Source organism: Nocardia sputorum, from assembly GCF_027924405.1.
GTDB lineage: Bacteria > Actinomycetota > Actinomycetes > Mycobacteriales > Mycobacteriaceae > Nocardia > Nocardia sputorum.
Genome location: NZ_AP026978.1, coordinates 450537 through 508207 on the forward strand (window position 1 = coordinate 450537; position 57671 = coordinate 508207).

General features: G+C 72.0%; 16 protein-coding genes (1 of these 16 only partly in view). 13 read left to right on the forward strand and 3 right to left on the reverse strand.

Translation table 11 applies throughout. The features are described 5' to 3' along the window. From QMG86_RS02200 to QMG86_RS02210, 3 genes are all read left to right on the forward strand, one after another. Window positions 1–822 carry the 3' portion of an NAD(P)/FAD-dependent oxidoreductase gene (locus QMG86_RS02200; protein WP_281877359.1) on the forward strand. It extends 375 nt beyond the left edge of the window, so the window shows 822 of its 1197 coding nt (coding positions 376–1197); the start codon falls outside the window, past its left edge; it ends in the stop codon at window positions 820–822. A 352-nt stretch (window positions 823–1174) separates the two neighbouring features. Beyond that, window positions 1175–1936, forward strand: coding sequence for a glutamate racemase (locus QMG86_RS02205; RefSeq protein ID WP_281877360.1), 762 nt, complete (start codon window positions 1175–1177; stop codon window positions 1934–1936). 285 nt (window positions 1937–2221) lie between these two features. Beyond that, window positions 2222–2959, forward strand: a complete 738-nt coding sequence (locus QMG86_RS02210; RefSeq protein WP_281877361.1) for a DNA alkylation repair protein — start codon at window positions 2222–2224, stop codon at window positions 2957–2959. A gap of 71 nt (window positions 2960–3030) precedes the next feature. On the opposite strand, the gene QMG86_RS02215 is transcribed toward QMG86_RS02210, so the two are convergent. Together QMG86_RS02215 and mftR2 are read right to left on the reverse strand one after the other, a co-directional pair. Next, on the reverse strand, window positions 3031–4086 hold the full coding sequence (locus tag QMG86_RS02215) for a ferredoxin--NADP reductase (RefSeq protein WP_281877362.1): 1056 nt from the start codon (window positions 4084–4086) through the stop codon (window positions 3031–3033). Window positions 4087–4147: 61 nt separating this feature from the next. Continuing rightward, window positions 4148–4786: a mycofactocin system transcriptional regulator MftR2 gene (gene mftR2 / locus QMG86_RS02220; RefSeq protein WP_281877363.1), complete on the reverse strand. Its 639-nt coding sequence runs from the start codon at window positions 4784–4786 to the stop codon at window positions 4148–4150. A 475-nt stretch (window positions 4787–5261) separates the two neighbouring features. On the opposite strand from mftR2, the gene mftA reads away from it, so the two are divergent. From mftA to QMG86_RS02260, 8 genes are all read left to right on the forward strand, one after another. Beyond that, window positions 5262–5360, forward strand: coding sequence for a mycofactocin precursor MftA (gene mftA, locus QMG86_RS02225; protein WP_195085775.1), 99 nt, complete (start codon window positions 5262–5264; stop codon window positions 5358–5360). Window positions 5361–5373: 13 nt separating this feature from the next. After that, a complete protein-coding gene (mftC, locus tag QMG86_RS02230) occupies window positions 5374–6915 on the forward strand; it encodes a mycofactocin radical SAM maturase (protein ID WP_281877365.1) in 1542 nt (513 codons plus the stop codon). 231 nt (window positions 6916–7146) lie between these two features. Continuing rightward, window positions 7147–8547, forward strand: coding sequence for a mycofactocin biosynthesis glycosyltransferase MftF (gene mftF, locus QMG86_RS02235; protein ID WP_281877367.1), 1401 nt, complete (start codon window positions 7147–7149; stop codon window positions 8545–8547). A gap of 100 nt (window positions 8548–8647) precedes the next feature. Next, entirely contained in the window at window positions 8648–10099 is a 1452-nt protein-coding gene (gene mftG / locus QMG86_RS02240; RefSeq protein WP_281877369.1) for a mycofactocin dehydrogenase MftG, read from the forward strand. A gap of 125 nt (window positions 10100–10224) precedes the next feature. Then, complete coding sequence (locus QMG86_RS02245; protein WP_281877370.1) at window positions 10225–11595, forward strand: GAF domain-containing protein; 1371 nt, start codon at window positions 10225–10227, stop codon at window positions 11593–11595. A gap of 398 nt (window positions 11596–11993) precedes the next feature. Continuing rightward, a complete protein-coding gene (locus tag QMG86_RS02250; RefSeq protein ID WP_281877371.1) occupies window positions 11994–29792 on the forward strand; it encodes a non-ribosomal peptide synthase/polyketide synthase in 17799 nt (5932 codons plus the stop codon). Further along, window positions 29792–55075 carry a non-ribosomal peptide synthetase gene (locus QMG86_RS02255; protein ID WP_281877372.1) on the forward strand — a complete coding sequence of 8428 codons (25284 nt, stop codon included), beginning with the start codon at window positions 29792–29794 and terminating at the stop codon, window positions 55073–55075. Before QMG86_RS02250 ends, QMG86_RS02255 begins: the two co-directional genes overlap by 1 nt. A 41-nt stretch (window positions 55076–55116) precedes the next feature. Next, window positions 55117–55335: an MbtH family protein gene (locus QMG86_RS02260; protein ID WP_281877373.1), complete on the forward strand. Its 219-nt coding sequence runs from the start codon at window positions 55117–55119 to the stop codon at window positions 55333–55335. Between the two features lie 65 nt (window positions 55336–55400). On the opposite strand, the gene QMG86_RS02265 is transcribed toward QMG86_RS02260, so the two are convergent. Continuing rightward, window positions 55401–56747, reverse strand: a complete 1347-nt coding sequence (locus QMG86_RS02265) for a helix-turn-helix domain-containing protein (protein ID WP_281877375.1) — start codon at window positions 56745–56747, stop codon at window positions 55401–55403. 255 nt (window positions 56748–57002) lie between these two features. Between QMG86_RS02265 and QMG86_RS02270 the strand changes: the two genes are divergently transcribed. Next, a complete protein-coding gene (locus QMG86_RS02270) occupies window positions 57003–57191 on the forward strand; it encodes a hypothetical protein (RefSeq protein ID WP_281877376.1) in 189 nt (62 codons plus the stop codon). A gap of 6 nt (window positions 57192–57197) precedes the next feature. Then, a complete protein-coding gene (locus tag QMG86_RS02275; RefSeq protein WP_281877377.1) occupies window positions 57198–57464 on the forward strand; it encodes a hypothetical protein in 267 nt (88 codons plus the stop codon). Window positions 57465–57671 lie beyond the last annotated feature (207 nt).

Here is a 57671-nt window from a genome sequence, read left to right on the forward strand (position 1 = left end):
CGCGGCCATTCCGACGCCGTCGCCCTGCGCGCCGATCTGACCGGCGCCCGGACGGCGCTCGTCGTCGGCGCGGGATTCATCGGGTGCGAGCTCGCCGCGAGTTTCCGGGCGCGGGGAGTGGACGTGGTGCTGGTCGAACCGCAGGCGACACCGCTGGCCTCGGTGCTCGGCGCGGAAGTGGGCGAGCTGGTCGCGCGGATGCACCGGGCGGAAGGGGTCGATCTGCGCTGCGGCGTCGGCGTGGACACCCTCCTCGGCGACGATGCGGGGCGGGTGCGCGGGGCACGCCTGTCCGACGGCGCGGAGGTGGCCGCCGATCTCGTCGTGATCGGGGTCGGCTCGCGGCCGGTGACCGAATGGCTGAGCGAATCCGGAATCGCGCTGGCCGAACCGTCGGCCGGTGGCGGCGTGCTCGCCGATGAGGTGGGACGGACCTCCGCCGAAGGCGTGTGGGCGGTCGGCGACGTGGCGGCCTGGTTGCACGAAACCGGTTTGCGCAAGCGTGTCGAGCATTGGACCAACGCGGGGGAGCAGGCCAAGTTGGTCGCCTGCGCGCTGCTGGGGGCCCAACCGCCGACGGCCGCTCGCGTCCCGTACTTCTGGAGCGACCAGTACGACGTCAAGATCCAGGCCCTCGGTACCCCGGGCGCGACCGACGAGGTGCACATCGCCTCCGACGACGGTCGCAAGTTCCTCGCCTACTACGCCCAGGGCGGCAACCTCACCGGCGTCGTCGGCGCGGGCATGACCGCCCAGGTGATGAAGGCGCGCGCGAAGATCGCGGCCGGCGCTCCGGTGACCGAATTGCTCGCGCCCAGCTGACCGCGTGCCGGGGCCGGCGCGGAGACTCGTACCGGTGCGGTCGGGCGCCGAGAAGCAGATGGATCTGCGATCGAACGCCGAAGCCGTCGGGTTGGACATGGACGATCGCGGGTTCAGGGGGCACTAGCCTCCCGTCGCGGTGCTGCGGTGCTGCGGTGCTGCGGTGCTGCGGTGCTGCGGTGCTGCGGTGCTGCGGTGCTGCGGTGCTGCGGTGCTGCGGTGCTGCGGTGCTGCGGTGCTGCGAACTCCCGCGCCCGAGGCGCGCGGCGGGCGTACCCGCGGTTGTTGCGGAGCATGCGCAGGGGCGCGCACGGCATGCGGGGGTGTCATGAGGCTGTAATACGGTGGTGCGGTGATCGTCGCGCTCATCGACTCGGGTCTGGGGTTGCTGCCCACCGCCGCCTGGTTGCGCAAGTTGCGGCCCGATGTGGATCTGCTGCTGCAACTGGACCCGGAGGGCGCGCCGTGGGGGCCGAAGCCGGAGGACTGGGTGGTCGAGCGGGTGGTGAACGCCGCGCGGACCTCGCTCCGGTCGGGCGCCGAGGTGATCGTTCTGCCGTGCAACACCGCCAGCGTCACGGCGCTGGAGCACGTGCGCGCCGACGTCGGGCCCGACGTGCCGGTGATCGGCACCGTGCCCGCCATCAAGCCCGCGGCGGCCGTGTGCCGGTCCGTGGCCGTCTGGGCCACCGCGGCCACAACGGCGAGCCGGTATCAGGCCGACCTGATCGCGAAATTCGGCGGGGACGCCGACGTGGTGGGGGTGGCTTGCCACGGGTTGGCGGACGCGATCGACCGCGGTGATCTGGCCGCCGCCCACGAAGCGATCGCCGCCGCCGCGGAGCGGACGCCGCCGGACGTGGAAGGCGTGGTGCTCGGCTGCACGCACTACCCGCTGGTGACCGACGCGATCGTGGCCGCGCTGCCGAACGGCATCCGACTGTTCGACAGCGCGCAAGCCGTTGCCGCGCAGACCATTCGGCGCATCGAGGCGCTGGGCCGCCCGAGTACCGGCAACGGTGCGGTCCGGGTGCTCAACAGCGGACGCCCCGGCGCGCTGCCCGCCAGCGCGGCCGCCTTCGAGTCGGGACGCGTCCTGGGCGCGCAGGGGTGATGCCCGGCGCGGCACCGCGTCCGCCCCGCTGACAACCGGCGCCGCGAGGCATGCCCCGTGCGCGCCGCGCTGACCCGGCGGAGTCGAGCCGCGCCACGGGAATCAAGCTGCGCACCGTGTTATGACCGATCGCACGGTCGCGCCGAGATGTCGTAGCCCGCCGGTACCGTCCGTCGTAACCGCTAGGACAGAGGTATCCGTCGCGACCGGGCCCTGGGGCGGCGGCAGCCCCGGTGGCAGCATCCCCCTTGCGCACAGCGCAGTCCGGAACAGGAGCGTGGTTCGATGAGTGATTCGATGACCGCTGCCGATGTGCGGGCGGCGCTGCGGGAGCTGGCGAATCCGGTCGACGCGACGAACCTGCAGCGGTTCTTCAAGACCGGACCGGGCGAGTACGCCGAGGGGGACGTGTTCCTCGGGGTCCGGGTCCCGGCGAGCCGCGGTGTCGCGAAACGCTTTGCGGCGCTTCCGCTCGGCGAGATAGACCGGCTGCTCGACAGCGACGTGCACGAGGACCGCTTCGTCGCGCTGGTGATCTTGAACGCGCGCTTCGCCGCGGCGTCCCGGCCACGCTTTTTCGACGACGCCGCCCGCGCGGCCATGGTGGAGTTGTATCTGGCGGCCGTGCGCCGCGGCCGGGTGAACAACTGGGATCTCGTGGACGTGTCCGCGGAGAACGTCGTCGGCCCCTGGCTGCTGGACAAACCGCGTGACCTGCTGTTCCAGCTGGCGCGGGCCGAGTCGCTCTGGGAGCGGCGGGTCGCGCTGCTGTCCACCTTCGCGTTCATCAAGGCGGGCGACGCCTCGACCACCTTCGCGCTGAGCGAACTGCTGCTCGGCGACCGCCGCGATCTGATCCAGAAAGCGGTGGGCTGGATGCTGCGCGAAGTCGGCAAGCGCGTCGACCGGAGCCTGCTGACCGAGTTTCTCGACCGGCACGCTCCGGCGATGGGACGGACCGCGTTGAGCTACGCGACCGAGCATCTGCCGCCGGAGATCCGCGCCGACTACCGCGCGCGATAAGTCACCGCAATCGATCGGCTAATGGTGCGAATTCGTGCGAACGCACAATTGCGTTCGAAATCCGCGTGCGTTCAGAACTGGATCTTCAGGTGGTCGGTCACCGGATGCGCCTGGCAGCCGAGGATGTAACCGTTCTCGATATCCTCCGGGTCGAGAATTTCGGCGTTGTCCATTTCGACCTTGCCCTCGAGCACCGTGCAGGCGCACGAGCCGCATTCCCCTTCCTGGCAGGAATAGGGCACATCCAAGCCTTTGGCCAGCATGATGTCCACCAGCGTCTGCTTGCGCGGCCATTTCAGCTCGTGCACCTCGCCGTCGAGTTCGACCTCGACGGTCGCCGCGTCGGCCGCCTCCTCGTCGGAGACCTCCACCGGCGCCTGGTCGGCGAACGGATCCCCGGCCAGGGAGTTGAACACCTCGGCGTGCGTGCGCGACCGGGGCACGCCCAACTGCGCGAGCGCGTCGTGCACCCGGTCCATGAACGGCTTCGGCCCGCACATGAACGCGTCGTAGCCGCGATACGGGGCGACGAGGGTGGCCAGCGCGTCGGCCGTCGGCAATCCCTGCAGGTACTCCAGCCAGTGGATCACGGTGAGGCGCTGCGGGTGCTTGTCGGCCAGCTCGCGCAGCTCACCGGCGAAGATCACCGACTCGTGGTCGCGGTTGGCGTAGACCAGCACGATGCGGCCGGTGCCACGGGCCAGCGCCGATTTGAGGATGGACATGACCGGCGTGATGCCGCTGCCCGCGCCGAACAGCAGCAGGTCCTCGTCCAGGTCCTTCGGGGTGAAGACGCCCGAGGGCGGCAGCACCTCGATCTGGTCGCCCGCTTTGACGTTGTCGCACACCCAGTTCGACCCGTAGCCGCCCTCGGTCCGCTTGACGGTCACCTTCGGGCGGTCGTCGGTGTGGGGCGAGCTGGCCAGCGAGTAGCAGCGCGCCACCGAGCCGGTCCGCTCGCTGGGGATACGCAGGGTGAGGAACTGTCCCGGCTGGTAGCGGAACTTCTCGGCCAGCTCGTCGGGAACGTCGAAGACCAGCGAGCGGGTATCGGCCGTCTCGGTGATGACCGCGGACACCCGCAGCACGACCGAGCGCGAGCCGTGGGGAACCTCGACAGTGGTCATGTCGTCCTCTCGAACCTGGCACGGGCGAGCCGCGACGCAAAAACTAGAACGTGTTTCAGTTTCATCGTACGTCGGGCGTCGCCTGGCGGACAAGCTGGGCTTCCAGACCGGCGATCAGCACCTCCATGCCGAAGTCGTAGGAGTACCGTCCGCGCAGGTCGCCGATGTACCGGGTGGCCCGCTCGACCACGGGCGGCAGCGTCACGTCGGCCGGCGCCGAGCGGTCGCGCGGGTTCACCCGGCTGCGGCCGAACAAGTAGGTGTGGATGGTCGCGTAGGCGGCCAGTATGTTGCGGTCGCCGAAGCCCGCCTCGTCGAGGATGTCCATGATCGCGGCGATCAGGTCGAGCTGTTTGCCGAGCATCTGCTCGATGAGGATGTCGCCGAGGCCGGGATGCTTGCGCAGCTTCTCGTCGATCTGGTCGACGAGGTCGCGCAGCCGGTGTTGCCACGGCCCGGATTCCGCTGGTGGAGTGCGCACCCCGGTCAGCGCGGCGCTGGCGACGAGGTCGAGCAGCTCCCGTTTGTCGGCGACGTAGTAATAGGGCGCCATCGGGGAGACGCCGAGTTCGCGGGACAGTCGCCGCATCGACAATTTCTCCACGCCGTCCTCGCGTACCACCCGCAGTGCGGCCTCGACGATCTCGGACTCCGACAGGGTTCGACTCGTGGCGCTCGCGGGCCCTCCGTGGTTACGCAAGCTTCCGCCTCCGGGCCTGGCGCTCGCACCCCTGTGTTCGACGTGCGGCGCTCCCGGGCCCTCCGTGGTTACGCAAGCTTCCGCCTCCGGGCCTGGCGCTCGCGCCGCGCGCGCTGCCGCCCCCGTTCGCCTGCATTCGTCCGACTCCCATGCCACCTCGACCACTGCGGGCGTGTGCCGCCCGTCACATTCTGTTCAGCTGCTTGCAATGCGCAGTCTAGAGCGCCGGGTATCGGTCCCGTCGCCGCCTGTTGCACTCGGCTCGCTGCCGAACGCCCCGGTCGAGCGTGTGGTGCGGCGGCCGGAGTCTCGGCTCCGCGGATTCGATGACTGAAACCTGTTCTTTTGTCAGTTGATGACGTTATTGTGTGAGGGCGGACCGCGCCGTGCAGTCCGCATACGGATCGTCCTCGCGGAGGTAGTCATGCCGGAATACGGGTCCATCGGACACGCGGAAACCGACAACACCGGACGGATGGAGACCGCCGCCGCGCGGTCGGCCGAAGAGGCGCCGCTGATCGAGGAGAGCCTGATCGAAGAGGTGTCCATCGACGGCATGTGCGGCGTCTACTGACGGGCGGACGACGATGCTGGATCTCGATACCCGCTGGCAGCTGCACCCGCGCGTGGCGCTGCGTCCGGAGCCGTTCGGCGCGCTGCTCTACCACTTCGGCACGCGCAAGCTGTCCTTCCTGAAGAATCCGCGGATCGTCGAGATCATCCGGTCGCTGCCGGAGCACGCGTCGGCCCGCACCGCCCTGCGCGCGGCGGGTGTACCGGAGGCGAGCACCGGCGTGTACCTGAAGGCGCTGACCCAGCTCGCCGAATCGGACATGATCGTCGGCGCGCCCGCCGGTGCGCCGGCATCGGCGGCCGGGACGCGCGAGCCTTGGGCGGGAGCGGTGGCTCCGTCGGACACGGCGGTGCGCCTGGTGGATCGCTTCGAGTCCGGCCTCGCCGCGCCGATCTGCCTGACCTGGGAGCTCACCTACGCCTGCAACCTGTCCTGCGTGCACTGCCTGTCCTCCTCGGGCCGCCGGGATCCGCGCGAGCTGAGCACCGAGCAGTGCAAGGCGCTGATCGACGAGTTCGAGCGCATGCAGGTGTTCTACGTGAACATCGGCGGCGGCGAGCCCACGGTGCGCCCGGACTTCTGGGAGCTGGTCGACTACGCGACCGCCCACCACGTGGGCGTGAAGTTCTCCACCAACGGGGTCCGCATCACGCCCGAGGTCGCGGCCCGGCTGGCGGCCAGTGACTACGTCGACGTCCAGGTATCGCTGGACGGCGCCGACGCCGCGGTCAACGACGCCGTGCGCGGCCCCGGCTCCTACGCCATGGCCATCCGAGCGCTGGAGAACCTCGCCGCGGCGGGTTTCCGGGACGCGAAACTGTCGGTGGTGGCGACCAGGCACAACATCGGACAGCTCGACCAATTCCGCGCCATCGCCGACAGGTACGGCGCCACCTTGCGGTTGACCAGGCTGCGGCCCTCGGGGCGGGGCGCGGACGTGTGGGACGAGTTGCATCCGACGCCCGACCAGCAGCGTGTGCTCTACGACTGGCTACTGCGCAACGGCGAGGGCGTGCTCACCGGCGACTCGTTCTTCCACCTGTCGGCTTTCGGCCAGGCGCTGCCCGGCCTGAACATGTGCGGCGCGGGCCGGGTGGTCTGCCTGGTCGACCCGGTGGGCGATGTCTACGCCTGCCCGTTCGCCATCCACGACCGGTTCCGTGCCGGAAACGTGGTGACCGACGGCGGTTTCGAAACCGTCTGGCGCTCCTCGGAGTTGTTCGGGGAGCTGCGCGAGCCGAGCGGCGGCGGTGCGTGCGCGTCGTGCAGCCACTACGACGCCTGCCGGGGCGGCTGCATGGCGGCGAAGTTCTTCACCGGGCTGCCCGCCGACGGACCGGATCCGGAGTGTGTGCAGGGCTACGGCGAGGCGGCGCTGGCCGACACCGGGCGGATGATCCCGCGTTCGTCGGTCGACCATTCCCGCCGGGTCACGCCGCGGGCGGGCGGGCGCGGGAGCGGGCCGGTCCCGTTGACCTTGAGCGCGACGCGCCCGGCCGGATTCGCGCCGGAGCGCCGCCCTGCGCGGGCCTGCGACGAGAGTCCGCTGGCATGACACCCTCCAGTTTGCCAAAAGTGTGCTGATAGTGCGGAAGTGGCCACTGTCCGCTCGTCCACCGGGTGGTAGCCGTTGCGTTGCCGGATGCTGGGGAATGGCGCCGGGCGAACTCTCGGCATCCGGTGCGGCGCGAGTCGGTTCCGGTGCAGGGCCGGTTTCGCCCGGAAATCGGCCGTTTTTTCCGGACTGTTGATGTCTACCCGCGAAAGTCCGCCTAGCATGCCAGGAATGCGCCATGATCGCCTGCCCGACGGATTCGGGGTGCGGATCGATCCTCGGGTACGCGCATACTCCGGCGGGCGGATCCTGATCGGCGGTTCGCCGGCCAGGTTGCTGCGACTTGCCCCGGAGGCCGCCGAAATGATCGGCGACGGGTACCTCGAGGTGACCGGCCCGAAGTCCGCCGTCGTTGCCAGACGGCTGCTCGACTCCGGAGTGGCCAATCCCCGCCCGCGGCTGCTGCCGTCGCCGGAGGACGTCACCGTCATCGTGCCGCTGCACAACAACGCCGAGGGGCTGGCGCGGCTGCTGGCCGCGCTGCGCGGGCACAACGTCATCGTGGTCGACGACGGATCCGACCAGCCGGTGCGGATCCCCCGCAACCGCGGCACCCGGTGCCGGGTGACCGTGCTGCGGCACGACCGCAAACAGGGCCCCGCCGCCGCCCGCAACGCCGGTTTACGAGCGGCGACAACCGACTTCGTCGCCTTCCTGGACTCCGATGTGGTGCCGCGCAGCGGATGGCTGGAAGTGATGCTCGGTCACTTCAGCGATCCGGGGGTGGCCCTGGTCGCCCCGCGCATCGTCGCACTGGACCCGGAGTCCACCGCGCTGGCGCGCTACGAGCACACCCGCTCCTCGCTCGATCTGGGCAGGCGGGAGGCCGCCGTGCACTCGCGCGGACTGGTGTCCTACGTGCCGAGCGCGGCGCTGCTGGCGCGACGCAGGGCGCTGTTGGAACAAGGCGGCTTCGACGAGTCGATGCACGTCGCCGAGGACGTCGACCTGTGCTGGCGGCTGGAGCGGGCGGGGTGGCGGCTGCGCTACGAGCCCGCGGCGCACGTGGCGCACGACCACCGGGTGTGCTTCCGCGCCTGGTTCGGCCGGAAGCTGTTCTACGGCACCGGGGCCGCGCCGCTTGGCGAACGGCACGCGGGCACCGTGTCACCCCTGTCGGTGCCGTCCTGGACGCTGCTGGCCGCGTTCCTGTTCGCCACGCTCACCAAGTGGGGACTGTTCGGCGGCATCGTCACCCTGATCACCGCGTTGGCCCGGTTGCGCCGCGTCTTCGCCGGACTCGACAACTCCACCCGGATCGCCGCGATCTACCTGGCCCGTGGTTTCTTCGCCGGGCTCTGGCGCCTGGCATCGGCGATGTGCAGGCACTACTGGCCGATCACTCTGCTGGCGATGGTCTGCTCGCGGCGCGTCCGGCGCATCGCGATCACCATGGCCGTCGCGGACGGCTTGGCCGATTGGTTCACCCACCGCGACGCGGGCGGTCTGGATCCCGTGCGCTACGTGGTCTACAAGCGCCTCGACGACATCGCCTACGGCACCGGTCTGTGGCTGGGCGCGTACCGAGCGCGCAGCGTGGAAGCGCTGAAACCCACCACACCGTCGCGCTGATCGACCTGGACCACCCGCGATGACCTGGATCTTGCCCGCACCCTCGCCCAGCCGCCGCCCCGCGCCGCGGACCGGGCCGAGAAACTGAACGGGAGTCCGAATGGCCGACACGCTCATCGTCGGGGGCGGTACCGCCGGGTGCGTTCTGGCGGAGCGGCTGAGCGCCGATCCGGCACAGACGGTGCGGTTGCTGGAGGCGGGTCCGCTGTGGACCGGCCTCGACGCGATGCCCGCCGAGTTGCTGGACGCGGCGGCGCTGCCGATCGGCCCGGAGGCGGGGTGGCTGTGGCGCTACGAGGTCGTTCTCGCCGAGGATCCGCCGGTGCCCGGAACGATCGTGCGCGGCAAGCTGATCGGCGGCTCGGGAGCGGTCAACGGCGGCTACTTCGTCCGCGCCCCGGCGGCGGATTTCGACGCCTGGGGGCGGGTGCTCGGCGGCTCGGACAGCTGGTCGTTCGAGTCGGTGCTCCCGTACTACTGCCGGGTCGAGCGCGACCTGGACTTCGGCGATCGGCCCTGGCACGGTGCGCACGGCCCGATTCCCGTCGCGCGCACGTCGGCTCCCGCCCCGGTCAGCGCGGCGTTCATGGACGCCTGCCGCGCCGCCGGGTTCGCCGAGGTGCCCGATCTCAACGCCCCGGACAGCGGGGAGGGTGTCGGCCTCGTGCCGTGCAATTGCGACGGAGGGAGACGGATCGGCCCGTCGATCGGCTATCTGCTGCCCGCGCTGAACCGTCCGAATCTGACCGTCGCCGGCGACACGTTCGTCACGCGCATTCGCTTCGACGGCACCCGGGCGGTCGGCGTGGAGTGCCTGCGCGACGGCGAGAGCGGCGTCGAGTGGGCCGATCGCATCGTGCTGTGCGCCGGGGCGATCGAGTCGGCCGCGCTGCTGCTGCGCTCCGGCATCGGCGACCCGGGACAGCTTCGCCCGCTGGGCGTCCCGGTGGTGCACGCCGCCCCGGTCGGCGCCTGGGTCAGCGACCATCCGGAAGTGGGGATCGCCTACCTGCTCGAGCTGGCCGAACCGCCCGCCGTCCCGCTGGAGACCGTGCTCGAGCTCGACGACGTCGAAATCCGTCCGTACGCCGTGTCGTTCACCCCTGGCGTGCACCGGCTCGGCGTCACGCTGATGCGCCCGTGGTCGGCCGGAGTGCTCCGATTGCGATCGGCCGAACCGGACGTGGCGCCGCTGATCGATTACCGCTACCTCACCGCCGAGCCGGATCGCGCGCGGCTGCGCGACACGGTGGCGACCGCGGGCGGCCTGCTGCGAGCAATGAATGCGCGGCCGGTGGATCCGATACCGCAGCCCGGGGAACTCGACGCGTGGTTACGCGCGAATCTCGCCACCTCGCAACATTTGTCGGGAACCTGCCGGATGGGCCGGGCGAACGATCCGGCGGCCGTGGTGGACGAGTTGTGCCGGGTGCACGGCGTCACCGGGTTGTCGGTGGTGGATCTGTCCATCGTGCCCGTGCCACTGAGCCGCGGACCGCAGGCCACGACCATGATGATCGCGGAAAAGGCGGCCGCACACCTCGCCGAGTGAAGTGAAGGACGGTTCGGTCACAATTTTCCGGGATGCGCACCGGGTGTGACCTGGCGGACAAAGCCGAACATCGGCCGTTACCGCCCTATCGGCGCCGGTACAGTTTGGGGCGGAAAGAAAGGCAAATGGTCAGCAACATCGCAGGTGGGCGACCCCCACGGCCGGGCGTCGAGCCGGGCGCCCAACTCGGTGCGCTCGAAGCCTACGCCGCGCAGGCGCACGGACATCTCAGCGCGGGCGGCGATCACCTTGCCCGGCTCGCCGGTTTGCTGCGCCCTGCCGTACTGGAGTCCTGGCTGCGCAGCGTGCGCGGCGGCGTAGACCCGATGGACGCCGTCGACGGCCGCGGTCTGCGCGGCGCCGATCTGCAGCGTTATCTGCAAGCCCATCCGATCGCCGCGCTGATGCCGCTGATCGACAAATTGCTCGTCCAGGACACGGCCAGAACGGGTTTGATCGTCGTGATCGCCGATCAGTTCGGCCGGGTGCTCTCGGTGCACGGCGGGGCCGAGCAGGTCGCGGCCGCCGCGGAGATCGGCCTGCGCGCCGGCGACGACCTCAGCGAACGGCGCATCGGCACGAACGCGGTCGGCCTGGTGGTGCGCACCGGGCGCGCCGCGTGGATTCACGGCCCGGAGCATTTCCTGCATCGGATGCACCAGCTCACCGGCGCCGCGGCGCCGGTGCACGATCCGGACGGCAGGCTGGTCGGGGTGCTGATGATCGCGGGCGGTGTCCGTGTGGCGAAGCCGGAGATCCTCGCCCTGGTGAAAGCGACCGCCACGGCCGCGGAAATGGACTTGCTGCTCACCGCCATGCGCGCGGGGGAGCGCGGGACCGACGGTCGCGGGCGGCGCGACGCCACCCCGTCGCATCCGGTGGGCCGGCTCGGGCTCGACGTGCTGGGGCTCGGGCAGCCGCAGTTGAGCGTCGCGGACGATCGGGTGCCGTTGTCCCAGCGGCACGCCGAGATCCTGCTGCTGCTGGCCGAACATCCGGAAGGGCTCGGCGCCGATCATCTCGCGCTGCTGCTCGACGACACCGATCTGGACAACGGCACCATCCGCGCGGCCGTGTCCCGGTTGCGGGCGGTGGTGGGCCCGAGTGTCTTCGGCTCGCGGCCCTACCGTCTGTGCGTTCCGGTCGCAACCGATGTGGAGGCGTTGCGCGCCGCGCTCGATTCCGGCGATGTCGATTCCGCATTGCGCCTTTACGCCGGGCCGGTGCTGCCGCGCTCGACCGCGCCGGGAATCATCGACATCCGCGACGAGCTGCGAGTGCGATTGCGCACCGCCGTGCTGGGGTCGGGCGATACCGCGGTGCTGCGCCGGTGGACGGCGGGTCCGGAGGGGCGCGACGACGCCGCCGCGTGGGCGGCCTATCGAGCCACGGTGGATCGGGACTCGCCGCTGTATGCGCAGATCGAGGCCAAGATCCGGGTGCTGGATCGCCGTCTCGGCGCCGATGCAACGCGAATGCAACGTTTCGGCTCATAATCTGCACAGCCATCGGCGTGGCAGCGCGTCGCCGCGGTCGCGCGCCGCTCGCGCAGAGCGGTGTGCCCCCGACTTCCGGCCCTGGTAGCCGCGTTGGACATCCGTCCAGAAGTTTTTAGTGCAAATAGTTCCTTTTTATTAGCGAAGCGCCTAATGTTCGCACTGCACGGATGAGGACCGTGTGACGTAGCTGACATAGCCGTGGCGCCCGCTCCACGGCGATGACGTTGGAGGATTGGCGGCTTTCGCGCGAGTGCGCCTCGCACCGCTCGCGCTCTCATCGAATCGCACGTGGTGGTCGACGCCATGCGCCCGGCTTGGGCAGCCGGGTGCGGCGGCTGCTTCGTGCTGCCCAAAAGCGTTCGGACAGACGTTGTTCCGCCGGGTAGGAGGCTCTGGTGCACGATACGGAGTTGGGTGGGTTCGGCACGTTGCCGCAGCGTTCCGCGCAGCCCTCCCCGGACGCACCCGAGCCGTTCGCCCTGGCACCCGCGCAACTCGGCGTCTGGTACGCGCAGCTGCTCCAGCCGGACGTGCCGATCAACGTCGCACAGTACGTGGACGTGCGCGGTGAGCTGAACGCCGCGCTGCTGCAGGAGGTCTCGATCGAGGCGGCCCGCGAGTACGAGTCGGTGCTGGTGCGCCTCGGGGAATCCGGCGGCGTGCCGTACCAGTGCGTCGACTCCGGGCTCTCCGTCGACATCCCGCTGGTCGACCTGCGCGACCAGGAGGACCCGGTGGCGGCCGCGCACGCCTGGATGCGCGCCGACGCGAGCGCGCCGGTCGACCTGCTCGCCGACCGGCTGTTCGCGGGCGCCGTGCTGCGCGTCGCCGAGCGCCGGTACTTCTGGTACCTGCGGGCCCATCACATCGTGCTGGACGGCTACGGCGCGCTCACCAACACCGTGCGGGTGGCCGAGCGGTACACCGCCCGGATACTCGGCGCCGAACCCTCGGTCGTGCGGCCCGAACCGCTCGCCGCGCTGACCAGAGCCGAACTCGCCTACCGCGACAGCCCCCGATTCGAGTCCGACCGCGCGCACTGGGCCGCGCGGGTGGCCGGGCTGGACGACGCGGCCGGCCTCGGCGGTCGCGCCGCGCCGCGGCGGGCGGCCAATGTCATCGCGGGGCGAGCGCTCGCGCCGGAACTGGTCGACCGGATGAACGCGCTTGCCGCCGAACAGGATTCGACGCTCGCGGTGGTACTGCTCGCGGCGTTCGCCGCTTACCTGGGCCGGCTGACCGACCGGGACGAGGCGGTGCTGAGCCTGCCGGTGACCGGGCGCACCACCGCGGCGCTGCGGCGCTCGGCGGGCATGCTGTCGAACATCGTGCCGCTGCGGGTGCCGGTCGACGGAACCTGGGGCGAACTGCTGCGCGCCACCCGCGTCGAGGTGGCGGGCGCGCTGCGGCACCAGCGCTACCGGCACGAGGACATCCAGCGCGACGCCGAGCGCGCCGCCGGTCTCGCGCACCGCGGGCTGTTCGGGCCGCTGGCCAACATCATGCTGTTCCGCAGCGATCTCACCCTCGGCGCGACCGTGGGCCGCTATCACGTGCTGTCCACCGGTCCGATCGAGGACCTCGGCCTCACTGTCTACTACGGCGACCGGGACCGGGTGCACGTCGACTTCGAGGCCAACCCGCACCTGTACACCGCCGACGACGTCGCACGGCAGCACGCCCGGTTCCTCCGCTATCTGGAGCGCTTGGCCGCCACGGAGCCGGACACCGCCCTCGCCGCCGTCGACGTCGCGACCGAGCTGGAACTCGAGGTCAGCACCCGGATCTGGAACGAGACGGGTTTCGACGTGGAAGCGCAGCTGCCGGGTCGCTCCGCGGGCTTCGCTCCCGTGGCGACGCTGGTGTCGATGTTCGAGGCGCAGGCGGCCCGCACGCCGAGCGCGGTGGCGCTGCGGGCCGCCGGTGCGCCGGACCTGACCTACCGCGAACTCGCCGTGCGCAGCAACCGGCTCGCCCGGCGGCTGATCGCGCTGGGCGTCGGACCCGAGACACTGGTGGCGCTGCGCCTGCCGCGTTCGCCGGAGCTGGTGATCGCGATGTACGCGGTGCTCGCGGCGGGCGGCGCCTACCTGCCGCTGGATCCGGACCATCCGCCGGAGCGCACCGCGCACATCCTGGCCACGGCCCGCCCGGCCTGCGTGCTGACGGCCGGGCCCGACCAGCCGCCGGAGCTCTCGGGCCTACCCGCGGTGCGGGTGGATCAGGCCGACGAGACGGTCGGAGCGGGGCCGATATGGGACCGGGAACGCGTCGCTGCGCTGCGGCCGGAGCATCCGGCGTATGTGATCTTCACCTCCGGATCGACCGGTCTGCCCAAGGGCGTCGCCATCTCCCACCGCGCCATCGTGAACCGGCTGGTGTGGATGCAGCAGACCTATCGACTATCCCCGGAAGACGTTGTGCTGCAGAAGACTCCGGCTACGTTCGACGTGTCGGTGTGGGAATTCTTCTGGCCGCTGCAGATCGGCGCGACGCTGGTGCTCGCCCAGCCGGACGGGCACCGCGATCCCGCTTATCTGCGCCGTGTCATCGACGAATACCACGTCACCGCAGCGCATTTCGTGCCGTCGATGCTCGAGGCGTTTCTCGCCGATCAGGACACCGTGTTCCGCACGCCGCTGCGCACGGTCTTCGCCTCCGGGGAGGCGCTGCCCGCCGCGCTCGCCCAGCGGCTGCGCGCCCTGACCGGCGTTCGCCTGCACAATCTGTATGGTCCGACGGAAGCAGCGGTCGACGTCACCTTTCACGAAGTCACCGACACCGATACCCTCTCGGTGCCGATCGGCGCGCCGGTGTTCAACACCAGGCTCTACGTCCTCGATTCGCGGCTGCGGCCGGTACCGGTCGGGGCGCCGGGTGAGCTGTATCTGTCGGGGGTACAGCTCGCCCGGGGCTATGTCGCGCGCCCGGAGCTGACCGCGTCGCGTTTCGTGGCCGACCCGTTCGGCGGACCGAATGGGCCCGCACGGGCGGGGGACCGCATGTATCGCACCGGTGACCTGGTGCGTTGGACCACGCACGGTGAGCTGGAGTACCTCGGACGCACCGACTTCCAGGTCAAGCTGCGCGGCCTGCGCATCGAACTCGGCGAGATCGAGGCCGTGCTGGCCCGGGTGGACGCGGTGGCGCGCGCGGTGGTCGTGGTGCGCGACGACGCGGGCGCCGGCGCGCAGTTGGTGGCGTACGTGGTGGCGGCGGACCCGGACGCGGTGCGGCCAGAACTGCTGCGGGCGGCGGCGGCGCGGGCATTGCCCGGATATATGGTGCCCGCGGCCTACGTGGTGCTCGACACACTGCCGGTGAACGCCTCGGGGAAGTTGGATCGCCGCGCGCTACCCGCTCCCGGCGGGGCGTCGTCCGGCTACGTCGCACCCGTCACCTCGGTGGAGCGGGCGGTCGCGCGGGTGTTCGGCGAGGTGCTCGGTAACAAGCTGGTCGGTCGCGACGACGACTTCTTCGCACTCGGCGGAAACAGTCTGGTGGCCACGCAGGTGGCCGCCCGGCTGTCCGCCGACCTGAACTGCCCGCTCGGAGTCCGTGACGTGTTCGCCGCCTGCACGGTGGCCGAACTCGCCGGACTGGTCGAGCGGGCCGGTGGATCCGGCGGCGCGTCCTTGGTCGCGCAGCTGCGGGCACGGCCACGGCCGCCGCTGGTTCCGCTTTCCCCGGCGCAGCAGCGCATCTGGTTCCTCAACCGGTTCGAGCGGTCCGGCGCGAGCTACAACATGCCGTTCGTGGTGCGGCTGCACGGCGCGGTGGACGCCACGGCGCTGCGTCAGGCGCTCGCGGACGTGGTCATCCGGCACGAGGTGCTGCGCACGATCTTCCCCGCGCTGCCGGCCGGCGACGGTGGCGGCCCGGCCGCACAGCAGGTCGTGCTGTCGGTGGCCGAGGTGGCGGGCGCACCGGAGGCGATCGCCGCCGACGAGCTCGGCGCGTGTCTGCGCGCGTTCGCCGCGCGCGGTTTCGACCTGGAGCGCGAGATCCCGATCCGGGCCCGGATCTTCGCGGTGGACGACGGCAGTCACGCCCTGGCGCTCGTCCTGCACCACATCGCCGCCGACGGGCTGTCGCTGCGGGTGCTCGCTCGCGACGTGATGACCGCCTACGGGGCGCGTCGCGGCGGTGTCGCGCCCGCGTGGGCCCCGCTGCCGGTCCAGTACGCCGACTACAGCCTCTGGCAGCTCGAACTGCTCGGCTCCGCGGGCGGTCCGTTCGCCGCCGCGCAGCTGTCGTTCTGGACCGGAGCGCTGGCAGGCGCGCCCGACCAGCTCGACCTGCCCGCCGACCGGCCCCGCCCGGCGGTCGCCTCCGGCCGGGGCGCGACATTCGGCTTCGAGCTGCCCGGCGAAGTGATCTCGCGAATGGGCGAATTCGCTCGCGCGCGGGGCGTGTCGACCTTCATGCTGACGCACGCCGCACTGGCCGCGCTGTTGTCGCGCCTGTCCGGCAGCGCGGACATCGTGATCGGCACCCCGGTCGCGGGCCGGGGCGACCGCGCGCTCGACGATCTGATCGGCATGTTCGTCAACACCCTGGCCCTGCGCACCCGGGTCGACGCCGCCGCGCCGTTCACCGACCTGCTCGCCCACGTGCGCGAGCGGGCTCTCGCCGCCTTCGGCCACGCCGAGCTGCCGTTCGAGCAGGTGGTCGCGGCGCTGGATCCGCCGCGCTCGCAGGCGCGCCATCCGCTGTTCCAAGTGCTGCTCGCCTTCGACAACGCCGAGGCAATCGCCGTCGAACTGCCCGAACTGTCGGTCGCCACCAGTACCCTGGAGACCGGAGTGACCAAGCTGGATCTCCAGCTCACGGTCACCGAGAACTCCGCCGGCGCCGGACTCGGGGAAGGTTCGGCACCGGCGGGGGTTCCCGCCGAATTCACCTACGCCACGGATCTGTTCGACTCGGCCACCATCGCGGGCTACGCCCGTGCGCTGATCGGCTTCCTGGACGCCATCACCGCCGATCCCGGGATCGCGGTGCGCGATCTGCCCCTGCTCGACCACGACGGGCGAGCGCGCGCCCTCGCGGCGGGGCAGGCCCCCGCCGGCGTCCAGGACCCGGCGGAGACGTTGCTCACCGCCTTCGAGACACAGGTGCGGCGCACGCCGGGCGCGGTCGCGGTGCTCGACGACGAGCGGCAGCTGAGCTATGCGGAGTTCGCTGGCGCGGTCAACCGGCTGGCGCGGCGGCTGATCGCCGCGGGCGTCGGCCCGGAGCGGACGGTCGTGCTGGGCCTGCGGCGCTCGATCGATTTCGTGGTGGCGGCGTACGCGGTGCTGACCGCGGGCGGCGGGTACGTGCCGGTGGATCCGGACCAGCCCGCGGCCCGGATCGCGCAGGTGATCGCCGCGGCGCGCCCGGTGTGCGTGCTGACCCGAACCCGGGACGGCCGGGCGGAGGAGTTCGCGGAGCAACCAGTGCTTCCGGTCATCGCCGTCGATGGACCGGACGTCGAGGAGTACTCCGACACGCCGGTCATCGACGCCCACCGCACCTCGCCCTTGCGCGCATCCGGTATCGCGTACGTCATCTTCACCTCCGGATCGACCGGCCGCCCCAAAGGCGTCGCGGTGCAGCACGACTCGGCGGTCAACCAGATCCGATGGCTCGCGGACGAATACCGGATCGACGCGAACGACGTCGTGCTGTTCAAGACCCCGGCCACCTTCGACGTCTCGGTGTGGGAGCTGTTCGCGCCGCTCACCCGCGGCGCGCGGATCGTCGTCGCCGACCACGACGGACATCGCGACCCCCGCTACCTCGCGAAGGCCATCGCCGCGCACCAGGTCACGATGACCTCGTTCGTCCCGTCCATGCTCACGGTGTTCGCCGCCGCCGTGCCGGAGGCTATCTCTTCGCTGCGCACCGTGCTGGTGGCGGGCGAGGCGATGACCGGCGAGGCCGCCGCCGCGTTCGCCGCGGTGAGCCGCGCGCGGCTGCACAACCTGTACGGTCCCACCGAATTCACCGTGCACGCCACGCACGCTCCCGTCGACCCGGCCGTGGGCGGCCCGGCGCCGATCGGGCGTCCGGTACCGGGTAGCCGGGCCGTGGTCCTCGACGCGCGGTTGCGGCTGGTTCCGGACGCCGTGGTCGGCGAGCTGTACCTGTCCGGCGTGCAGCTGGCGCGCGGCTATCACGGCCGCGCCGGGCTGAGCGCGGAGCGTTTCGTCGCCGACCCGCACGGACCGGCGGGCAGCCGGATGTACCGGACCGGGGACCTGGTGCGCCGCCGCCGGGACGGCGCGCTGGAGTATCTGGGCCGCAGCGATTTCCAGGTGAAACTGCGTGGGCAGCGGATCGAGCTCGGTGAGATCGAGGCCGCTCTGCTCGCCATGGACGACGTGCGCGCGGCGGCGGTGCGGGTCGTCGCCCAGCCCTCCGGCGCGACGCTGGCCGCCTACGTGGTCTGCGCCGTCGCGCCCGACCGCCTGGCCGCCGAGCTGGAGCAGCGGCTGCGCCGGGTGCTGCCCTCGTACATGGTGCCCACCGCGTACGTCGCGCTGACCGCTATGCCGCTCACTTCCTCCGGCAAGCTGGACCGCACGGCACTGCCCGACCCGCAACCGGTCACCAAGACCTTCCGCGCGCCCGGCACGCCGGGGGAGCGGACCGTCGCCGCGGTGTTCGGGCAGGCCTTGGGCGTCGACCTGGTCGGCGCGGACGACGACTTCTTCGCTCTGGGCGGGAATTCGCTGGTCGCGACGCAGATCGCGGCCCGTCTGGCGGACGCCATGGACACCGAGGTGCCGGTGCGGGCGCTGTTCGAGTACCCGACCGTGGCGGCGCTGGCCGCGCACCTGTCCGGCGGCGGCCGGGCGCGCAACCGGGCGCGGCTGGTCGCCGGGGCGCGTCCCCCGCGCGTCCCGCTGTCGTACGCGCAGCAGCGCATGTGGTTCCTCAACCAGTTCGACACCGCGTCGGTGGCCGACAATCTGGTCGCCGCCATCCGGTTGCGCGGGGCGCTCGACCGGGCGGCGCTGGCCGACGCGGCCGCCGACGTGCTGGCCAGGCACGAGTCACTGCGCACGATTTTCCCGGCGGCGGAGGGCATTCCGTATCAATTGGTGTTGCCGGTCGACGAGGCGCGCGTCGAACTGGTCGTGGAAACGCTCGACGAGCGGCTGTTGCCGGAGCGGATCCGCGAACTGGTCGGAATCCCCTTCCGGGTGGATCGCGAGCCGCCGGTGCGCCTGGCTCTGCTGCGTCTCGGCGACTACCATCACGTGCTCGTCGTCGCACTGCACCACATCAGCGCCGACGGTTGGTCGCTCGCACCGCTCACCCGTGATCTCATACGCGCCTACAGCGCTCGTCGCGCGGGCGCCGCACCCGACTGGACGCCCCTGGGCGTCCACTACGCCGATTACGCGTTGTGGCAGCGCGAAACCCTCGGGTCCGAGGACGATCCGGATTCGATTCTCGCCGGGCAGATCCGGTTCTGGCGCGGCGAGCTGGCCGGTCTTCCGGACGTGTCGGCGCTGCCTGCGGATCGGCCGCGTCCCGCCGTCGCGTCGGGTCGCGGCGCGCGCCACGCGTTCACCATCGATGCCGCGACGCGGCGCCGGTTGCGGGAGATCGCCGACGCGGCGAACGCCTCGCTGTTCATGGTGCTGCACGCGGCGTTCGCCGCACTGCTGGCCACGCTCTCGGGACAGCGGGACATCGTGCTCGGCACCCCGGTGGCCGGTCGCGGCGACCGTGCGCTGGACGAGCTGGTCGGCATGTTCGTCAACACCGTCGTGCTGCGCGCCGACGTCCGGCCCGAGCTGACGTTCACCGGGTTCGTCGCGGCGATCCGCGAGCGCGATCTGGCCGCCTTCGCCCACGCCGACGCGCCGTTCGAGCGCCTGGTCGAGGTACTGGCGCCGGAGCGGTCGGCGGCCAGGCATCCCTTGTTCCAGGTGATGCTCGACTGGCAGAACACCGCGCGGACCGAACTCGAGCTGCCCGGCCTGACCGTATCGCGGCTCGATATCGACACCCGGACAGCGAAATTCGACCTGCATCTTTCCGTGGCGGAAGCGCCGGATGGCGCCCTCACCGCGAGTTTCGAATACGCGACCGACCTCTTCGACCCGGCCACCGTCGCGTCGTTCGCGCTGCGCTTGCGCCGGGTGCTGGAGGCGGTGGTCGCCGACCCGCAGGTGTCGCTGGAGGCGATCGACGTGCTCGGCTCGGGGGAACGCGCCCTCGTCCTGCACGCTTGGAACGCCACCGGCTACCCGGTGGATCCGGAAGCGACGCTGGTGTCGCTGTTCGAGGCGCAGGCGGCGCGCACGCCCGACGCGATCGCGCTCACCTTCGAGGGCGAATCTCTGACCTACGCCGAGTTCGCGCGCCGGGTGCACCAGCTGGCCAGGCTGCTGGTGTCCGTCGGCGTGCGGCCGGACAAGCCCGTGGCGGTGGGCATGCAGCGGTCGGTCGATCTCGTGGTGGCCCTCTACGCGGTGCTCGCGGCGGGCGGCGCCTTTGTGCCGATCGATCCGGGACATCCGGCCGAGCGGGTTGCCGACGTGCTGCGGACCGTGCGCCCGGTGTGCGTGCTGACCCGTTCCGAGGACGGGCTCGAACTGCCCTCTTCGGCCGAGGGCAGCGGGCTGTGGGCCGTGCTGGATGTCGACCTGTTCGACACCGAGGACTATTCCGGCGAACCGCTCACCGATGCGGACCGGCTCGGGACGCTCACGCCGTCGAATACGGCGTATGTGATCTTCACGTCGGGTTCGACGGGTCGTCCGAAGGGTGTGGCGGTCTCGCATGCGGCGATCGTGAACCGCTTGGTGTGGATGCAGACTGCCTATCAGCTGACTCCTGCCGATGTGGTGTTGCAGAAGACGCCCGCCACGTTCGATGTCTCGGTGTGGGAGTTCTTCTGGCCGTCGCAGATCGGTGCGCGGTTGGTTGTGGCGAAGCCGGACGGGCATCGTGATCCGGCTTATCTCGCGGGGGTCATCAGCGCGGAGAAGGTGACGGTTACCCACTTCGTGCCGTCGATGTTGGCGGTGTTCGTGGCGGATGCGGCTGCGGCGCAGTGTGATTCGCTGCGATTGGTGTTCGCCTCGGGTGAGGCGTTGCCGCCCAAGCCCGCGCATCGGCTGCGGGAGTTGACCGGTGCCGCGTTGCACAATCTGTACGGTCCGACGGAAGCGGCGGTCGACGTCACGTTCCACGAGGTCGTGGACGCCGACACCGAGTCGGTGCCGATCGGTGCGCCGGTGTTCAACACACAGGTGTTCGTGTTGGACGCTCGGTTGCGTCCGGTGCCGGTGGGTGTGGCGGGTGAGTTGTATCTGGCGGGTGTGCAGCTCGCGCGGGGTTATGTCGCGCGTCCGGATCTGACTTCCGATCGGTTCGTGGCCAATCCGTATGGGGTGCCGGGTGCGCGGATGTATCGCACGGGTGACTTGGTGGCGTGGACCGAGCACGGTGAGCTGGAGTATCTGGCGCGTACCGACTTCCAGGTGAAGTTGCGTGGTCTGCGGATCGAACTCGGTGAGATCGAGCAGGCGCTGACCGGCCTGGACGAGATCGCCCAAGCCGTCGTGGTGGTGCGGAACGACGCCGGTACCGGTGAACGCCTCGTCGCCTACCTGATCGAGACATCCGGGACGAGCCTCGACCTGAGCGCGGTCGAAGCGGCGCTCACCCGGCGACTACCTGCGTACATGGTCCCCTCGGCCTACGTCGTGCTGACCGAGTTCCCGGTCAACGCCTCCGGCAAGCTGGACCGCCGCGCGCTACCGGCGCCCGTGGTCGAGTCCGCGCGGTTCCGTGCGCCCGCCACACCGGTCCAGGAACTCGTCGCCGTCACGTTCGGTGACCTGCTCGGCGTCGACCGGGTGGGCCTGGACGACGACTTCTTCGCCCTCGGCGGCAACTCGCTCACCGCCGCCCGGGCGGCGGCCCGGCTGGGCGCGGCGCTCGACACCCAGCTGCCGGTGCGCATGCTGTTCGACGCGCCGACCGTCGCCGCGCTGGCCGCTCGCGCCGAGGCGCATCGCGGCGATGGCGGACGCGCACCACTGCGCCCCCGCCCACGGCCGGACCGGATTCCGCTGTCCCCGGCCCAGCAGCGCATCTGGTTCGTCAACCGTTTCCACGCCGACGAGCAAGCCGGTCCGGCCGACGCGATCGCCAACATTCCGGTCGCGCTGCGGCTCGCGGGTGAGGTCGACCTCGCGGCGATGACCACGGCCCTGGCCGATGTGGTGGCCAGGCACGAGACCTTGCGCACCGTCTACCCCGACGGCCCGGAAGGCCCGGAACAACTGATCCTGCCTTCGGCCGACCCTGACCTACCGGTCGTGCGGGTGACCGAAACCGCGCTGGCACAACGGCTCGGGGAGCTGGCGGCAATCCCCTTCGATCCGACCACCGAGACCCCATTGCGCGCGACCTTGTTCGCGATCGTCGACGCGCCGCAGACGGAGTCCGTGCTCGCCCTGGTGCTGCACCACATCGCCGCGGACGGCTTCTCCCTCGGTCCGCTGGCCGAGGACCTGATGACCGCCTACTCGGCGCGTCGCGCCGCCGCCGCGCCGGCCTGGGACGCCCTGCCGGTGCAGTACGCCGACTACGCGCTCTGGCAAGCCGAATCCGCCGACCTCGAGCGGCAACTGGACTACTGGCGGCGCGTCCTGGACGGCCTGCCGGAGCAGCTCGAACTGCCCGCCGATCGCCCGCGTCCGGCCGTCTCGTCGCACCGCGGCGCGACCCACCGCCTGCGCATCGACTCCGATCTGCACAGCGAACTGGGCGAGCTGGCGCGCAAACGGGAGACCACGCTGTTCAGCACCGTGCACGCCGCGCTGGCGGTGCTGGTGGCCCGCCTGTCCGGCGGCTCGGACATCGCGATCGGCACCCCGGTCGCCGGACGCGGCGACGCGGCGCTGGACCGGCTCGTCGGCATGTTCGTCAACACGCTGGTATTGCGCACCGCCGTCGACTCCAGGGCCCGGTTCGAGACCGTGCTGGACGCGGTGCGCGACCAGGACCTGGACGCCCTCTCGCACGCCGACGTGCCGTTCGAACGACTCGTCGAGGCGCTCGCGCCCACCCGCTCGCGCAACCGTCATCCGCTGTTCCAAGTGGCGTTGACCTTCCAGAACTTCGCCCTGCCCGACCTCGAACTGCCGGGCCTGCGGGTGCGCGCGCAGGAGTTCGACGCGCCCGTGGCCGAATTCGACCTCCAGTTCACCGTGCTGGAGTCGAACGACCGGGACGGCCGCGCCGACGGCATGCGGGTCGAGATCCGCTATGCCACCGACCTTTTCGACGCCCCGTCGATCGAGGTGCTGGGCAGGCGGTTCACCCAGGTGCTCGCCGCCGTCGCCGCCGACCCGACCGTGGTCGTGGGCGACATCCAGCTGCTCAGCGCCGAGGAACAGCACCGCGCGCTGTACGAATGGCCGGTCGGCGGGGACGACGTCGCCGACGTCACCGGCAGTGTGGCCGAGCGTTTCGCCCGCGCCGCCGCGCTGGACCCGGACGCCGTCGCGGTTCGGGACGGCGCGCGGTCGCTGACCTACGCCGAACTCGACGACTGGTCCAACCGATTGGCGCGGCGGCTGGTCGCCGCGGGTGTCGGGCCGGAGACGCTGGTCGCCGTCGCGCTGCCCCGCTCGGCGGAGCTGGTGGTCGCACTGCTGGCCGTGCTCGAAGCGGGAGGCGGATACCTGCCGATCGATCCGGCCTACCCGGACGACCGGATCGAGTACGTCCTCGACGACGCCCGCCCGATCTGCGCGATCGCGGGCGCCGCCACCGAGTTGCCGCGCGGCTGGTTCGGCGGACCGGTGATCGACGTCGACGCGCCGAACCTCGCGGAGTTCGATGGCGCGCCGATCACCGACGCCGATCGGCGCAGCCCGTTGTGCTCCGCGCACGTCGCCTACGTCATCTACACCTCCGGTTCCACCGGCAGGCCCAAAGGCGTCGTGGTGCCGCATCGCAACGTGCTGCGACTGCTGGACAACACGCGGCGGCGGTTCGGCTTCGGTCCGGCGGACGTGTGGACTCTGTTCCATTCGTACGCCTTCGACTTCTCGGTGTGGGAACTGTGGGGTCCGCTGCTGTCCGGTGCGACGGTGGTGGTGGTCGACTACTACACCTCGCGCTCACCGCAGCAGTTCCGGGAACTGCTGATCGCCGAACGGGTCACCGTGCTCAACCAGACCCCGTCGGCGTTCTATCAGCTGGTCGCCGCCGATCTCGCCGAGCCGGAACCCGCGCCGTTCGCGCTGCGCACTGTCGTCTTCGGCGGTGAGGCGCTGGAGCCGCAGCGCCTGGCGGGCTGGTTCGCCCGCTACTCGGACGGACCCCGCCTGGTGAACATGTACGGCATCACCGAGACCACGGTGCACGTGTCCTATCGCGAGATCGACGGGCGCACCGGCTCCGCGAGCGTGATCGGCGGCGCGCTGCCCGGGTTGACCGTGCGCCTGCTCGACGACCGGCTGCGGCCCGTGCCGGTGGGGGTGCCCGGCGAGATCTACGTGTCGGGCGGCCAGTTGGCGCGCGGCTACCTGCACCGCCCCGCCTTGACCGCGGGCCGCTTCGTCGCGGACCCGTACGCCGGTGACGGATCGCTCGCCTACCGCAGCGGCGATCTGGCCCGCTGGACCCCCGACGGCGACCTGGAGTACCTCGGGCGCGCCGATCAGCAGGTGAATCTTCGCGGCTTCCGCATCGAGCTGGGCGAGATCGAGGCCGCGTTGCTCGACGCGTCCGACGCGGTGCGCGAGGTCGCCGTGGTGGTGCGCACCGACCTGGTGGACGAACCGCGCATCGTCGCGTACGTGGTGGCCGCCGACGAGCCGATCGATACCGCCGCGCTACGGCAAGCGCTGATGTACCGCCTGCCCGAGCACATGGTGCCCGCCGCGATCGTGCCGGTGCCAGGCATCCCGTTGACGGTCAACGGGAAACTCGATCGTGCGGCGCTGCCCGCGCCGCGGTTCGAGTCGACCGCCTACCGGGCGCCGTCCACTTCGAGCGAACGCGTCGTGGCCGAGGTGTTCGCCGAGGTGCTCGGATCGGCCCGCGCGGTGGGCGCCGACGACGACTTCTTCGCGCTCGGCGGCAGTTCTCTGCTGGCGGCGAAGGCGGTCGCCCGGATGGGCGCGGCGCTGGGCCGGACGGTCGGGGTGCGGGCGCTGTTCGAAGCTCCCCGGGTCGCGGACCTCGCGGCCGTGGCGAGTGCGGTGGCCATGGGCGGGGCGCGGCCCCCGCTGGTGGCGGGGCCGCGTCCGGCGCGGATACCGCTTTCGCCCGCGCAGCAGCGGATGTGGTTCCTGAACCGGTTCGACCAGTCGTCCACCGCGTACAACATCCCGGTGGCCCTGCGGCTGTCCGGCCGGCTGGATGTGGCCGCGTTGCAAGCCGCGCTCGCCGACGTGATCGCCCGGCACGAGGCGCTGCGCACCCGTTATCCGCAGGTCGACGGCGAACCGGTGCAGCTCGTCGTCGCAGCCGCCGACGCCGCCCCGGCACTGCGGCCGGTCGACATTCCGGAATGCGAAGTACCGCAGCGTGTCCGGGAATTGGCGGAGACGACCTTCGACGTCACCGTCGAGATTCCGGTGCGGATACGACTGTTCCGGGTGACCCGAGCGAGCGAGCGTCCCGAGGACGGGTACGGCGAATTCGTGCTCGCCGCGGTGCTGCACCACATCTCCGCCGACGGCTCGTCCATCGCGCCGTTCGTGCGGGACCTGATGGTCGCCTATACCGCGCGTCGCGACGGCGCCGCACCGGAGTGGGCGCCGCTCGCCGTGCAGTACGCCGATTACGCCTTGTGGCAACGGGATCTGCTCGGCGCCGAGGACGACGCCGGATCGGTGGCGGCCCGCGAGATCGAGTTCTGGACCGAAACACTCGCCGGGCTTCCCGACCAGCTGGCGCTGCCGACCGACCGCCCGCGTCCGGCGAAGCAGAGCCTGCGCGGCGACCAGGTGCCGTCGACGATCGGCGCGCGGTTGCACGCGGATCTCGCCGCCCTCGGCAGGCGGCACGGCGCGACGCTGTTCATGGTGCTGCACACCGCGTTCGCGGTGCTGCTCGCGCGCTGGTCCGGCACCGGTGACATCGCGATCGGCACGCCGGTGGCCGGACGCGGCGCCGCCGAACTCGACGACGTGGTCGGGATGTTCGTCAACACCCTCGTGCTGCGCGTCGGCGTCGACGGCGGCGAGTCGTTCGCCGGGCTCCTCGCGCGTGCCCGCGCCGCCGACCTGGCGGCGCTCGAACACGCGACCGTGCCGTTCGAACGCCTGGTGGAAGTGCTCAATCCGGTGCGCTCGACCGCTCGCCATCCGCTGTTCCAGGTCGGCTACTCGTTCCAGAACCACGAGCGCGGGCACCTGCGCCTGCCCGGACTGGAGGTCCGCGAACTCGACTTCGACCAGGGCGTGGCGCAATTCGACCTGCATCTGTTCGCGGTGGACGCCTACGACGCCGACGGCCTGCCCGACGGCGTCGACCTGGCGTTGCGCTACGCCACCGATCTGTTCGAGCGGCCGACCGCGTTCCGATTCGCCGCCCAGCTGCGCCGGATGCTGGAAACGGTCGCGGCCCGGCCGGATCTCCCGGTCGGGGACATCGATCTGCTCGGCACCGATCGATCGCTGGTGCTCGCCGAATGGAACCGGACCAGGCAGCCGGTCGCGCGGGCCACGCTCGCGGATCTGATCGACGCGCAGACGGCGCACAGCCCGGGGGCGGTCGCGCTGGTGGACGCGACGACCGGAGCCGAACTGAGTTATGCCGAGTTCGGTGACCGGGTGAATCGTCTGGCGCGCAGGCTCATCGCGGCCGGAATCGGCCCGGAATCGACGGTCGTGCTGGCGATGCGCCGCTCACCGGACCTGGTCGTCGCGATGTACGCCGTGGTGAGCGCGGGAGCGGCCTATGTGCCCATCGATCCCGACCATCCGGCCGAACGGATCGCCCACATCATGTCCGTCGCCGCGCCCGCGGTCGTCCTCACGACGTCGGCCGACGGCGTGCCTACCGGAACACGCTGCGCCGCACTGGAAGTCGATCGGCTCGAGCTCGACGGGTTCGCCGCGACGCCGATCACGGACGCGGAGCGGGTGCGGCCGCTGCGTCCGGAGCATCCGGCGTATGTCGTCTTCACCTCCGGATCCACGGGTCTGCCGAAGGGTGTCACGATCCCGCACGCCGCGATCGTGAACCAGCTCGCTTGGCTGGCCGAGCGATTCGGCCTCGGCGCGGACGATCGCGTGCTGCTGAAGACGCCCGCGACCTTCGACCTATCGGTGTGGGAGTTGTGGTCTCCGCTGGTCACCGGAGGGCGCCTGATCGTCACCGCGCCCGGGGCCGAACGCGATCCGGACCTGTTGCGCGCGCTGCTGCGCCGGCACGGCGTGACCGTGCTGCACGCGGTGCCCGCCCTGATCGGCATGCTGCTGGCGGCCGAGCCGGGGGCCACGCTGCCGGAGACGCTGCGCCACGTGCTCGCCATCGGCGAGGCGCTGCCGGCCGCGACGGCCGCGGACTTCCTGCGCCGCCACCGCGCCGCAACCACGCTGGACAACCTCTATGGTCCCACCGAGGCGGCGGTGTCGATCACCGCGTTCCCGGTACGCACACCGCCGGAGCACACCGTCCCGATCGGTTCGCCCGCCTGGAACAGCCGGGTCTACGTGCTGGACCAGCGCCTGCGGCCCGCGCCGATCGGGGTGCCGGGCGAGTTGTATCTCGCGGGTGCGCAGCTGGCGCGCGGCTACCGGCGTCGTCCGGCGCTCACCGCCGACCGCTTCGTGGCCGACCCGTTCGCGGCGGAACCGGGTGCGGCGGGCGAGCGGATGTACCGCACCGGCGACATCGTGCGCTGGCGTCCCGACGGCACCCTGGAGTACCTGGAGCGCGCCGACTTCCAGGTGCAGATCGGCGGCTTCCGCATCGAACTCGGCGAGGTGGAAGCCGCTCTGCTGCGGCAGCCTGGGGTGAGCGCGGCGGTCGCGGTGGCGCTAGCCGACGAGCGCGCCGGAACGCGGCTCATCGCGTATGCCGCACTGCCGGAAGCGGATCCGGGCACGTACGCCGAACTCGCCGCGTCGCTGCGCACGGCGGTGGCCGCGCTGTTGCCCGGCTACATGACGCCCGCGGCCGTCGTCGTGCTGGCGGCGCTGCCGCTGACGGCCAACGGCAAGATCGATCGCGCCGCGCTGCCCGAGCCGATGTTCGCCGAGGCGGCCTTCCGCGCACCGGCCGGTGCGCTGGAGCGGCTGGTCGCGGAAGCGTTCGCCGAGGTCATCGGTGTGGACGCGGTGAGCGTGGACGACGACTTCTTCGCCAGGGGCGGCAATTCCCTGATGGCCACCCGGCTCGCGGCCCGGCTCGGCGCGGCACTGGGCGGGCACGTCCCGGTGGCCGCGGTGTTCGAAGCTCCGACACCGGCGGCGCTCGCCGAGCGGCTCGCGGTCACCGGGCGCGGCGCGGCCCGGCCCGCACTGGTCCGCCGCGCCGGCGCCGGGCCCGCGCCGCTCGCGCCCGCGCAGCAGCGCATGTGGGTGGTCCACCGGCTCGCGCCGGATTCATCGGCCTACCACATTCCGGCGGCGCTGCGGTTGCGCGGCGAGCTGGACGTGGCGGCGCTGGAGGCGGCCGTCGGCGACGTGCTCGACCGGCACGAGACGCTGCGCACTAGGTATCCCAATACCGAGGCGGGGCCGGTCCAAGAGGTCGTGCCCGCGTCGCCGGTCGGCCTGACGCCGATCCCGGTGCCGCCAGCGGAACTCGAGACGCGGATCGCGGAGTTCGTGTCGCTCCGCTTCGACCTCGCCACCTCGCCGCCCGTGCGCGCCGCCCTGTTCGGCCCCGCCGCCGGCGACCACGTCCTGGTGGTCGTGCTGCACCACATCGCGGCGGACGGGTATTCCATCGCGCCGCTGACCGCCGACCTGGTGCGCGCCTACGCGGCCAGGTCCGCCGGACATGCCCCGGAGTGGGCCGAACCGGCGATCCGATACCGCGACTACAGCGCCTGGCAGCACGAGACGCTCGGCGACGCCGCCGATCCGGACAGCCTGGCGGCACGCCAACTCGCCTTCTGGCGAGCCGAATTGGCCGCCGCGCCGGAAGTCCTGGCCCTGCCCACCGACCGTCCGCGCCCGGCACACCGAAGCATGCACGGGGCAAGCGTTCTCCGCGCGATCGACGCCGAGCGCACCGTCCGGCTGGAGCGGCTGGCCCGCGAACACGGCGGCACGCTGTTCACCCTGGTGCACAGCGCGCTCGCGGTGCTGCTGGCGAAACTGTCCGGCTCGGGCGACATCACGGTCGGCGTCCCGGTCGCCGGGCGCGGTGTCCGCGAGCTGGACGAGCTGGTCGGCATGTTCGTCAACACCGTGGCGTTGCGCACCGAGGTCGACCCGCGCGCGAGCTTCGCCGAGCTGCTGCGCCAGGCCACCCGGCGCGACCTGGCCGCGCTCTCGCACGCGGACGTGCCGTTCGATCAGGTGGTCGAGGCGCTGGGCGTCATCCGTTCCGCGTCGTACGCGCCGCTGTGCCAAGTGCTGCTCACCTTCCAGAACATGCCGCGGGCGCAGGTGGAACTGCCCGGGCTCGCGGTCGAGGCGGTCGATCTCCCACTAGCGCAGGCGAAATTCGACCTGCAGGTCACCGTGCTGGAGCAGTTCACCGCCGACGGCGCGCGCACCGGTCTCGAGCTGCGCTTCGGCTACGCGACGGACATCTTCGACGAGGCGACCGCGCAGGCGTTCGGTGACCGGTTGCTGCGGGTGCTGGAGACGGTCGCCGGGGATCCGGCGGTGGACGTGCGCGCGATAGACATCCGTTCCGCGGACGAACGGCGGCCCCGGTCCGCCCCGTCGGTGGCCGACCTGCCCGCGCTGATCGCTCGCGCGGCGCAGGCCGCCCCCGGCGCGCCCGCGTTCGAGCACGGTGATCGGCAGGTCCGCTTCGGTGAACTCGACGCGAAGCTCGCGGCCGTCGCCAGGGCGATGGGACCGGCCGCCAAACCCGAAGCCGTATTCCATGTCTCGCTCGCCGGGCTGGTGCCCGGCCTGCTCGCCGCCCTCGGCGGCAGCGGCCTTGCGGCCTTGCTGCAAACCTTGCCCGCCGCCGCGGAGGCGGTGCTCGCCGACCCGGCGTCGGCCCTCGATTCGGAAGGAAACCGCTGATGACCCACGCAGACGCCGTGCGCCGCGCCTACGGCATCGACGACCTGCCCGGCCTCATCGCGACCGTCGCCGGACGGGAGCCGCGGCGGGTGGCGCTGCGCCACGAGGAGGAGACCGTCACCTACGCGGAACTGGCCGCGGACATCGCGGCTCTGTCCGAGGTCATGGGCGCGGACGCGCTGGTACCGGTGGTGGTGTCCGGTCGGCTGCCCGCGCTGCTGGACTCCGACGGCGCGCTCGGCGCGGTGCTGGACGCGCTGCTCGACGACGCGATCGTGGCCGCGCCGGACGTCCCGGCCGCCACCGCGCCGGTCGAGACGCTGGTGAGCGTGTTCGAGGAGCAGGTGCGGCGCACCCCGGACGCGATCGCGCTCGACTACGCGGGGGTCACCCTGACCTACGCCGAATTCGACGGCCGGGTCAACGCGCTGGCCCACCACCTGGTCGGACTCGGCGTCCGGCCGGACACGCTCGTGGGTCTGGCCGTCCGCCGCTCGATCGATCTGGTGGTCGGCATGTACGCGATCCTGAAGGCGGGCGGCGCGTACCTGCCGATCGACCCGGACCACCCGGCCGACCGCATCGCCTATGTGCTCGCGGTCGCGGAACCGGTGGTCGTGTTGACCACCACGTCCGACGACCCCGGCTTCGGGCCCGCGGTCGCCACGCTGCGAATCGACGAATTCACGGGTCCGCCCTGCCCGGACGCGCCCGCGGTCGCCCGGTCGGCCGACCACACCGCCTACGTGATCTTCACCTCCGGATCCACCGGCCGGCCGAAGGGCGTCGCCGTGCCGCATCGCGCGATCGTGGCGAATCTGCGCTGGCGGCAGCGGATGTACCGGCTGCGCGCCGACGACGCGGTGGTGCAGAAGACGCCGTTCACCTTCGACGTGTCGGTGTGGGAGTTCTTCTGGCCGTTGCAGGTCGGCGCGCGCCTGGTCGTCGCGGAGCCGGACGGTCATCGGGATCCGGCGTACTTGGCGCGGCTGATCGGGGAGCGCGGCGTCACGGTGGCGCATTTCGTGCCGTCCATGCTCGCCGTCTTCGTCGCCGAGCCACGGGCGGCCGCGGTGGACTCGCTGCGGCTGGTCTTCGCCTCGGGCGAGGCGCTGCCCGCCGCCACCGCCGCGGCCTTCCGCGACATCTGCGGCGCGACGCTGCACAACCTGTACGGGCCCACCGAGGCCGCGGTCGACGTGACCGCGCACGAGGTGACCGGCGCGGACGTGGCCGCGGTCCCGATCGGCGTGGCCGCCGACGACACCGAGCTGCTGGTGCTGGACGACAGCCTGCGCCCGGTGGCGCGCGGGGTGGTCGGCGAGTTGTACCTGGCGGGCGTGCAGCTGGCCCGCGGCTATGTCGCCCGTCCCGGCCTGACCGCCGAGCGGTTCGTGGCCAACCCGGAGGGCCCGGCGGGGGAACGGATGTATCGCACCGGTGACCTGGTGCGCTGGGCTCCCGGGACGGAGGGCGGGCCGGAGGAACTGGAATACCTGGGCCGCACCGACTTCCAGGTGAAGCTGCGGGGCCTGCGGATCGAACTCGGCGAGGTCGAGGCGGCGCTGCTGCGGCACCCGAGGGTGACCCAGGCGGCGGTGGTGCTGCACCGGTGCACGAGCGGCGACCACCTGGTCGGCTACGTCGTCGGCGACTCGATCGATGCCGCCGAGGTGCTCGACCGCGTCCGGCGGGAGCTGCCCGAGTACATGGTGCCCGCGCTGCTCCTCCCACTGGACGCGCTGCCGCTGAACGCCAACGGCAAGCTGGACCGCCGGGCGCTGCCGGAACCCGAATTCGGCTCCGGCGCATCGGCGTACCGCGCTCCGGAGACCGAGGCGGAAACGGCGGTGGCCGCTGTTTTCGCCGAACTGCTCGGCGTGGCGCGGGTGGGCGCCGATGACGATTTCTTCGCGCTCGGCGGCAATTCGCTGCTGGCCACCCGCGCTCTCGCCCGGATAGCCGCCGCCCTCGGCGCGACCGTGGACGTGCGCGACTTCTTCGACCGCCCGACCGTGGCCGCGGTGGCCGCGCTGGCGCACCCGGTCGCGCCGCGCCCGCCGCTGGTGGCCGGTCCGCGCCCGGACCACGTGCCGCTCTCCCCCGCGCAGCGGCGCATGTGGTTCCTCAACCGGTTCGACGCCGACACCGAGCAGGCCCGCGACCTCGGCGCGGCCGCCGTGGACAACATTCCGGTGGCGCTGCGCCTGCGCGGCCCGCTGGAGGTGGCCGCGCTGTCGGCGGCGATCACCGATCTGGTGGCCAGGCACGAAGTGCTGCGCACCGTGTACCCGCAGACGGCCGCCGGGCCCGCGCAATCGGTGCGGCGGGTGCACGCGGTGTTCGACCTGACGCCCGCCGAAGTGCCGGAAGACCGGCTGGTCGCGGCGATCCGGCGGGCGGCGGGGCAGGGCTTCGACGTCGCCGAGGAGATCCCGGTGCGGGTGCGCCTGCTGCGCTGCGGGCCCGAGGACCACACGCTGGTGCTCGTCGTCCACCACATCGCGGCCGACGGTTTCTCGCTCGGTCCGCTGATGCGCGACTTGGCCACCGCCTACGCCGCACGGCGCGAGGGCCGGGCGCCGGAATGGGCCGCGCTGCCGGTGCAGTACGCGGACTACGCGCTGTGGCAGCAGCGGGTACTCGGCGCGGAGACCGACGCCGACTCCCTGGCGGCGCGCCAACTCGCCTTCTGGCGAACCGAATTGGCCGGATTGCCCGCGCAACTGGATCTGCCCGCCGATCGGCCCCGTCCGGCCGCGGCCTCGTACCGGGGCGCCACCTACGAGTTCGCCCTCGACCCCGCCCTGCGCGCCGACGTGGAGGCGCTCGCGGCGCGCGTTCGCGCCACACCGTTCATGGTGCTGCACGCGGCCTTGGCGGCCTTGCTGGCGCGGTTGTCGGGGACCGCCGACATCGCGATCGGCACGCCGGTCGCGGGCCGGGGCGCGGCCGAGCTGGACGATCTGGTCGGCATGTTCGTCAACACGCTCGTGCTGCGCACCGAAGTGGACGCCGCGCGCGGCTTCGCCGATCTGGTCGCGCATGCCGCCGACCGCGACCTGCGCGCGTTCGCGCAGGCCGATATCCCGTTCGAGCAACTGGTGGAGGCGCTGAACCCGGCGCGGTCGGCCGCTCGGCATCCGCTGTTCCAGGTCGCGCTGTTCATGCAGAACATCGGGCCGATCGCGCTGGCCATGCCAGGTCTGGACACCGAGCCGGTCGACTTCGACCCCTGCTTCGCGAAGTTCGATCTCCAGCTCACGCTGTCCGACGCCGCCGACGGCTATCGCGCCGAATTCACCTACGCCACCGACCTTTTCGACGCATCGACCGTGCGCGAGTTCGCGGCGAAGTTCGTCCGGCTGCTGCGTGCGGCGGTGGACGCCCCCGACGTGCCGGTCGGGGACCTCCCGCTGCTCGACGCGGGGGAACTGGACTACGTCACCGCGAGCTGGAACGCCAGCGGGCACCGAGTGCCGGACCGCTTCCTGCACGAGGGATTCGACGCGCAGGTGCGCCGCACCCCGGATGTCGTCGCGCTGGTCACCGGCACCGAGCGGTGGAGCTACGCCGAGCTGTCCGACCGGGCCGACCGGCTGGCCAGGATGCTCATCGGAATCGGCGTCGGTCCGGAAGCGCTGGTCGTGCTGGCCTTGCCGCGCTCGGCCGAGCTGGTCGTGGCCATGTACGCGGTGGCGCGGGCGGGCGGCGCGTACGTCCCGGTGGATCCGGCGCATCCGGCCGAACGCATCGGTCACATCCTCGACACCGCGCGACCGCACGCGATCCTGACCAGCAGGGCGGCCGGATTCGATGCGGGCAACGCCTCCCCGCCGGTCTATCACCTGGACGAACTCGATCTGTCCGCGTATCCCTCCGGCGCGATCGGCGACCGCGAGCGCCACGGCGCGCTGCATCCACTGCATCCGGCCTACGTGATCTTCACCTCCGGGTCCACCGGCAAGCCGAAAGGCGTGGCGGTGAGCCACCAGGCCATCGCCAACCAGCTGGCCTGGATGCACGCGGAGTACCGTCCGCGCACCGGCGACATCTACTTGCAGAAGACCGCGAGCACCTTCGACGTCTCGCTGTGGGGCTACTTCCTGCCGCTGCGGGCGGGCGCCACCCTGGTGCTGGCGGCGCCCGACGGGCACCGCGATCCGCGCTACCTCGCCGAAACCATCGCCCGCGAGGGCATGACGCTCACCGACTTCGTGCCGTCGATGCTCGCGGCGTTCGCCGCGCACGCGCAGCCGGGCGAACTCGACTCGCTGCGCGAGGTCTTCGTTATCGGCGAGGCGCTGCCGCCGGAAACGGTCGCCGCGTTCCGGCGGGTGTGCGACGCGGGCCTGCACAACCTCTACGGCCCGACCGAGGCGGCCGTATCCATCACCAACCGCGCGGTCACGGAGGTGGACGCACCGTACGTGCCGATCGGCGAGCCGGAGTGGAATTCGCAGGTCTACGTGCTGGACGGCCGGTTGCGGCCCGCGCCGATCGGCGTGCCGGGAGAACTGTATCTGGCGGGCGCGCAGCTGGCGCGCGGCTATCACGGCCGCGTCGACCTGACCGCCGACCGATTCGTCGCCAACCCGTTCGGCGCGCCGGGCACCCGCATGTACCGCACCGGCGATCTGGTGCGCTGGAGCCGCGACGGCGAACTGGTCTATCTGGGCCGCACCGATTTCCAGGTGAAGTTCCGCGGTCAGCGCATCGAGCTCGCCGAGATCGAGGCGGCGCTGCTGACGGCGCCCGAGGTGCGCCAGGCCGCGGCGCGGCTGGTCTCCGGACCGGCGGGTGAGTTCCTGGCGGGCTACGTGATCGCCGCGCCCGGCTCGACTGTCGATCCCGACGCGGTGCGAACATCCGTGGCGCGACGCCTGCCCACCTACATGGTGCCCACTGCGGTGGTCGCGCTGTCCGAATTCCCCCGCAACACCAGCGGCAAGCTGGACCGCGCGGCCCTGCCGGTCCCCGAACTCACGGCCGAGCGCTTCCGTCCGCCCGTGCGCGCCGCGCAACGGCTGGTCGCCGCGGTCTTCGCGGAGGTGCTGCGGACCGAGCGGGTCGGGCTGGACGACGATTTCTTCGCCCTCGGCGGCAGCTCTCTCGACGCCACCCAGGTCACCGCCCGCACGGGCGAGGCCGCGGGAGTACGGGTCCCGGTGCGCGCGCTGTTCGACGCGCCCACGGTCGAGGGCTTCGCCGCCGCCGTCGAGGAGCTCGGCGCGGCCGGGGCCGAGCGGCTCCCGCTGGTCCGCCGGGAGCGGCCCGCGCGGGTGCCCCTCTCGCCCGCGCAACAGCGGCTGTGGTTCCTCAACCGCGTCGAGACCCAGGACGGCGCCGACAGCGTCTACAACCTGCCGATCGTGCTGCGGCTGACCGGCCGCCTCGACGTGACCGCCCTGGAGCGCGCCGTACTCGATGTGCTGGCCCGGCACGAGACACTGCGCACCACCTATCCCGAAACCGAGAGCGGCCCCTGCCAATCCGTGCTCGCCGCCGCCGACATCGGGCTGAGCCTGCATCCGGTACCGATCGACCGACGCGCGGTGCGGGACGCCGTGGCCGGAATCGTCCGCGCCGGGTTCGACGTGACCGACGAGCTGCCGTGCCGGGTCGCGCTGCTGGCGGTCGACCGGGTGGACGAGGCGCGCGGCGTCACCGGCGACGAATACGTGCTGGTGTTCGTCGTGCACCACATCGCCGCCGACGCTCTGTCGATGGGGCCGCTGGTCACCGATCTGGTCCGCGCCTACCTCGCCCACCTGACCGGCCTGCGGCCGGACTGGGAACCGCTGCCGGTGCAATACGCCGACTACAGCCTGTGGCACCGGGACCTGCTCGGCGCGGAGGACGTCCCAGGCGACCTCGCCTACCAGCAACTGCGTTTCTGGCGCGCCGTGCTGGACGGCGCGCCCGCGCAACTGCCGCTCCCGGCCGATCGGCCGCGCCCCGCCGTCGCGTCGCACGAAGGAGCGGCCGTCGACTTCGTGATCGAGCCCGAGGTGGCGGCCGGCCTGCGCGCGCTCGCCCGGCGCAACGGCGCGACGCTGTTCATGACGCTGCACGCGGCCTTCGCCGCCACCTTGGCCAGGATGAGCGGCAGCGCCGACATCGTGATCGGCTCGCCGGTCGGCGGACGCGGCGAACGGGCGCTCGACGCCCTCGTCGGCATGTTCGTCAACACCCTCGCGCTGCGCACGCGCGTCGCCGCGGACGCCTCGTTCGCCACGCTGCTGAGCGAGGTGCGCGACGCCGACCTGGCCGCGTTCGCCAACGCCGACCTGCCGTTCGAGCGGCTGGTGGACGCCATGGCGGTGGATCGTTCCGCCGGTGCGCACCCGCTGTTCCAGGTGATGTTCAGTTTCGAGACCGCGACGCCCGCCTTCGACGGGACGGCCATGGAGGTGCCGTGGCTGTCGGTGCGTCCGGTCGAGATCCCCGATGCCGGTGCGAAATTCGACCTGCACCTGGTGGTGGCGGAGCGGCCGGGATCGGCGGGACTGTCGGCCACCTTGCGCTACGCCACCGATCTGTTCGACCCCGCGACGGCCGAGTCGTATGCCGACCGCTTCCGGCGGATGCTCGTCGCCGCGGCGGTGGATCCCGGGACGCGGATCGGTGAGATCGAGCTGCTGTCCGACGCCGAACGCGGGCGAATGCTGCGGGACTGGAACGCCACCGCGCAGCCGGTCCCCGAATCGGACACGCTCGCTTCGTTGTTCGCCGCGCAAGTCGAACGCACGCCGGACGCGCCCGCGGTCACCTTCGAGCCGACGAGACCGGCGCATATGGTGTCCGACGACCCTGCGGCGAGCCACGGCGCGCCCCCGGCTCAACCGTCGCCCGGCGATCCCTCCACGAATCCCTCCGCGACGCTGAGCTATGCCGAGTTCGCCGGCCGGGTCAACCGGCTGGCGCGGTGGCTCGTCAGTCGTGGCGTCGGTCCGGAAACGCTGGTGGCGCTGGGCATGCGCCGGTCCGTCGATCTGGTGGTCGGCATGTACGCGGTCGTCGCCGCGGGCGGCGGTTACGTCCCGATCGACCCGGACCATCCGGCCGAGCGCACCGCCCACATCCTCGCCACGGCAGCGCCGGTGTGCGTGCTGACCGCGGGCGCGGACCTGCAGTGCGGTCTGCCCGAGACGCGGATCGATCGGCTGGACCTGTCCGGCTCGCCGGACACCCCGCTCACCGACGCCGACCGGCGCGCGCCGCTGCGCCCGGCCAACACCGCCTATGTGCTGTTCACCTCCGGCTCCACCGGCGCGCCCAAGGGTGTGGCGATGAGCCACCGCGGCATTGTCAACCGGCTGCGCTGGATGCAGTCCGCACACGTCGCGCTCGGGCCGGGCGATGTCCTGTTGCAGAAGACGCCCGCCACCTTCGACGTGTCGGTGCCGGAGTTCTTCTGGCCGTTGCAGGTCGGCGCGCGCATGGTGCTGGCGCGGCCGGACGGTCATCGGGACCCGGCGTACCTGGCCCGCCTGATCCGCGCCGAGGGCGTCACCGCGGCGCACTTCGTACCGTCCATGCTGGCCGTCTTTCTCGCGGGCGAGTACGACGTGCCCTCGCTGCGGGAAGTCTTCTGCTCCGGTGAGGCGCTGCCCGTCGGCGTCGCCCAGCGGATGCGCGAACTCACCGGTGCGCGCGTGCACAACGGCTACGGGCCCACCGAGGCCGCCGTGGAAGTGACCTTCCATACGGTGTGCGACACCGACTTCGAGACAGTGCCCATGGGCAAGCCGATCTGGAACACCCGGACCTACGTGCTCGACGCGCGGCTGCGGCCGGTGCCGGAGGGTGTGCCTGGCGAGTTGTATCTCGCGGGCGCGCAACTGGCGCGCGGCTATCTGGGCCGCCCCGACCTCACCGGAGACCGGTTCGTCGCCGACCCGTTCGGCCCGCCCGGCGAACGGATGTACCGCACCGGCGACCTGGTGCGGTGGACCCGCACGGGCGAGCTGGAATTCCTGGGCCGCACCGACTTCCAGGTCAAACTCCGCGGGTTGCGCATCGAACTCGGCGAGATCGAGTCGGTGCTGCTCGCGACGCCCGCGGTCACCCAGGCCACCGTCGTGGTCCGCGACGATCGCGGCGCGGGGGAGCACCTGGTCGCCTACCTGGTGGCGGACGCGCCGGTGGAGATCGCGGCGGTACGCGACGCGGTGGCCGAGCGGCTGCCCGGCTACATGGTGCCGCAGGCGTTCGTGGTGCTGGACCGGTTCCCGGTGAACGCGTCCGGGAAGCTGGACCGATCGGCGCTGCCCGCGCCCGCGATCGCTCCGGCGGTGTTCGAGGCTCCCCGAGGGGAGGCGGAGAAGCTGGTCGCCGAGACGTTCACGGCCTTGCTCGCGGTGACCGAGGTCGGCGCCGAGGACGACTTCTTCGCCCTCGGCGGCAACTCGCTCAGCGCCACCCAGCTCGCCGCGCGGCTGGGTAAAGCCACCGGCGCCGAGGTGGCGGTGCGCACGATCTTCGACGCGCCTACGGTGCGCGCACTGGCGCTGCGGCTCACCGTCGACGGCCCGGCCGAGACCGGACCCGTCGCGTTGCCGCCGCTCACGCCGCAGGAGCGCGGCGAGCCGATCCCGCTGTCGATCGCCCAGCAGCGCATGTGGTTCCTGAACCGGTTCGACACCACCAGCGGCGCGTACAACATCCCGTTCGCGCTGCGCCTCACCGGCGCGCTGAACGTGCCCGCCCTGGAGGCGGCGATCGCCGACGTGATCGCCCGGCACGAAACGCTGCGCACGATCTATCCCGAGCACGACGGCGAAGCCACCCAGCTGGTGCTGCCCGCCGGGACGAAACTGGTCGAGCTCGTGGCACGGCCGGTGCCCGCGACCCAAGTGCCCGAACTGGTCGCCGCCGCGGCGCGCGCCGGCTTCGACGTGACCGCCGAGGTGCCGCTGCGCGTCCGCTTGCTGCGCGTCGAGGACGACGACCGGCCGGGTGGGCCGCAGGAACACATCCTGTTGTTCGTCGTGCACCACATCGCCGCCGACGGCTGGTCCTTCGCACCGCTGACCCGGGATCTGGCCAACGCGTACGTCGCGCGGTGCGCGGGCATGGCGCCCGCGCCGGGGTCGCTGCCGGTGCAGTACGCCGACTTCGCCATCTGGCAGCGCGCCGCGCTCGGCTCCGCCGATGACCCGGCCTCGGTGCTGTCGCGTCAGCTGGCCTACTGGACCGATCGGCTGGCCGGGCTGCCCGAGGTGCTGACGCTCCCGTCCGACCGGCCCCGCCCCGCGGTCGCCACCCACCGCGGCGCCGCGCTGACCGGCCGGTTGGACGCCGACCTGCACGAGCAGATCCGGGACCTCGCCGCCGCGCACCGGGCGACGCCGTTCATGGTGCTGCACACCGCACTCGCCGTGCTCCTGAGCCGCTACGGCGCGGGCCGGGACGTGGTGCTCGGCGCGCCGGTCGCCGGGCGCGGCGAGGAAGCGCTCGACGAATTGGTCGGCATGTTCGTCAACACGTTGGTGCTGCGCACCGAGGTTCGCCCGGACGCGACCCTGGCCGAGCTGCTGGCGTCCGTGCGCGCCGCGGACCTGGCCGCCTTCGATCACGCCGCGGTGCCGTTCGAGCAGCTGGTCGAGGTGCTGAACCCGGTCCGCTCGCAGGCGCACGCCCCGCTGTACCAGGTCGCGCTGACCCTGCAGAATCAGGCCGCGCCGGAATTCCGGCTGCATCGGCTGGCCATCGCCGCGCTCGAGGTCGGCGCGGCGCCGATCCAGCTCGACCTGGACTGGACGCTGACCGACCGCTACACCGCCGACGGCGCGCCGGACGGCATCGACGTGCACCTGCACTACGCCCTCGATCTGTTCGACGAGCCGACCGTGGCCGGGTTCCTCGCCGCCTTCGAACGCGTGCTGCGCGCCATGGCGCGCGACGCCCGCACCCAGGTGGGCACGGTCGAGCTGATGTCGGTGACCGAACGCGGCCTGCTGCTGTCGGACCGCAACGCCACCGCGTACGCGTTGCCCGGCGAGACGCTGGACGACCTGCTCACCGTCCGCGTCGCGGAAAGCCCGGACCGCGTCGGCGTGCGCTACGAGGACACGGCGGTGACCTACGCCGAGTTCGCTTCGCGGGTGAACCGGCTGGCGCGCAGGCTGATCGACGCGGGTGCGGGCCCGGAGGACATCGTCGGACTGGCCGCGGCACGCTCGATCGACATGCTCGTGGCGATGTACGCGATCGTGCGTGCGGGCGCGGCGTATCTGCCGATCGATCCGGCGCACCCGGCCGAACGCCTGGCCCAGGTCGTCGCCGATGCCGCGCCACGGCTGGTGCTGACCGCGGGCGGCGCGACGCCGCCCGTCCCGCCGGGGGTACCGGTGCTCGACCTCGTCGAGCTGGATCTCGACGGCATCGCCGACGGACCGGTCACCGATGCCGAGCGCCGCGCCGCGCTGCGGCCGGACAACACCGCCTACGTGCTGTTCACCTCCGGCTCCACCGGACGGCCGAAGGGCGTGGCCGTCAGCCACCGCGCGATCATGAACCAGTTGCGCTGGCTGGAGTTCCGCTACGAGGTCACCGCGTCCGACCGCATCCTGCAACGCGCGCCGCTGACCTTCGACGTGTCGGTGTGGGAGTGTTTCCTGCCGATCGCCGTCGGCGCGCCGCTGGTGATCGCCCGTCCCGGCGGTCATCTGGACCTGGCCTACCTCGCGGATCTGCTGCGCGAGCACCGGATCACCATCGCCGAGTACGTGCCCTCGGTGCTGGCCGCGCTGATCGGCGAGGGCATGGGCGACGCGCTGCGCTCGTTCCGGCACCTGCACTGCGGCGGCGAGGCGCTCACGCCCGATCTGCTCGCCGCGCTACGCGGCAGCTTCGACGGGGCGGTGCACAACGCCTACGGCCCGACCGAGGCGGCGATCTCGGCGATCTATCACGAATTCACCGACGCCGACGCGGAATCCGGGCGGGACGTGGCCATCGGCCGCCCGTGCTGGAACACCAGGGCCTATGTGCTGGACGCCCGGCTGCGCCCGGTGCCGATCGGCGTCACGGGGGAGCTGTATCTCGCGGGCGATCAGCTGGCGCGCGGCTATCACGCCCGGCCCGGGCTGACCGCCGAGCGGTTCGTCGCCGACCCGTTCGGTGTGCCCGGCCGTTCCATGTACCGGACCGGCGACCTGGTGCGCTGGAACCGCGAGGGCGATCTGGTGTATCTGGGCCGCAACGATTTCCAGGTCAAACTGCGTGGCCAGCGGATCGAGCTGGGCGAGATCGAGGCCGTGCTCGCCGCCGCGACCGGCGTGACAAACGCCGCCGTGCTCGTGGCCCGCGACCACGCGGGAGGAGAATGCCTGGTCGGGTACGTCACCGGGGCGGGCCTGACGCCTGCGGCAGTGCTCGACGCGGCACGTGCCCAGCTGCCCGCCTACATGGTGCCCGCCCACGTCGTCGTGCTCGACGAGATGCCGCTGACCACCGTGGGCAAGCTCGACCGCGCGGCGCTGCCCGCCGTCGCGCTCACCGGCGCGGCCGCGGAGTACCGCGCGCCGCGGGAAGGGACCGAGGCGGTGCTCGCCACGCTGGTCGCCGACCTGACCGGCGCGGCGCGGATCGGCGCGGACGACGACTTCTTCGCCCGCGGCGGCAATTCGCTGCTGGCCATGCGGCTGGTCGCCCGGGTCGATGCCGCCTTCGGCTGCGCGCTGACCGTGCGTGAGGTGTTCGAGGCGCCGACCGTGGCCGGGCTCGCCCTGCGTGTCGCGGGGGCGCAACCGTCCGACGCCGCGCGGCCCGCGCTCGCCCCGGCGCCGCGTCCGGCGCGAATCCCGTTGTCGCTGGCGCAGACCCGGATGTGGCTGCTGCACCGGCTCGATCCGGACTCGGCGGTGTACCACATCCCGATCACCATCCGCCTCGCCGGCGCACTGGACGCGGCGGCGTTGCGGGCGGCCGTGCGCGACGTGATCGATCGGCACGAATCGCTGCGCACCGTCTTCCCGGCGGATGCCGAAGGCCCCACCCAGGTGGTGCTGGCCGAGACCGATGTGCTCGAGCTGCCCCTGCCTCCCATCGAGGTGTCCGAGCCGGAGTTGCGCGCCGCCGTGCTGGCGGTCGCCGCCGAGAGTTTCGACCTGCGCACTCGCATTCCGGTGCGGGCGAGCCTGTTCCGCGTCGCGCCGGAGGACCACGTGCTCGCCGTGGTGGTCCACCACATCGCCGCCGACGGCGTCTCCACCGCGCCGCTGGCCCGCGACCTGATGACGGCCTACACCGCGCGCGCCGCCGGGCAGGCGCCGTCGTGGCGGCCGCTGCCCGTGCAATACGCGGACTTCACCCTCTGGCAGCGCGCGACGCTGGGCTCCGCGGACGATCCGGACTCGTCGCTGTCGCGCCAGATCGCCTACTGGCGAGCCGAACTCGACGGACTCGCGCCGGTGCTGGAGCTGCCCGCCGACCGTCCCCGCCCCGCGGTGGCCTCCGGACGCGGAGCGACCGTCGAGTTCGCGGTTCCCGCCGACCTCACCGGCGCCATCGCGGATCTCGCTCGGCGGCGCGGCGTCTCGACGTTCATGGTGTTGCACGCCGCCTACGCCGCGCTGCTGGCCCGGCTCACCGGAGTGGACGATGTCGCCATCGGCACCCCGGTGGCTGGCCGCGGCGAGCAAGCGCTGGACGACGTGGTCGGCATGTTCGTCAACACCCTCGTGCTGCGCACGCCGATCGCGCCCGAAGCGTCCTTCGCCGAACTGCTCGACCGCGTGCGCGAGGTCGACGTGCGCGCCTTCTCCCACGCCGACCTGCCGTTCGAGCGTTTGGTCGAGGAGCTGAATCCCGTCCGCTCGCAGGCGCATTCGCCGATCGTGCAGACGCTGCTCACCTTCGAGCAGCACGACGACACCGTGCTGAGCCTGCCCGGCCTCACCGTGTCGGCCTACCCGCTGGACAACCGCGTCGCCCAGTTCGACCTGGCCGTGGAGCTGACCGAGTATCGCGCGGAGTCCAATTACGCGCTGCGCGGCGTGCTGCGCTACGCCACCGACCTGTTCGACCGGGCCACCGTCGAGACGTTCGGCGCTCGGTTCGTGCGCCTGCTGCGGGCCGTGGTGGCCGATCCGTCGGCGCGGGTCGGCGACCTCGAGCTCCTGGACGACGCGGAGCGAGCGCTGGTGCTCGACCGGTGGAACGACACCGCCGTCCCCATCGACCCGGTGGCCACGCTGATCTCGCTGTTCGAGGCGCAGGTGGCCAGGACCCCGGACGCGCCCGCGATCACCATCGAGGGACGCACTTTGTCCTATGCCGAGTTCGCCGTGCGGGCGCGGCGGCTGGCGCGCTGGCTGTGCGGGCAGGGCGTCGGCCCGGACGCGCCGGTCGCGCTCGGCATGCGGCGGTCGCTGGACCTGGTGGTCGGCATCTACGCGATCACCCTCGCGGGTGGCGCGTACGTCCCACTCGACCCCGACCATCCGGCCGAGCGGCTGGAGTACGTCTTGTCGACGGCCCGGCCGGTGTGCGTGCTCACCTCGGGTGCGGATCTGGACGCGGGCGCGGCGCGGCAGGTCCGCGTCGACCGGCTCGACCTGGCCGGCTACGCCGCCACTCCGCTGACTGCCCTGGACCGGCTCGGTTCGCCCGCCCCCGGCCACACCGCGTATGTGATCTTCACCTCGGGATCGACCGGCCGTCCGAAGGGAGTCGCCGTCACCCACGCGGCGATTGTGAATCGGCTCACCTGGATGCAGTCGGCGTATCCGCTGGCCACGGACGACGTGGTGCTGCAGAAGACCCCGGCCACGTTCGACGTTTCCGTCTGGGAGTTTTTCTGGCCGTTGGCATTCGGCGCGCGCCTGGTGGTCGCACGTCCAGATGGACATCGCGACCCGCGCTACCTGGCCCGGCTGATCGCGGGGCAACGCGTCACGACGGTGCACTTCGTGCCCGCCATGCTGGGCGTTTTCTTGGCCGAGGCGCACCGAGGCGAGTGCATTACGCTGCGCAACGTCTTCGCATCGGGCGAGGCATTGCCCGCGGTTACCGCGCAGCGGGCGCGAGAGGTGATCGGAGCGCGGGTGCACAACCTGTACGGCCCTACCGAGGCCGCCGTCGACGTCACCTATCACGAGGTGACCGAGGCGGACCTGGTGTCCGTGCCGATCGGAAGGCCGGTGGCCAACACCCGCCTGCTGGTGCTGGACGCGCGGATGCGGCCGGTGCCCGTCGGAGTGCCGGGCGAGCTGTACCTGGCCGGCGCGCAGCTGGCCCAGGGGTATGTCGCGCGCCCGGAGCTGACCGCGGACCGGTTCGTCGCCAGCCCGTTCGGGCCCGCCGGGGCGCGCATGTACCGCACGGGCGACCTCGTGGCCTGGCGGCCCGATGGTGAGTTGCGGTATCTGGGTCGCACGGACTTCCAGGTGAAGCTGCGCGGTCTGCGCATCGAGCCCGCCGAGATCGAGTCGGCGCTGCTGGCGCTGGACGCGGTCGCGCAGGCGGTGGTGCTGGTCCGCTCGGACGAGCGGTTGGGCGATCAGCTCGTCGCCTACCTGATCCCGGCGAGCCGCCACGACATCGCCCTCGAGGACGTGCGCGCCGCGCTGAGCGCCGAATTGCCCGCCTATATGGTGCCGACCGCGTTCGTCCCGCTCGAGCGGTTCCCGGTCAACGCCTCGGGGAAACTGGATCGCGCCGCGCTGCCCGCGCCGGAATTCGCGGCCGTCGGCTACCGGGCTCCCGCCACCCGCACCGAGGCGAGGGTCGCGCGGATCGTCGCGGCGCTGCTCGGCGTCGAGCGCGTCGGGGCGGACGACGACTTCTTCGCCCTCGGCGGCAACTCGCTGCTCGCGACCCAGGTCGCGGCCCGGCTCGGCGCCGAACTGGACGCCGAGATCCCGGTGCGGCTGCTGTTCGAGGCGCCGACCGTGACCGCGCTGGCCGCCCGGGCCGAGCGGCTCGCGGGCACCGGCGGCAAACCCGCGCTCGCGCCGCGGCCGCGCCCGGAGCGCATCCCGCTCTCGCCCGCCCAGCAGCGCATGTGGTTCCTGCACCGCTTCGATCCCACCGCGACCGTGCACAACATCGCGGTCGTGGTCCGCCTCACCGGCTACTTGGACCCGGACACCCTCGCCGTCGCCATCGGCGATGTAGTCGGCAGGCACGAGACCCTGCGCACCGTGTACCCCGACCACGAGGGCATCGGCTACCAGCACGTGCTCGACATCGGGCTGATTCCGGAGGTCGAGGTGCTGGAACCCGCGGGCGCGCTGCGGGAATTCGTCGCGGCCCCGTTCGACCTGACCGCAGAGGTGCCGCTGCGCATCGGCCTGGTGACCCGGTCCGATCGCGATCACCTGCTGGCCTTGGTGGTGCACCACATCGCGGCCGACGGCTTCTCCATGGGTCCGCTGGCCCGCGACCTCGCCGCCGCCTACGCGGCCCGCGCGACACGCACCGCCCCGGTCTGGACCGAGCTCGACGTGCAGTACGCCGACTACACGCTCTGGCAGCGCGAGGTGCTCGGCGCCGAGGACGACCCGGAGTCGGTCGCCGCGCGCCAGCTGGCGTACTGGCGGGAGACGCTGCGCGCGCTGCCCGCCCAGCTCGACCTGCCCACCGACCGGCCGCGCCCCGCGATCGCCTCGCACGCCGCGGCGAGCACCACCATGACGCTGCCGGAAGGGATCGGCGACGGCATCGCCGCCGTGGCCGCGCGTTACGAGGCCACACCGTTCATGGTGGTGCACGCCGCGCTGGCCACCCTGCTGGCCAGGCTGTCCGGCACGGCCGACATCGCGATCGGCGCGCCCGTCGCGGGCCGCGGCGACGCGGCGCTGGACGACCTGGTCGGCATGTTCGTCAACACCCTGGTGCTGCGTGCGCGGGTCCCCGGTTCGGACACCTTCGCCGCCGTGCTGCGCCGGGTGCGCGAGCACGACCTGGACGCCTTCGCCCACGCCGACGTGCCGTTCGAGCGCCTCGTCGAGGCGCTGGACCCGCCGCGCTCCCAGGCCCGCCACCCGCTGTTCCAGATCGCGCTGTTCCTCCAGAATCTCGCGCCGGTCACCCTGGACATGGCCGGTGTCACCGTGGCGGAGCACGAGCTCGACTACGAGACCACGCCGTTCGACCTGCAGCTCACCGTCACCGGCGACGGGCTGCGCTGGACCTACGCCACCGACCTGTTCGACGCCGCCACCGTCGAAACTTTCGGCGACCGCTTCGCCCGCCTGCTCGCCGCGGTCACCGCCGATCCGGAACAGGTGGTCGGCGACATCGATCTGTTCGGTGCGGGTGAACTGCATCGCGTGGTCACCGAGTGGAACGATTCCGCGCACACCGCACTGGCCGACGAACTGCTGCTGGACGAATTCGAGGCGCAGGCCGCCGCGACGCCCGACGAGCCGGCGCTGGTGTTCGTGCCCGACGACGCGACGCCCCCGGTCACCGTGACCTACGGCGATCTGGACCGGCGCGCCAACCGGCTGGCCCGCCACCTGATCGCGGCGGGCGTGGGTCCGGAAGCACTGGTGGCGCTGGCGATCCGGCGCTCGCCGGAGCTGGTGATCGCGATGTACGCGGTGCTGAAGGCGGGCGGCGCGTACGTGCCGATCGACCCGGACCACCCCGCACAGCGCATCGCGCACATCCTCGGCACCGCGCGGCCCGTGGCTGTGCTCACCACCTCCGCCGATCGGATCGGCACGGGCGAATCCGCGCCGACGGTCCTGGTGGACGCCGTCGCGCTGGACGCCTACTCCGACGACCCGATCGCGGTCGACGAGCGACGCGCGCCGATCCACCCGGTCAGCCCGGCCTACGTGATCTTCACCAGCGGATCCACCGGAAAACCCAAGGGCGTCAGCGTGTCGCACGCCGCGATCGTCAACCAGATGACCTGGATGCAGTCGCGCTACGGCCTCGCCGCCGAGGACGTGTACCTGCAGAAGACCGCCACCACGTTCGACGTGTCGCTGTGGGGCTACTTCCTGCCGCTGCGCGTCGGCGCCACGCTCGTGCTGGCCGCGCCGGATGGGCACCGCGATCCGGGCTACCTCACCCAGGTGATCGCCGAACGGCGGGTCACGGTCACCGATTTCGTGCCGTCGATGTTGAGGGTCTTCGCCGGGGACGTCGCGGCCGCGGGGCGCGGCGCGGCGCTCGACTCGCTGCACACGGTGTTCGTCATCGGGGAGGCGCTGCCTCCGGAGACCGTGCGGGCATTCGGCGCGGTGAGCGCCGCACGGGTGCACAACCTGTACGGACCTACCGAAGCCGCGGTGAGCATCACCCACCGCGATGTCACCGGCGAGCGCGACCGCGCCGTCCTGCCGATCGGCAACCCGGCCTGGAACAGCCGGGTCTACGTGCTGGATTCGCGGTTGCGCCCGACCCTGCCGGGCGTCGCGGGCGAACTGTATCTCGCGGGTGCGCAGCTCGCGCGCGGCTACCACGGCAGGCCCGACCGCACCGCGGATCGCTTCGTGGCCAACCCGTTCGGCGCGCCGGGGCAGCGGATGTACCGCACGGGCGACCTGGTGCGCTGGGACACCGGCGGCGGCGCGGCCGAGCTGGTCTACCTGGGCCGCACCGACTTCCAGGTCAAGTTCCGCGGCCAGCGCGTCGAACTCGGCGAGATCGAGGCCGCGCTCGCGGCCGCGCCCGGGGTGGCCCAGGCGGCGGCCCAGGTGGTCACCACCGTCACCGGCGACGACCACCTGGTCGGCTACGTCACCGCGGAGCCTGGCGCAGTGCTCTCGGACACCGAGGTGCTGCGCGCCGCCGCGGCCGCGCTGCCGTCGTACATGCTTCCTTCGGCGCTGGTCACACTGGACGTCTTCCCGCTCAACGTCTCCGGAAAGCTGGACCGCGAAGCGTTGCCGGAACCGGTTTTCGACCGCGTCGCCTACCGCGCACCGGTCACGCCCGCCGAACGTCTGGTGGCCGACGCCGTCGCTGCGGTGCTGGGCGCCGCGCCGATCGGCCTCGACGACCACTTCTTCGCGCTGGGCGGCGACTCGCTCAGCGCCACCCGGGTACTGGCCCGGATCGGCGAGCGGCTCGGCCGCCGGGTGCCGGTGCGGCTGCTGTTCGAGGCGCCGACGGTGCGGGGCCTCGCCGAGCTGCTCGCCGCGGACGCCGCCGCGACCGAGCAGGCGGTGCCGCTGGTGGCCGGACCACGCCCGGACCGAATTCCGCTCGCGCCGGTCCAGCGGGGCATGTGGTTCCTCAACCGGCTCGATCCGGCGTCGCCCGCCCACAACATCCCGGTCGCCCTACGCGTCGAGGGCAGGCTGGACGCCGACGCCTTGGCCGCCGCGTTCGCCGATGTCGTCGCGCGGCACGAGAGCTTGCGCACGGTGTATCCGGCCGACGAGACCGGCGCGGGCCACCAGGTGATCCTGCCCGCGGACCGTGCCGTGGCCCTGACGGTCGAAGCGCTCGACGGCCGCGCCGCCGACGACCGGATCGCCGAACTCCTCGGCGCCGGTTTCGATGTCACCGCGGAGGTCCCCGTGCGCGCGGCGCTGCTGCGCGAGCACGCCACCAGCCACGTGCTGGTCGTGGTCGTGCACCACATCGCGGCCGACGGGTACTCGATGGGCCCGCTGCTGCGCGACCTGCTGACGGCCTACCTCTCCCGCGTCCTAGGCACGGAGCCGGTGTGGCCTGCCCTCGCCGCCCAGTACGCCGACTACGCGCTCTGGCAAGACGCCGAGCTGGAGACGACTGCCGCGCAACAGCTCTCGTACTGGTCCGAGACGCTGCGCGAACTGCCCGGCGAACTCGAGCTGCCTACCGACCGCCCGCGTCCCGCCGTCGCGAGCGAGCGCGGCGCGCACGTGCGGGCCAGGATCGGCGGCGAGGTCGCGGCGCGGATCCGGGCGGTGGCGCTGCGGCACGACGCGACGCCGTTCATGGTGGTGCACGCCGCCCTCGCGGTCCTGCTGGCCCGGCTGTCGGGCTCCGATGACATCCCGATCGGCACGCCGGTGGCCGGACGCGGCGCGGCCGCCCTGGACGACCTGGTGGGCATGTTCGTCAACACCGTGGTGCTGCGCACCCGCCCGGATCAGGACGGTTCCTTCGCCGACCTGCTCGCGCAGACCAAGGCTGTCGATCTCGCGGCGTTCGGGCATTCCAGCGTGCCGTTCGACCGGGTGGTCGACGAAGTCGGCGTCCCGCGTTCCCAGGCTCGGCATCCGCTGTTCACCGTGGCGCTGAGCTACCTCGACGCCGCCGCCGACGCCTTCGCCGTGCCGGGCCTCGAGCTCACCGCCGTCGAGTTCGACGAGCCGGTGGCCCGATTCGACCTGCAGTTCACCGTGTCCGCCGAGCCGGACGCCGCCGGTCATCTCGCGGTCGAACTGGACTACGCCACGGACCTGTTCGACAGTGCCACCGCACGAGCCCTGCTGCGCCGCTTCGGCATGCTGCTCGGCGCGCTCACCGCGCGACCGGACGCGCCGATCGCCACGGTCGATCTCCTCTCGCCTGCCGAACGCGCCGACCTGCTCGGCCGCCACGGTGACGCTCCGGTGCCGCCGCGTACGCTGGCCGAACTGGCCGCCGCCGCGGTCGCGTCCGATCCCGACGCGGTCGCGCTGGTCGCGAGCGAACGGCGGCTGACCTACCGGATGCTGGACGAGCAGTCGTCGCGGCTGGCGCGCATGCTCATCGGGCACGGTCTCGGCGCCGAGGACGTGGTGGCCGTGGCGGTGCCGCGCTCGGTCAGCTCCGTGCTAGCGGTGTGGGCGGTGACCAAGACCGGCGCCGCGTTCGTCCCGGTCGACCCGACCTATCCCGCCGAGCGGATCGCGCACATGCTGACCGATTCCGGTGCGGCGCTGGGCTTGACGATCGCCACCTGCCGTGCCGCGCTGCCCGGCGACGTCGACTGGCTGGTGCTGGACGCGCCGTCCACGGCCGCGCGGATGCGACGCAACAGCGGAGCCCCGATCGACGCGGCCGAGCTGATCCGCCCGGTGCGGGTGGAGAACCCGGCCTGGATGATCTACACCTCCGGCTCCACCGGCACACCCAAGGGCGTGGTCGCCACGCACGGTGGTCTGGCCGGCGTGGCGCTGGCGCAGCGGGACCGGTACGAGGTCACCGCCGACGCGCGGATCCTGCACGTGGCCTCGCCCAGCTTCGACGCGTCCATGCTCGAACTGCTGCTGGCCCTGTCCGCCGGAGCGGCGCTGGTGATCGCGCCCCCTGGCGTCTACGGCGGCGCGGAGCTCACCGCCCTCATCCGCGACCAGCGGGTGACGCACGCGTTCCTCACCCCCGCCGTCCTGCCCACGCTCGACCCGGCCGAGTTGAGCTGTCTGCGGCAGCTCACCGTCGGCGGCGAGTCCTATGGACAGGACACGGTGCGGCGCTGGGCGTCCGGCCGGTCGTTCCACAACACCTACGGCCCGACCGAGACCACCGTCATCGCGACCATCAGCGCGGCGCTGCGGCCCGGTGATCCGCTCGACCTGGGCACGCCGATACACGGCATGTCCGCGGTGGTGCTGGACGGCAGGCTGCGGCCGGTGCCGGTCGGCGTCACCGGCGAACTGTATCTGCGCGGCCCCGGTCTGGCCCGGGGATATCACGCGCGGCCGGGTCTTTCGGCGTCCCGGTTCGTCGCCGACCCCTACGGCCCCGCAGGCGGACGGCTGTACCGGACCGGTGACCTGGTGCGGTGGACGAGATCCGGAGCGCTGCGCTATGTGGGGCGCTCCGACCATCAGGTCAAGGTCCGTGGCCTGCGCATCGAACTCGGCGAGATCGACGCCGTGCTCGCCGCCCACGAGACGGTGCGCACGGCCGTCACCCTCGGTCACACCGACGCCTCGGGCGCGGTGTCGCTGGTCGCCTACGTGGTCGCGGCGCCCGGCCACACGATCGACACCGCAGCCCTACGGGCGCACGCCGCACGCTCCCTTCCCGCGTACATGGTGCCGAGTAGCGTGCTGGTGCTCGATGAGCTGCCGTTGACTCCCGTCGGCAAGCTGGACCGTAATGCCATGCCCCGGCCCGAGCTTCGCGCCGCCCCGTTCCGCGCGCCCCGCACCGAGCTCGAGCGGGCGGTGGCACAGACGATCGGGGACGTGCTCGGACTCAACGGCGACGTCGGCTCGGACGACGACTTCTTCGCGCGCGGCGGCAACTCGCTGACCGCGACCCAGCTGGCCGCGCGGCTCGCCGACCGGCTGTCGATCGCGGTCGGCGTCCGGGCGGTGTTCGAGCATTCGACGGTCGCCGCGCTGGCCCGCGCACTGGGCGAGGCCTCTGGTGCCGCGCCGCGTCCCGCGCTCACCCGGCGTACACCGACAGGTCCCGTTCCGCTCTCGCTCGCGCAGCAGCGCATGTGGTTCCTCAATCGCCTCGATCGGCAGTCCACCGCCTACAACATCCCGCTGGCCGTGCGGCTGACGGGCGAACTGGACGTGACGGCGCTGAACGCGGCGATCGCGGACGTCGTCGCCCGCCACGACGTGCTGCGCACCGTCTATCCGCTGCACGAGTCCGGGCCGGTGCAGGTGGTGTTGCCGGTCGCGGACAGCACCCCCGTGCTCGCGCCCGTCGCCGTCCCGGCCGACGATCTCGGCGCGGCGGTGGCCGACTTCGTCGGCGGCGGTTTCGACGTCTCCGAGACCGTCCCGGTGCGCGCCCGGCTGTTCGCTCCCGTCGACGGCGACGCGGCGGCGCCGGGGATCGAACACGTGCTCGTGGTGGTCGTGCACCACATCGCGGCGGACGGTTCGTCGCTGGCGCCGCTGGCGCGTGACGTCATGGCCGCCTACGCCGCCCGCAAACACGGCATCGCGCCGGACTGGCCGCCGCTTCCGGTGCAGTACACCGATTTCAGCGTGTGGCAGCGGGAGCTGCTGGGCTCCGAGGACGACCCCGCGTCGCTGCTGGCGCGCCAGATCCGGTTCTGGACCGACACGCTGGCCGAGCTGCCCGCGCAGCTGAGCCTGCCCGCCGATCGCCCGCGTCCCGCCGTCGTCGCCACCCGGGGCAGGCATGTCGATTTCGCGATCGCCCCGGACGTGCACGCGCGGCTGGCCGAACTCGGCCGGGCATCCGGAGCGACGCTGTTCATGGTGCTGCACGCGGCGTTCGCGGTGCTGCTCGCCCGCCTGTCGGGGACGTCGGACATCGCGGTGGGCACCCCGGTGGCCGGGCGCGGAGCCGCCGAGCTCGACGAGGTCGTCGGCATGTTCGTCAACACGCTGGTGTTGCGCGCCCAGGTCGATGCGGGCGAGGGTTTCGCCGACCTGCTCGCCCGCGTCCGCGCCGCCGATGTCGCGGCCTTCGCGCACGCCGACGTGCCGTTCGAGCGTCTGGTCGAGGTCCTCAACCCGGAGCGCTCCACTGCCCGCCACCCGCTGTTCCAGGTCGGCTTCTCCTTCCACAACCAGGCCGAAGCCGACTTCTCGCTGGACGGATTGAGCGCCACCGCCGCGGATTTCGACTCCGAGGTCGCCCAGTTCGACCTGCACTTGATCGTCACCGACCGCTACAGCGCCGACGGGACCCCCGCGGGCATGGCGGCCTCGATCACCTACGCCACCGCCTTGTTCGACGAGTCCACGGTGGCCGGGTTCGCCACCCGCCTGCAACGGCTGCTGACCGCGGTGTGCGCGGACCCGCGGTCGCCGGTCGGCGATCTGGTCCTGCTGGACCCGGCCGAGACCGAGCGCGTGCTGGTCGCCTGGAACCGATCCGAGCACGCCTTCGCCCCGGCCACACTCGTGGCCGCGTTCGAGGCGCAGGTGGACCGGACGCCGCGGGCGATCGCGATCGTCGACGACGCCGCGACGGTCACCTACCAGGAGTTCGGCGCGCGGGTCAACCGCCTGGCCCGGGTGCTCATCGCCCGCGGCATCGGCCCGGAAAAGCTGGCGGCGCTGGCCATTCCGCGCAGCGTCGACCTTCTCGTCGCGATGTACGCGGTGGTGACCGCCGGTGGCGCGTACGTGCCGCTGGATCCGGCGCATCCGCTGGAACGCACCGCGAGCGTGCTCGCCGCCGCCGAACCGCATCTGGTGCTCACCTCGGCGCGGGAGCCGATGCTGCCCGCGGCGGCGTCGGAACACAGTGTGGTGCTGGATATCTCGACCGTCGCCGACACCGTGGCCGACGAACCGGTGCGCGACGACGAGCGGATCGCCGCGCTGTCGCCGGCGAACACCGCGTACGTCATCTTCACTTCCGGGTCCACCGGCGTGCCGAAAGGTGTCGCGGTGCCGCACGCGGCGGTCGCGCACCAGCTGGACTGGATGCAGTCGGAGTACGCGCTCGGCCCGGACGACGCCGCGCTGGTGCTGACCTCGGCCGCCTTCGACCTGTCGGTGTGGGAGTACTGGTGGGCGCCGCGCACCGGAGCCCGGCTGGTGCTCGCGCCGCGCGACGCGCACCGCGATCCGTACGGCCTGCTCGACCTGGTGCGGCGCGCGTCGGTGACGACGCTGACGCTGGTGCCCTCGCTGCTGGCGATGCTGGCCGAAGCGTCCGGCGAACACCGCCTGCCGCGTTCGCTGGGCCGGTTGCTGGTCATCGGCGAGGCGTTGCCCGCCGCGACGGTGCGGCGCGTCGAGACGCTCACCACGGCCAGGATCGACAACCTGTACGGGCCCACCGAGACCGCGGTGTCGGTCACCCGGTTCCGCACCGCCGCTGGCGCCAGGCAGGCGCTGGCGCCCATCGGCACACCCGAATCCGGCAACCGGGTCTACGTGCTCGACGACCGGCTGCACCCCGTGCCCGCCGGGGTGACCGGTGAGCTGTACATCGGCGGCGCGCAACTCGCCCGCGGCTACCACGGCCGGGCCGACCTCACCGCCGAGCGCTTCGTGGCCGACCCGTTCGGCCCCGCGGGGGCCCGCCTGTACCGCACCGGCGACATGGTGCGCTGGGCCGCCGAAGGTCACTTGGAATACGTCGAGCGGCGCGACTTCCAGGTGAAGATCCGCGGTTACCGCATCGAACTCGCCGAGATCGAGCACGCCTTGCGCTCGCGGCCGGAGGTCGGCGACGCGGTCGTCCTCGCCTATGACACCGACGGCGCGAACGCCGTGCTGGCCGGGTACTTCACCGCCACCGAGCCGGTCGACCCGGGAGCGTTGCGCGCCGCGCTGGCCGACGTGCTGCCGAGCTACATGGTGCCCGCGGTGCTGCGGCAATTGGAGACGGTGCCGCTCACCGCGAACGGCAAGGTCGATCGCGCGGCGCTGCCGCGGCCGGAGCCGCGCGCCCGGGAATTCCGCGCCCCCGGCACCGACTTGGAACGTTCCGTGTGCGCGGACTTCGCCGCAGTGCTCGCCGCCGAGCGGGTCGGCCTGGACGACAACTTCTTCGAACGCGGCGGCAACTCGCTGCTGGCCACCCGCTTGGCCGCCCGCCTGAGCGCGGCGCTCGGCGAGCAGATCCCGGTGCTGTGGCTGTTCGCCGCGCCGACGCCCGCCCGTCTGATCGACCGGCTCGAGCAGCACCGTTCCGGTCGCGGCCGGGTCGACGCGGCCGCCGCGTTCGACGTCGTCCTACCGCTGCGCACCGGTGGCGCGAGGGAGCCGCTGTTCTGCCTCCATCCGGCCGGGGGCGTCGCATGGTCGTTCGCGGGACTCGCGGCGCATCTGGATCCGGAGCGGGACGTGTACGGCATCCAGTCGCCGGTGCTGAACTCCACGGCGGCGCCGCCGGAATCCATCGACGACTGGGCGAGCCGCTACGTGCGCGAGATCCGCGCCGTGCAGCCCGAGGGCCCGTATCACCTGCTCGGCTGGTCGCTCGGCGGCGTACTCGCGCACGCGGTCGCGGTGCAACTGCAGGAACAGGGCCAGCGGGTCGCGGTCCTGGCCATGATGGACAGCTCGCGGCGGGTCGCCGCGGACGTCACCGCGACGCTCCCGGTCGCCGATCTGCTCGGCGGGTTGCTCGGTGAAGCGGCCGACGCCGACGACGCCGGACTGGACCTGCCCGGACTCGCGCGCCGGATCGCGGAGTTGCCCGAACCGTTCGCCTCCTTCGGCGCCGACCGCCTCGAGCGCGCGCTCGGCGCGGGCGCCGGGTCGCTGGAGCTGATCCGGCGCTACCGCCCCCGCCCGTACAAGGGCAATCTCGTGTACTTCACCGCCGCGCTGGACGATCCGACCGGCGCCACGGGTGCCGCGAGTTGGGCGGACGCCGTGGACGGCACCGTGCACAACCACGCGGTGCACGCCACGCACTGGCGGATGACCTCCGAATCCGCGCTGGCACGAATCGGCCATGTCCTCACCGCGGCACTGGCCGACACCGACCGCCCCTAGATCCCCCAACACCTGACCCGACCAGGAAGAAGGAAACCGAGATGACCAACCCGTTCGACAACGACGACGCCAAGTTCTACGTCTTGATCAACCAGGAGGGCGAGCACTCCTTATGGCCGGTCTTCGCCGCCGTCCCCGGCGGCTGGACCATCGCCTACGGGGCCGCCAACCGCAAGTCCTGCCTGGAGTACGTGGAGACCCACTGGGTGGACATGCGCCCCAAGTCGCTCATCGAAGCCATGTCCGGCGAAACGAAGTGACCACCTGAATGCGCGGGGCGCGCCGGTCCACATCCCCCCTGCCGACCGGCGCGCCCCGCCCCGTCTCAGGCCTTCGTGTGCGCGGAGTCGATCACCGCGTGCGCGTGCTGCCGCCATTCGCTGACCGCCTTGGTGCGCAGGCCGCCGAGCGCCGAGTCGAACTGTTTGGCGCGCTTGGTGACCGTGAGACCGACGTAGGTGTGCGCGTTCGTGATGGCGCTGGTCGCCACCGCGCAGGCTTCGTCGATCTCGCCCGAGGCCAATAGCGCCGTGGCGTGCTCGAAGCGCACCAAGGCCGGTTCCATGGTCTCGGACGGGTCGTACAGCGCCATCGCGCGGGCGGCCGCCACGGCGGTCTCGTCGGCGCGGCCGAGACGGGAATATCCGATCGCCTGATAAAAAGCGAGTTTCTCCGGCCGGAAAGAAAAAATACCGACCGAAAGGTCTTCTGGTCCGACGTCTTCCAAAGCCGATGCCGATCGCGCGATGCAGCGCGCGAATTCGTCGGCGTGCCCGAGACTGGCGTGGGCACGCGCCGCCATTCCCCACAACCACGCGGCGGCCGCGCCGTACGACGGATTTTCTTGCAAACGGCCGTCGAGTAACTGCAAAACTTCCTTCGGCTTATCGCTATAGGTCGGCAAATACGCGAGCCCGGCCAGCGCGATGTCCTCCGAATAGCGGTCGCCGATGTCCTGCGCCGCATGGATCGCGGTGGCGTACCACATGCGCGCCTGACCGAAATGCCCCTCGTTGAACAGGATCTCGCCCACCACGTTCGCCAACCGGCCCGCCGTGCGCACCAGCCGGACCTGATGGTGGGTCGGCTGCCGTTCGCCGAGGCAGCCACGGACCATCCGGAATTGCTCGAGCCCGGTCTGCAGCAGCTCGTGCGGCGGCACTTGGACCACCCGCGTGCCGAGGACCTCGGCCGACTGCTCCAGGAACGCCAGTCTGCGTTCGCTGATCGACCCCGCGTCGAGAGTTGCCAGCATCCGTTCCGGTTCGCTCGCCACCAGGTCCGCCGCCTGGCCTGCCAGGCCGGCGCCGATGCAGGCCAGCAGTTCTCGCCTTCTCACGTCGTCTTCCTCGACTTCCTTGTCGAGCCCGATTTCCCTACCGAGCTTGGTGTGCCTTTCGGGCGCCGAATCGGCGCTTTCGTAGTCGGGGGCGGTCTCCCGGCCCGTGACGATCGCACGCTCGAATCGTTCGGCGACGACGGAATCGACCTCCGACAGGACCCTGTCGAGGAGACGCTGGCTAGCGGCGTGCATCCGGGTTGTCCGGCCGTTCTCCCACAGGACCACGGTGCGCGGTGTGACGCCCACCAGACGCGCGAATTCGTAACGGCTTCGCTTCATCGCCGTGCGAAGCGCAAGTACAGCTTCACCCGTCCAGTCGACCTCCACCATAGGTCTCTCTTCCTCGCTCCAGGCCGCTACAAACGGAAAGTACTCGCAATTACCGCATTCGGGTCTGTTATCTACCGAATCGCAACGCGCACTGTTGAATCGCACCCGGCACCGGGGGTCCGCCCAAACCCTGTCGAGGGCGCCCATTGCCCGGAACCCGGCGCACGGTCCCGACACGGCCCGATCCATCCGTGTCGAGCGCGGTCCGGCGGCGCCTTCTCGGTGCCGGGTGCACTGCGCTGATGGAGGTGGAAGATGGATGTGTTGCCCGCGGATGTCCGGGAATTGTGGCTGATCCAGAGCCGCGACTGCACCCAGGAGCCGTTCGGACTGACCTACGAGCGCGCACGGTTCCTCTGCGCCGTGCACGGCGGGCACGGCGCGCAGTGCCGTCAGTACCTAGCCGCCTCGGCGTTCTGTTTCCGGCAGGCCGCCGATCGGTGATCCGCCGTGGAACCGCTGCTGGGCATGCTCGGCGCGTGCACGCTGCTGGTGGCCGCGATCGTCGGCGTCGGGTCCTGCCTGCCGCACGGGGGCGCCGAGGACGCCCACCGGCCACCCGAGCAGCCGTTCACCATCGAGCAGGCGCATCGGGTGATGCAGGGTCACCGCCCCTGCCGCGCCGATGCCTGCCCCCGCAAGCAGGCGGCCTTCCGCACTCTCGTCGCCTCCGGCCGGGTCGTTCCCGACAGCCGGGCCGACGGATACTCGCGCTGACCGAGCGTCAGCGCGCCGAACTCGCTGTCATCACGCGCGATCCGCACGACAGCGAAGTTCACCCCCTGCTCGGGACTACGGCGAGGGAGCCCCGACAGACCAGGCCCTCGTATCTCCCCACCCCCGGAGATACGAGGCCCCCTCCCTCCCGCCGGTCGATGTCGGAGGGGAACATCTACCCGAACACGCGAGTGGCACACGGCTGCG

What these genes read in the sequence shown, in the direction of transcription:
- QMG86_RS02210 (WP_281877361.1), top strand. Translation starts at nt 2,222, where the DNA reads ATGAGTGATTCGATGACCGCTGCCGATGTGCGGGCGGCGCTGCGGGAG.
- QMG86_RS02215 (WP_281877362.1), bottom strand. Translation starts at nt 4,086, where the DNA reads ATGACCACTGTCGAGGTTCCCCACGGCTCGCGCTCGGTCGTGCTGCGG.
- mftA (WP_195085775.1), top strand. Translation starts at nt 5,262, where the DNA reads ATGGAGACCGCCGCCGCGCGGTCGGCCGAAGAGGCGCCGCTGATCGAG.
- mftC (WP_281877365.1), top strand. Translation starts at nt 5,374, where the DNA reads ATGCTGGATCTCGATACCCGCTGGCAGCTGCACCCGCGCGTGGCGCTG.
- mftF (WP_281877367.1), top strand. Translation starts at nt 7,147, where the DNA reads ATGCGCCATGATCGCCTGCCCGACGGATTCGGGGTGCGGATCGATCCT.
- mftG (WP_281877369.1), top strand. Translation starts at nt 8,648, where the DNA reads ATGGCCGACACGCTCATCGTCGGGGGCGGTACCGCCGGGTGCGTTCTG.
- QMG86_RS02245 (WP_281877370.1), top strand. Translation starts at nt 10,225, where the DNA reads ATGGTCAGCAACATCGCAGGTGGGCGACCCCCACGGCCGGGCGTCGAG.
- QMG86_RS02255 (WP_281877372.1), top strand. Translation starts at nt 29,792, where the DNA reads ATGACCCACGCAGACGCCGTGCGCCGCGCCTACGGCATCGACGACCTG.
- QMG86_RS02260 (WP_281877373.1), top strand. Translation starts at nt 55,117, where the DNA reads ATGACCAACCCGTTCGACAACGACGACGCCAAGTTCTACGTCTTGATC.
- QMG86_RS02265 (WP_281877375.1), bottom strand. Translation starts at nt 56,747, where the DNA reads ATGGTGGAGGTCGACTGGACGGGTGAAGCTGTACTTGCGCTTCGCACG.
- QMG86_RS02270 (WP_281877376.1), top strand. Translation starts at nt 57,003, where the DNA reads ATGGATGTGTTGCCCGCGGATGTCCGGGAATTGTGGCTGATCCAGAGC.